A 57,083-nucleotide genomic window follows, 5' to 3' on the forward strand; every position below is an offset into this window, starting at 1 on the left:
GCGAGGTGCTCGCGGCAGCCAAAAAGCATGAAATACGAAGCAGATTTGATCAATTTTGAACGGCAGCCGTTTTTGAAAGCGCCGATGGCTCAATAGCCGAAAAATAGCGGTCTACTTCAGACCATCCTTAGTGTAAAATATTGTTCTCTCGTCCGCGATGTCAAATGGAAGTCTAGTACCTTGTTCAGCCAAGGTAATTACTGGCTTTCCTGTTGCGTGCCTAACAGCTAATTCGTACATCACATTGGGGTTCAGTTCAGATAAATTGCAAATCACCAGATCATCTTCGAGAACATGCTCAATAACTTGCTTAGTTATTGAACCCGTTAGCGAAATCTTGTGCGCGACGAAGACTTCGTACCCCATACCTTCCAAAAGCGGTTCTAAAACGCTAGCAATTAACCCGTCAGCGGCTCTGCGCGTTGTCGAATCAGTTCCACCAATCGGTGTAACTACAAACACTTTCTTTCGCGTCGAACTGCTGGCCCTTGGCCCTTCTTTGACGTCAGTTTTTTTAGCATCGACCATCACATCACCCTTTGCAACCAAGGCTAATAAGCCGGAGATCATAGTTCAAATTGCCATCATCTGAAAATTTTTACTTTGAGGGGAACTTTATGACCTACAAGCGGCACGATGAAAGCAAACTCGACCGCGTCATCCGCAAGATCAAGCGCTGTCTCGCTCTATCGAAAAGCTCGAATGGGAACGAAGCCGCCACGGCCCTGCGTCAAGCGCAGGCGCTGATGCGCGAGAACCGCCTCACCGAAATGGACGTGCACCTGAGTGATGTGGGCGAAGTCGAGTCGGAGAAAGCCAGGGCCAAGCGCAGGCCAACTAGGGACCTGCATCTGGGCTCGATTGTTGGAGAGGCATTCGGAGTTCGTTCGTTCTCCAGGCGCAGTTGGTGTAAATCGACAAGCCGCGTCATGGACCGCGAGTTGTTTGTGGGAGTGAGTCCGGCCCCGCAGATCGCTATGTACGCCTACGAAGCACTGCTGACCAAGCTAACCCAGGCGCGGCGTGAGTATGTGTCGCAAGTTCGAGCTGGCAAGCAACGCAGTTCCTATTCACCTGAAACTGCTGGAGATCATTTTGCACTGGCCTGGATGTCGGCAGTGCGCGACAAAATTCACGAACTGGTGCCCCGGGGTGAAGAAGATCTCGCCATTGGCCAGCACTCCAATGGCCGCGAGCTGGTGGCAGTCGAAGCGAAAGACAAAGCCCTGATCGAGCAGTACCTGTCAGGGAGAGAGGTTGGCAAGGCCAGGAAAACCCGCGAGATCGAGCTCGACCTTGATGCTCAGATTGCCGGGCTGCTCGCCGGTCAGCGGGTGGAGTTCAATCCGGGGCTGGCCACTGGCGGCCAGGAGGCCCTACAGATCGGCATCGCCTGACAAGGAGACCACCATGAGCACATTCGCAGTCTTCGGCATGACCGCCGACGTAGCGATGGCTGAGGCCAGGAAGACCGTCAAGACGACCAGGCCGAGCGGTAAAGCTGGCTGCCCCCCCTGGAGCTAACCCAGGCTGAATGGAATCTGGCCGTTGAGCACCAGGCGGCCAAGATCATGGCCGGCGAGAAAGTGAAGCAGCTGAGCCAGATGTTCGACGCACCGCAGTACGCCCAGCAGTTCATAGAGCTGGCCAGGAAGTCAGGCCAGTGCCGCGATCTGCGCATCAGGGCGAAATGCGAACTCACCGATTCCAGGCGGGGGGCCTGTAAGCAAGCACAAAACCCATAGCCTTCGCGTCCGGATGGAGCGCGTGTGTCGCTCGTTGCTGATCACGCACCACGTCGCTGTGGTGAACATCGACCCTAACAGCAAGCAGTGCCTGGTCAACTGGAAGAACTGCAAATCTATTGGGGTCGCGCCACGAGGCAATCACCTGACCATGCACCTCACCGACGTGGTCGAGGCGGTCTACAACGACCTTCGTGGCTCGGTCAACAAAAACGACTTGGTGGCATCCGGTTGGATCGTCATGCCCGCCGACACCACGCTGGACGAAACGCAGACCGCCACCACGGTCTTCGTTGCCGTTGGCGCATGGTATCAGCAGAAAGCAACATCAAACATAGCGGACCTGATTACTTATTGTTAAATTCAGTAGTCGCTTTACTTGGATTCGTGTTTCGATTTCGAGTAACCGGCTTACGTTGCGCAACTGATGGACCGGCCCCAGCAGAATTAGGCGACAAATTCTTCAAAATAGCCAGCTGCGTATCTTTGATTGCAGAGTTGAACCCATCCATAATTTCCGGATCCGGATCATCATTCTTCTTGTATTCAGCGTACTCAGTCGATAGATCCTTATGCTGAATTTTCAAAGAGCGATGCTGTATCTTGCGCCACCCCCAACCAAAAACGATTGAAAATACGTTGTTTGCAGCTAGGGCCACCACGGTCATGGAATACAGTAATATTTGTTTTGCGTCGCTTGTGTCAGGAAGTTTTTGAATGAAATACAGAAAAGCGGCCCCAACAAAACCAGCTGAAGCATCTGTCAAAGACAGCACTTTATCGCCCTGATCTTTAGACATAACTCACCTATACAAGATCGGGAAACTTGGCACTGACTGAGATGTAAGCATTATCCAAAATAGCCACGACAATATGCGCACACTTTTTGAAGTCTGCATCACCAACAAACATCAGATCACAAGAAAACTGAATGGTCTCATCACCATCATGACGTTTTTCAAAATTACACTTCACATACTTATAACCGGCATTAATGAACTGCAAAAGCTTATATCTCTCGGCGCTATCCGTATTTTTATCACCATCTATAGACGCCCCGAGGTTAAATGACAAATACTCTGGCGAGGCAGGATCGAAGCTTAGCGAATACCCATAACTTATTAACTTAAAAAAGATAGCATCATCAAAAACACCTACAACCTCAAAGCCAGCGTCTTTCAGAAGACGTTCGTACTTAGTGGATTTACGCTCATCAACTACTGCCACCTGCCCTGTATCCACTAACCACCTCTACGAAAACGAATAGCACTTATCGAAAATTATTCAATCACGAATTCAAGGGCATCTGTAACCCTTCATGATTTTCGACCCTTTTACCTCACAACCCCTCATTAATCCAGTCCCGGCGAGGACCGCCCATGTCTCCCTACCGCCTGCACGGCAAGACCGTCCTGAGTTTTTCAGGCGGCCGCACCAGCGCGTACATGCTGCGCCAGGTGCTCGACCACAACGAGGACTTGAGCGACCTGCTCGTGCTTTTCGCCAACACCGGCAAGGAGCATCCCGCCACCTTGGAATTCGTCCGCGAGTGCGCAGAGCGCTGGGCGGTGCCGATTACCTGGTTGGAGTATCGCGATGACGATCAGGGCTTTGCCGTGGTGGACTTCGACACCTGCAGCCGCGACGGCCAGCCGTTCGAGGCAGTCATTCGCAAGCGCAAGTATCTGCCCAATCCGGTGACCAGGTTCTGCACCATTGACCTGAAGATTCGGATCATCCACAAATACCTGCGCAGCCTGGGCCTGTCCACGGAGGATGAGCCGGTCGACATGATGACCGGCATCCGCGCCGACGAGCCGCGCAGGGTCGTGAAGATCCGGAACAGGGGCAGCACCAGCGAGAGCAAGCACGCCACGATGATCATGCCCCTGGCGGATGCCGGCGCCGGTGTGCAGGACGTGACGGACTTCTGGGCTACCCAGCCATTCGACTTGATGCTGTCCACCGTCAACGGCCGGACGCTGGAGGGGAACTGCGACCTGTGCTTCCTCAAGCCGCTGAACCAGGTCTACTCGATCATTGCCAGTGACCGCAGCCGCGGCGACTGGTGGGCGACGCAGGAGCGGGTGACGCGGTCTACAGGCCAGTTCGCCGGTGACGGGGCGCGCTTCCGCAAGGATCGGCCCAGCTACCAGCAAATGATGGATTACGCGGAGATCCAGTACGACCTGTTCGCCGAAGTCGATGAACCAATTGGGTGTTTTTGCGGCGACTGAGGTACTACAGCGCCTCCTGCATTATTTTCAGGTCCATCGCCTCTATGTGTTCTTTATGTAACTGCACACACATAAGCTTCACATACTCTTCAGCCTCATGAAGGCTACTCCACGTTCCATTACTCTCAATAATATAGGGTCCAAAATTTTCTCCAACTGGGTACTCACCGTTAACAATTGCGAAATCAGGAACACCCGAAAACTCGTGCGACCAAACATACCTTCTATATATTTGAGCTTCGCCTATCAAAAGTGGTTTATAAACTGGCCTTCTCATTTCGGCGCACCGCCCGGCCATCTCGGACTGCGGAAACTCATGAGACACAACCCCTGCTGGAACGGGGAGCCGCAATCGAATTTCACGAACCAAATCTCGTTTGTAGCGAAGTATGTTTACCACATGCAATTGCGATTGTTTTTTCTGCAAAAAATCCGGAATAAGTGAGGCTGCGTACCCGCCGAAATTTACGCTGTCTTTCAGATAACTCAAATCTTTTGCTATAGCAGGCGATAGCTCTGCAACTGGAATTTGCGCAAGCTGGTCAGAAACGGCATCCCAGGATCGCCCTTGGTGGCTATTGTGATAGCGAACCATCTTCACCAACTCTTGCTGAGGATCATGAAATACATCAGTAAGTGCCCACATCAAATCAAGGGCATCATCTGATATGACACGTAAAATTTGTGCTAAGTCATTTTGTCTATTTTTTGATGCGACTCTTGAATGCCATATGGGCAAGTATGCAGCGACGCCTACCGCAACTATCGTCCCGACCGCCTGTACCCAACTGGCCCACTCTGCCGCAGTGAGATTAATTAGCGCAAAAAAATACAGCAGTGATAGGGCCAAAAGCACACTTGGAACCGAGGGCCAAGCCTCCCTAGCATATCCAATCGCCTTTTTAACCGGGCAGTTTTTCTGCTTTTCCATTTAGGAACTGCCTTTATCAACGTAAAAGTATAAGCACATACGTAAAGGTATCCCCATGCCCACAGAAAACCGATCCAGCAACACCGAACAGATGGTCAGCGTGCCGATGAGTATGCTGGAGAAATGCCTTCATGATGCAAGGCTGGTGCGCTTCACATGCGACAAGCACGTGCTGCATTTGCAGGATCTTCTCGCCCATACAGCCCCCCAGCACCAGGGCGAGCCGGTGGTGCTTCCTGCCTGTAAAGCCAAGTTGAGCATGTCGCACGACTGGGATCAGGGATATTCCGAAGGTTGGAGCGCCTGCCTCGACGAAATCGCCAAGCTTGGGCCGCTCTATGCCCGCGCCGCCGTGGAGCGTCAGCCATAGCAGGAGAACATTTGTACTCTACCCGACGAAGCGCCATCGACTGCTGAGCGAAGCGGGAACAAAATACTGTTTATTTGAACAGCATCCCCTATGCACTTCCTCATCGTTCCAATGCGTGTGCGCGGCGTGCCGCGTAGCCAGAAAGAGATCCGGAAAACGAAGCCCATTCAGGGTGACGTGCACCTGCACCTGGATAATTTAGCCCCACTTGGCCGAGCTTCGAACTCGGCGTCGATCCTGAACGTGCACCCCGGAAAGCCTGCATTGCCGCCTCTCTATGAAGCCGTGATGACGGGCATGTCGACCATGGGCGCCACGTTCACCGGCATCGAGTTCATCGACGGCGTGGCCTACGCGCAGTCCTGGTGGGTTCGCGTTCCGTAGCAACACCTCTTCCCCTCTCCCCTCTATTCACTGCCGCGATATGGCGGCCAAGGCGAAGCTATGTCTCAAGCAAAGGAACGACCGATCTTGTTTAACGGGCCGATGGTCCGCGCCTTACTGGAAGGCCGGAAGACGGTCACCCGCCGGCCGGTGAAAGGCGGCCAGATCCCACGCCTGGAGTATCCAGACAGCGCGGAGTCTTGGGTTGCCGTAGGCCAGCATCACCCGCGTTACGGGTTCGTCGTGCATGGTAAAACCGAGGAAGAATGCGCCGCCAAAGTGGGTGAGTTGGGCGCTTGCCCATTCGGTCAACCAAGGGACCGCCTGTGGGTGCGGGAGACGTTCATGGATCTTCGCGGCACAGGGGTCGAGCACCGGCCAACGCCAGACAGCGCTACGCCTATGCCGCAGAATGCCCGCCAGGTTCGTTCTCTGATGAGACGCGCAAGGACTTCGGCTTGAAGTGGAAGCCCAGCATCCATATGCCTCGGGCGGCCTGCCGCATCCTGCTGGAAATCACCGACGTGCGTGTCGAGCGCCTGCAGGCCATCACAGCAGAACAGGCTGAAGCTGAAGGCGTCGATGCTGCCATGTGCCGCCAGTACCTGGAAACATCTCCTTCGCGCCATGAGTGCAAGGCTGCGGCAATTCACGGGTTCGCGGGTCTATGGCAGTCAACCGGGGGAGACTGGAACGCCAACCCATGGGTCTGGGTCGTCAAGTTCAAGCGGGTGCAGCCATGACCCGCCTCGCCCTCTGCCTCCTGCTGCTGGCCACCGGCGCCGGCGCCACCGAGAACGTCACCGACGTCGAGCACGACAGCCAGCGCGGCGTCACCTGCTACATCCTCAACGGCGTTGGGATCAGTTTCATCCCCGACAGCCAGCTGCAGGCCGGCAACGAGCGCCAGCTCTCCCCGCACGAAACCCAACCCGAACCCACACCCGCTCTGGCGCCTGGACGCTGGATTGATGAGAGGTATCAGCTGTGAGCAAGTACCGCAAAGGTCAGCTTTACACCCGTCGCATGCGCCCGTCCGACGACAGCGACAGTTGGCGCCTGGCAATGCGCCTGGCCTTCTACACAACGATGCTGCGCAGTGGCGATTACAAGAACGCATACGTGCTCTGCCGCCACGGCGTGAAAGGGATAATGGAAGTTGGTCGGAGCCGTAAGGACCTGACCTCCACCCTGTTCATGTCCGGTTGCCGGAACTTCAAGGATATCCAGTGCAAGAGCAAGTTCGGCAACATCGAGCGCGCCAAAGCGGCCAAGGCCAAGCAGGTGGTGCCATGACCGACCTGATCGAAGTGAAGACGGCCGACCTGGGCGGCGAGCAGCTGGCCTGGGCGGTCGCCAAGGCCGAGGGGCTGGATGTGCATGTGGCAAAGCCGCACTACGGCACGCCGGCCAGGGTGTTCGTCCAGTACCGCGGCGACGCAACCGAGCGATGCGAGCGGTACAACCCGCAAGAGAGCTGGATGCTTGGCGGGCAGTTGATTGAAAAGTACCGCGTCGGCTTTGGCCTCTACTCGGATTCGTTCTTTGCCGTCACCGGGCTGGATGACGCCTCAGGGGACGCGGACGGTTCGACCCACCTACTCGCTGCATGCCGCGCCATAACCGCCGCCAAGCTCGGCGATACGGTCCAGGTGCCCAAGGAGCTGATGCCATGATCATTTCCAATGCAGTGGTGCCGGACGCCGGCACGGGCATGCTCCCGCTGAGTGCTCAGAAATTTGGGCGCTGGGGAGAGACCCACCAATGCCACGCACACACCGGTAGCAACTGCAGTACCTGCGGCGGAACCGGCTACCGCTCTATCTGTAACCGCACCGACTGCCATGAGCACGGTTGCCAAGGCGGGGCCTGCTCCAGCACCAAAGAGCAGTTCGCGGCCCAACAAAGCAACAGCCTCAAGTAACCCACTCCCCTACAACTCAAGCCCGCCGACATGCGCGGGCATGGAGAGCTATTGCCGCCAATCTGCGGCTTGGAGCCTACCCATGGAAACCGAGATCCTTTCGGACGAAGAGCTGGCTGACCTGACTGGCTACAAGGCCAGGGGCTGGCAGCGTCGCTGGCTCACTGACCGCAACTGGCACTTCGTCGAGAGCCGCGGTGGGCGCCCCCTGGTGGGCCGCCAGTACGCGCGCATGAAGCTTGGCATCACGCTCGGCGTTCTGCCTGTTACACCCCCGCCCCTGCCGACCACGGCCTGGACACCTGACTTTTCCCGAGTGAAATGAAATGCGCCCCAGAAGTACCGAGAATCGCGACCTGCCGCCGGGTGTTTACCGGCGCAAGCGCACAAGGAAGAACGGCAAGGTATGGGTCGGGTACTACTACCGAGACCCGGTCGGCAAGGAGATTCCCCTCGGTACGGATCTGACCCAAGCCAAGCTCAAATGGGCCGAGCTGGAGGCGAAAACCATACCGGCCGAACTCACGACCATGAAAGGGATCTTCGATCAGTACGAACGACACATCTTGCCTAAGAAAGCGCCCCGCACCCAGAAGGACAACATCTACGAACTGAAGCAACTGAGGATGGTGTTCGATTCGGCGCCTATCGATGCCATCACACCAGCCATGATCGCGCAGTACAGGGATAGTCGATCCGCGAAGACCAGGGCCAATCGTGAGATCGCGCTTCTGTCGCACGTATTCAACACGGCTCGCGAGTGGGGGCTGACGACGCAGCAGAATCCATGCCTGGGGGTGAGAAAAAACAAGGAGAAGCCCCGCGACTACTACGCTAACGAGGCAGTATGGCGAGCGGTGTATGAAGAGGCCCCGGTGGAGCTGAAGGACGCGATGGACCTGGCATACCTGACCGGCCAGCGGCCAGCGGACGTGCTGTCCATGCGAAAGGACGACTTGGAAGGGGCCTACCTGCTGGTCAGCCAGGGCAAAACCGGTAAGCGACTGAGGATCATCTTGGAAGTTAATGGGGTGAACAACAGCCTGGGCACACTTCTGGATCGCATCAAGCTTAGGAATCGAGAGCATCTGTCGCCATTCTTCATCCTGAGCGCCAGCGGCAAACGGCTGTCTTGGGAGATGCTGCGCAACCGGTGGCAGGAGGCACGGGAGTCTGCCCGACTGAAAGCCATCAGCGAGAAGCAGCCTGAGCTCGCCAACCGAATCGCGCAATTTCAGTTCCGCGACATCCGCCCCAAGGCGGCTTCGGAGATCACAGATCTGGGCGATGCCAGCTTGCTGCTTGGCCACTCGAAAGAAGGCATTACCGAGCGCGTTTACCGCAGGATCGGCGCCATCGCGAAGCCTTCTAAATAGAAAAGTTTCGGAACTCCACGCTCAAAGTTTCGGAACTCAGGCCTTTTCTTTCGCCCAAAGAAAAACCCCGCAGACGTTGATCTGCGGGGCTTTCAATAATGGAGGCCGAGGTCGGAATCGAACCGGCGTAGACGGATTTGCAATCCGGAGCATAACCACTTTGCTACTCGGCCTCAAATGACTGAACCCTCTGAAGCAGCTCAATCACGTACAAACTGTAGAGATTTGCATCTCATTGAAAACGTTGAGATTTTTATTTCTCGTCGCTTTCGATGGACGCCATTATGTCCGCATTCGGGAGGGCTTGCAACCCCCTGATTTAAAAAAGATTTGGGGTGGGTTTTCGCCAACGGGGTCATGCGGCGGCAGGCTCTCCTGCCCCGCGGCTGACTTCGAACACGCCCACCAGCTTCTGCAGCTTGTTCGCATTCAAGCGCACGGTCTCGGCACTGGTGTGCAGCACTGTCACGGTCTGGCGCATTTCCAGTGACGCCTGATCTACCTCCTTGATGGTGCGCCCGTACTCGAGGCTGCGCTGGTTGAGCTGCTGGATGATGCCGAACATGTTCTCCACGGCCCGGTGCAATTGCACGTTCTCGGACGAGGCCTGCTCGGCCAGGCGCAGGCTGTCATCCACGTCCTGCACGCCGCTCTGCATGAAGCCCACGGCCTGCTGCGTCTCGCTGTGCAAACCGTCGACCATCGTACGGATATCGTCGGCCGCCCGTGCCGTGCGCGCCGCCAGGCTGCGCACCTCGTCGGCCACCACCGCAAAGCCGCGACCATGCTCGCCGGCACGCGCCGCCTCGATGGCGGCATTGAGCGCCAGCAGGTTGGTCTGGCTGGTGATGTCGCTGATCAGCCCGGTGATGTTGCCGATCTCGGCCATGCGGCTGTCCAGCAACCTGACACTGGACGATGAACGCTGCACCACATCGCGTATCGACTGGGTGCCCGCCTGCACGGTCAGGAACTGCTCCCGCGCCCGGCTGACCACCTCGTCCATGGCCTGCTTCATCTGCTCGGCGCCGGCCGAGGCCTGCTGAATCTCGCCCAGTTGCTCCTCCACGATCACCATCATGCGGTGCACGGCATCGGCCACCTCCTCGGAGGTGAGGCTGGCGGCCTGGCTGCGCCCCAGCATCATCTGGTTGGTGGTGCCCACGCTGTGGCTGGCCTTGATCACCTGCCCCACCACCGCGTCCAGATGGTCGATGAAGCTGTTGATCCAGCGCCCCATGTCGCCGGTCTCGTCATTGGCCATGCGCGTGGTGTCCAGGCGCTGGCGCAGGTTGCCCTCGCCTTCGGCGATGGCCCTGATCACGCCGGTCATCTCGCTCAGGCGCGCGGCGAGGCGCCGCGGCCCCAGCACGCTGAACACCAGCGCGGCCAGCAGCAGGCTCACGCCCTCGCACGCATCGATCAGGCCCTGGTCGAGGCCGCTGTAGTGCTGCACCAGGTAGTTGCTGACGAACAGGCCGAGCATCGTCGCCAGGTACGGCTTCATCAGGCCGTAGCTCAGCGAGCGCCGCCGGTACACCTCCTCCAGGTCGGCTTCGCACATCATGCCCCAGCGGTCCGGCGAACCGGGCAACTGAAAGGTCACACCCTTGCCCACCACGGGAATGTGGCGGTAGTCCGAGTAGCCGGGGTAGCTCACGAACAGGTTGGCGCCGGTGCGGATGGTTTCGCGCACGCCAGGGTGCAATTGCCCGGTGGCCGGGTCGGTGAAGCGCAGCTCAAGCTCGGTGTGGCGCTGCACCTGCACGGTCTTCCACGGGGTGTGCACGCCGCTCTTGAGGTTCTCGCCGTGGCTGAAGGTGCCGTCCTCGAAGCGCGAGCGCGACAAGGCCACCCCCGGCTGCAGGCCGGGGTCGAAACGCGACTGCACCATGAACAGGTAGTTGTCCCCGGACTCGGCAAAGATATGCCCGGCCTCGCGCTGGATCAGGTCGCCCAGTACGTCGTTGGGCACCCGTGCGCACAGGCAGCCCACCACCTGGCGGTCGACCTTGATCGGCTGGTAGAACATCAGCGTCACTTCATCATGAAAGCTGGAGGTCGACGGGCCGATCGCCAGGGTCAGCGGGTCGCTGTAGGGCCCATGCAGAAACGGCGCCTTCAGCCCCTCGGCCAGCGGCCGTGGGTCGATGCGCGGGCGCGTGCCCTGGCCGCGCCAGGTCGAGGCAAGCACCTCGCCCGCCGCATCCACCACGAACAACTCGGAAAAGTCTTCGGCCTGGGCCAGCTTCTGCTGCAATACCTGCCCATCGAGGCTGCGGATGTCGCTGCCGGCACTGGCGGCCAGCTCCGCCAGGTGCTCCCACTGCTCCTGGGCCCAGCCCTGCAGCAACTTGACGCGGGTTTGCGCAATGGCTTCGAAGGTCTGCCCGATCACCGGGTACGCCGATCGGTTGAGGCGGCAGGCCCAGCCCATGGCCAGTTTGCCGGTCCTGCCAAACCATGGCAGCCAGCGCTTTTCTGCGGCGGACAGTTGCATGCAATTGTTCGATAGCGACATTTACATCTCCCGATACGACATTCCTTTGTCCATTCGGCAGGCAACTACCAGGCCAACGCAAAAAACCACCTTGAAAACCGACGCGCAAGCCAGCCAGATAGCACTCTGCCAGCCCCTTCCATGCCCCCTGCGAACCCACCTTTTCTGCGCCCCGAAACGGCGCATGAACGCGCTTGTGTGCACCGCAGGAGTGCGCAGATGAAATGTCCTACAATCCTTGCCTTTGCTGCTCAAGCGGCCGCTCGCCACGCCGATAACCCGACCAGACGAAACAACAATTAAACGGCGTCAGCGGAGCGGATATGAACATCAAACAGAAACTCACGTGGGGCTTCGCGACCATCGCCTGCGTACCGATACTGGTCGTCGCTACGCTGGTGATACTCAACATCCGCCTGGAAGCGCGGGACAACTTCGTCGACGGCAGCGACCGCGAGATTCGACAGGTGGCCAATGCCATGCAGTTGTTCTTCGACGGCATCAGCCAGAACATCGAATTTCTCAGCAAGCTGCCCATGCTGCAGAACACCGACGCCAGCCTGAAGAAGTACATTTCGCCCGACGCCCCCACGCTGCCGATGGGGCCGCAGGACAAACCGGTGTTCGACTACTTTGCCCGCCTCGGCGCCAGCCACCCGGCCTATGGCTACATCTCCATCGGCACCACCGAGGGCGGCTACATCTCATGGCCCGAAGACCCCAGCCTGGCCAACTACGATCCGCGCCAGCGCCCCTGGTTCAAGATGGCCCAGGCCAACCCGGGCAAGACCCTGCGTACCGCCGCCTACTACTGGGCCAACGACGACGCGGTACTGGTCAGCACCGTGCGCAGCCTGCCCAACGCGCTGGGCGCCAACGGCGGCGTGGTGAGCGTGGATGTGTCGCTCAAGCAACTGACCGAGATCATCAAGCAGCTCAAGCTGGGTGAAACCGGCTACGTGATGCTGCTGGAGCAGAGCGGCAACATCCTGGTCGACCCCAAGCAGCCGGCGCACAACTTCAAACAGCTCGACAGCCTCGGCCAGGGCTATGCGCAACTGGCCAAGACTACCCAGGGGCTGGTGGAGATCGAGCTTGACGGTGAGCGCTACATGGCCAACGTGTGGCCTTCCGAGCAACTGGGCTGGCGCTTCATCGGCCTGGTCAAGCAGAGTGAAGTGATGGCCTCGGCCACCCGCCTCACCTGGCTGATCGTCGGCATTGCCGCCGCGCTTGGGCTGCTGTTCGCCTTCGTCGGTGCCAGCTTTGCCAAGGTCATCGTGCGCCCGATCAACGACGTGTCCCACGGCCTGGAAGGCATCGCCCAGGGCGAAGGCGACCTGACCCGCAACCTGCATGTGCGCGGCAACGACGAAACGGCCCAGCTCTCGGGCTGGTTCAACCAGTTCCTGGGCGCGATCCGCAGCCTGATCCAGCACATCATGCACGCCGCCGATGGCATCCTGACCAACTCCCACAGCGCCACCAGCGTGTCCAACGAAATGGCCGACGCCGCCAGTCGCCAGCGCGAGGCCGTGGACATGGTGTCGACCGCCTTCCATGAAATGGTCGCCACCGCCAACGAGGTCGCGCGTTCGTGCAGCCAGGCCGCCGAGTCGGCCGACAACGGCCAGCGCCAGGCTTCCGAGGGCCAGCAGCAGATCGACGCCGCCGTGGGCAGCGTCGACCAGCTCAGCCAGGAAATCGCCCAGTCGGCGCAATCCATGCAGCAGCTGGAGCGCGACAGCAACGCCATCCAGTCGATCCTCAGCACCATCCGCTCGATTGCCGAACAGACCAACCTGCTGGCCCTGAACGCGGCCATCGAGGCGGCGCGGGCCGGCGAGCAGGGTCGCGGCTTTGCCGTGGTGGCCGACGAAGTGCGTGCGCTGGCCAAGCGCACGGCCGACTCCACCGCCGAGATCGACGGCATCCTCGCCAACCTGGCCCGCGGCACCAGCCAGGTCGCAGCACAGATGAACACCAGCCTGAGCCTGTCGCAGGACTCGGTCAGCCGCATCGGCGAGGCACGCACCCGCTTTGGCCAGATCCGCGAGTCGGTGGACATGATCCGCGACATGAACACCCAGATCGCCACCGCCGCCGAAGAGCAGCACCAGGTGGCCGAAAGCATCAACCAACACATCAGCCAGATCCACGGCGATGCGCAGCGGGTGGCGCAACTGGCCAGTGAAGCCAAGAGCGATGCGTTCAACCTGACCCAGCTGTCCAACGAAATGAACACGCTGGTACGGCGCTTCAAAACCTGAAAAAAAGGCGCTGCACGATTTATTTTGCAGCGCCTCTGTCACTTTTTGTTTCTCGTGCGGCAACAGGGTTACTGAGAACCATTCACATCAGGAACCTGACCCCATGTCCGTTGCCGCCCCTACGCCCCGCCCTCACCTGCTGGCGCTTGCGATTGCCTGCGCCGGTATCGCCACGCCGCTGCTGGCCGCCGATGAACAGGCTGTGCCCCAAGCCCGGCTGAACCTGCCGCAAACCGACGTCAACGCCACCCGCATCGCCGACGGCAGCGCCGAAGCCGGCTACCTCACCGACTCGCTGAAGAACGTCGGCGCCCTGGGCGGCATGGCCCTCAAGGACACGCCCTATTCGATCAGCGTGGTGTCCAGCGAGCTGATCCGCAACACCCAGGCCACCTCCACCGACGACATCTTCAAGCTCAGCCCCTTCACCCAGTTCACCTCGCCCTCGGGCGCCGGCTATGCCAGTTCGGTGGCGATCCGCGGTTTCAACGACCTGGGCAATCTCAACATCGCCAACGACGGCCTGCGTTTCAGCAATGGCTCCGACAGCGGCAACTTCGTCGAGGAGATGGAGCGCCTGGAGATCGTCACCGGCCTCAGCGGCTTCCTGTATGGCCCCGGCAGCCCGGGCGGGCTGGTCAACTACGTGCTCAAGCGCCCCACCTACGAGCGCTACAACAGCGTGACCCTGGGCAACGCCGGCGGCGAGAACGCCTATGTGCACGGCGACTTCGGCGGCCCGATCGACGATCAGGGCGTGCTGGCCTACCGCGTCAACGTGCTGGCCCAGGACGGCGAGACCGCCATCGACCTGCAGAACCGCCGTCGCAAGATGGTCAGCCTGGCGCTGGACTGGAACGTCAGCGACGACCTGCTGGTGCAGTTCGACGCCTCGTACAAGAAAAACCAGACCCACGGCCTGACCAGCTACTGGTACTTCGCCGACCAGCGCCTGCGCCCCGACGCCGATCAGTTGGACAACGACAAGCTCTACAGCCAGCGCTGGGCGTTCTCCGACAGCGAGCACGAGCGCGTCGGCAGCCGCTTCAACTGGCGCCTGAACGAGGTGTTCAGCCTGCGCGGCGCGGTGGCCCACGACCGCAACCGCACCCAGTACGCCTACACCGGCCCCACCGTGACCTCGCCCGGGGTCTACAGCCAACCGCTGTACGCCTTCGCCCCGGTCGAGCGCGAGGAAACCTCGGCCTACCTGTTCGCCGACGCGGCCTTCGACACCGCCAGCATCGGCCACAAGGTCACCTTCGGCTATCAGGGCAACGTGGCGCGGGTACGCGACTACACCGACTACATTCCCTTCCCGGGCCCGCAGTACCAGCCGGTGGGCGGCAACGGCTCGATCCCGCTGGATGAAACCCCGCAGTACGCCAAGCCCGACTACTCCATCGGCCACGGCGACCAGCGCCTGTCCTCGCGCACCCAGGCCGACAACCTGCTGCTGGGCGATGTGATCACCTTCAACGGACAATGGTCGACCATCCTCGGGGTCACCCGCACCCGCATCAAGACCTTCAGCGACAACTTCGTGTGGGCCGAATCGCTCGGCACCCCGAGCCAGATCGACAACTACAACCAGAGCAAGACCTCGCCCAACGTCTCGCTGATCTACAAGCCGCTGCCCTGGCTGACCACCTACGCCACCTACATCGAAGGCCTGCAGGCCGGCGGCATCGCGCCCAACACCGCACTCAACGCCGGCCAGGCCATGGCCCCGGCCATCAGCGAGCAGTACGAGGTGGGGGTCAAGGCCGAAGTGGGCGAAGCCCTGCTGACCCTGGCACTGTTCAACATCGACAAGCCCAATGGCTACACCAACCAGCAGCAGATCTACGTGCAGGACGGACGCCAGGAGAACAACGGCCTGGAGTTCGGCATCACCGGCAAGGTCACCCCGCAGCTGACCCTGGTCAGCGGCCTGACCCTGCTCGACCCCCAGGTGAAGAAGGCGGCCAACGCCAGCATCGAGGGCAACAAGCCGGTGGGCGTGGCCAGCCAGCTGGCCAAGGTGTACGCCGAATACGACCTGAACGGCGTGCCCGGATTCGCCGTGACCGGCGGCGCCTATTACACCGGCAAGCAGTACGTGGATGAGGCCAACCACTACAGCCTGCCGTCGTTCACCACCTTCGATGCCGGTGCGCGTTATCGCCTGCCGCTGGCGGACAACGCCCTGACCCTGCGCGCCAACGTCAGCAACCTGACCAACAAGGCGTACTGGCTGAGCGACCACTTCCTGGGCGCGCCGCGTACCCTGACGTTCTCGGCACAGCTGGAGTTCTGAGCCCCTTCGCCGGCATTGCCGGCTCCTGCACGGGCGCACGCAGCCTGCAGGAGCCGGCGTTGCTGGCCAAATGCCCACCTCGCGCCGCGCAAATCCCTGAGCGCCGCCAAAATCAGTACCAAAGAACCATTGCCGTTCGCATCCGGCCCTGATATTGAGTGTGCCGCTTTGCGCACCCGCGCCTTTCGTTTCCTCTTGCCCACCCCGCTGGCTTCATCCCCACGCGATCCGAGATGCCGACATGATTGAAAACTCCGATGTAATGTATCGCCTGCTGGTACAGAGCGTGATCGATTACGCGATCTACATGCTGACCCCGGAGGGTGTGGTCAGCAACTGGAACGCCGGGGCGCAGCGGGCCAAGGGGTATACCGGCGAAGAGATCATCGGCGAGCATTTCTCGGTGTTCTACAGCGCCGAGGAGCGCGCCACGCAGTTGCCGCAGAAAAACCTGCAGACCGCCCGCGACCAGGGCCGCTTCGAGGCCGAGGGCTGGCGCCTGCGCAAGGACGGCAGTGCGTTCTGGGCGCACGTGGTGATCGACGCGGTGCATGACGACGACGGCCACCTGGTCGGCTTTGCCAAGGTTACCCGCGACTGCACCGAACAGCGCCGCGCCCTGCTCGAACAACGTGAACAGGAGCGTCACTTCCGCCTGCTGGTACAAGGCGTGAACGACTACGCCATCTACATGCTCGACCCGCTGGGCCATGTGATCAACTGGAACGCCGGCGCCGAGCGGGCCAAGGGCTACACCCACGACGAGATCGTCGGCCAGCATTTCTCGGTGTTCTACACCCCGGCGGACCGCGCCGCCGGCCTGCCCGCCCAGTGCCTGGACGCCGCACGCCAGACCGGCCGCTTCGAGGCCCAGGGCCTGCGCCAGCGCAAGGACGGCTCGCACTTCTGGACCAACGGGGTGATCGAAGCCATCCACGACGACGATGGCCAGCTGCTGGGGTTCGCCAAGATCACCCGCGACATCACCGAGCGCCGCCAGTACGAACTCGACCTGCTGGCAGCCAAGGAGCTGGCCGAAGCGCAGAGCGAGAAAATGGCCGCGCTGTCGCAGTTTCTCGACTCGGTGATCAGCAACATCCCGTCCAGCGTGATGGTGCTGGACGTGGCGTCACGCCAGATCCTGCTGGCCAACCCGCAGGCCGAGAAGCTGTTCTCCAGCCAGCAGTGCGCCCTGGTCGGCAGTACCCCGCAGCAGAGCCTGGTGCCGGTGATGGCCGGCTACCTCGAACACCTCACCGAGCATTGCCTGAACCACAACGGCCTGCACCTGACCGAAGACCACCTCGACACCCCGCTGGGCCGACGCACCCTGCGCTCACGCACCCTGCTCAGCCGCAACCCGCAGGTGGGTGCGGGCCACTATGTGCTGCAGATCGCCGACGACGTCACCGACGAGATCGCCGCGCACGCGCAGATTCACCACATGGCGCACCACGACGAACTCACCGGCCTGCCCAACCGCACGCTGTTCCACAACTGCCTGGAAGAGGCGCTGGCCGACGGGCAGGCGCGCCAGCACATGACTGCGGCGCTGTGTCTGGACCTGGACAATTTCAAGAACATCAACGATGCCTTGGGGCATGCCTTCGGCGACCGCCTGCTGCGCGCCCTGGGCCAGCGCCTGCGCAGCGTGCTGCGCGACCAGGACACCCTGGCGCGCCTGGGCGGTGACGAGTTCGCCGTGGTGCTGCCACACCTGGCGCGCCTCGAGGATGCCCAGCGCACCGCCACGCGCCTGATCGAGGCAGTGGCGCCGGCGTTCCTGATCGACGGCCACAGTTTCTCGGTGGGCCTGAGCGTGGGTATCGCCATCGCGCCGGTCGACCACCACAAGGCCGACCAGTTGCTGCGCTACGCCGACATGGCGCTGTACGAGGCCAAGCGCAACGGGCGCAACCGCTACGAGCTGTTCCACCCCGAGCTCGACGAAGCCGCGCGGCGCCGCCGCATCATGGAAACCGACCTGCGCACCGCGCTGCACCTGGGCCAGATGCACATGCACTACCAGCCGATCATCGGCAACGACGGGCAGATCACCGGCTACGAGGCGCTGATGCGCTGGCAGCACCCGGTCAAGGGGCAGGTCATGCCGATGGACTTCATCCCGATTGCCGAAGAGACCGGGCTGATCCACGAGGTGGGTACGCGGGCGCTGAACCTGGCCTGCCAGGAGGCCGCCAGCTGGGCCACCGAGCAATCGGTGGCGGTCAACCTGTCGCCGGTGCAGTTCAAGAACAGCGACCTGGTGGAAGTGGTGCAGCTTGCGCTGACCGACGCCAGGCTCGACCCGTCGCGCCTGGAACTGGAGATCACCGAATCGGTGCTGCTGGAGAACAGCGACGGCAACCTGCGTACCCTGCAGGCGCTCAAGGACATGGGCGTGCGTATTGCCCTGGACGACTTCGGTACCGGCTACTCCTCGCTGGGCTACCTGCGCTCGTTCCCGTTCGACCGGATCAAGATCGACAAGTCGTTCGTGCACGACATGGGCGAAAGCCGCGAGGCGATGTCGATCATCCGCGCCATTACCGGCATGAGCAGCAGCCTGCTGATCAACACCACCGCCGAGGGGGTGGAGACCGAGGCGCAGTTCAAGCAATTGCAGGCCGAAGGCTGCTCGCATTTTCAGGGGTATCTGTTCGGGCATCCGCAGCCGGCTGACAAGCGCCAGAAGGGAGGCCGGTAGAGCAGCGAGCGCGCAGGCCGTTTCGCCGGCAAGGCCGGCTCCTACACGACAGGTGCGGGAGCCGGCCCTGCCGCCACCTGATCGTACAGCCGCCGCAGCCGCTGCACTGCCGCCTCGATCTCGCCCACCTTGACCCCGCCGTACCCCAGCACCAGCAGGTTGTCGTCATCGGCGTCGGGCTCCACGCTGTAGCCGCCGCGCAGCACCAGCCCATGTGCCGGGGCCTGCGCCAGCATCTTGCGCGCCGTGCCCGGGGCACCGATGCGTACCGCCAGGTGCACCCCCGCCTGCCCCGCCGAGTACCCGATCAGCGCCCCGAACGCCTCGTCCAGGCACTGCTGCAGGCAACTGCGGCGCTGGGCGTACTCGGCGCGCATCTTGCGGATGTGCCGGGCGAAATGCCCTTCCTGGATGAAGTCGGCCATCGCCGCCTGAATCGACAGGTACCCTGGCCGGTACAGCTGGATCAGGCCCTTGCCGAAGGCTTCGGCCAGCCCCTCGGGCACCACAAGGTAACTCAGGCGCAGCCCCGGGAACATCACCTTGCTGAAGGTGCCCAGGTAGATCACCCGGTCTTCGCCACCGAGCCCCTGCAGCGACGGCATCGGCTCGATGTCGTACCGGAACTCGCTGTCGTAGTCATCCTCCACCACCCACAGGTTGTTGGCCTGGGCATACGCCAGCCAGTCACGCCGGCGCTGCAGCGACATGATGTTGCCGGTGGGGTACTGGTGCGACGGCGTGACGAACGCCAGCCGCGGCGCAGCAGCCGGCACTGCAGAAGGCAGGCAGGCGCCCTGCGCATCGATCGCCAGCGGCGCGCAGTGCAGCCCCGCCGCCGAAAACACCACCGGCGCCCCCCAATGGCAGGGGCTCTCGACCCACACGGTGTCCCCCGGGTCGCCCAGCAGCTTGGCCACCAGGTCCAGCGACTGGTGGGTGCCCTGGGTCACGATCACCTGCGCCGGGCTGCAACGGACCGCGCGGGCCGCATACAGGTAGGCACTGAGCGCCTCGCACAGCGGGCGGTAGCCGCCCTGATCCACGTAGCCGGCCAGGTGCGCCTGGCGCTTGCTCAGGTAGCGGTTGTGCAGGCGCTTCCAGATATGAAACGGAAACAGGTCGGCGTCCGATACGCCGCCCACGAAGGCGCCCTCCGCCCGCGCCACCGCGCCGAAGCGCGCGTTGATCGCCTTGCCCCGGGCCGACAGCGGCGCCTGATCGGGCGTATCGGGGGCCGGCACGCCGGTTTTCACCTGGGGCAAGGTGTCGGCCACGAAGGTGCCGCTGCCGGGCCGGGCGTACAGGTAGCCCTCATCGAGCAGACGGTCGTAGGCCAGCGACACGGTCAGGCGCGAGACCAGCAACTGCTCGGCCAGCGCCCGGGTGGAGGGCAACTTGTGGTTGACCGGCAGGCGCCGCTGCAGGATCGCCGCCTGGATCGCCTGGTACAACTGGCGCTGCAGGGTCACGCCGCCGTCGCGGTCCAGCGTGCCGACCAGCAGGTCGTGGAGAAGCGATGCCATCGGGTGCCTCACTGCAGGGGCGGAATCGGAACCGCGAGCATACAAGTGGCCTTAACAACTGATCAACTCTGGATATAACCGATATAGCCAAACAGGCCTATGTTCGAACCAGTGCTGGCCTGACACCCCAGCTTTCCCGGCAATCGACAGAGTGATGTTCAGTGACCCTTCACACACCCCCTGCCTTCGACGCATTGCTGGTCGCAGCTCCGCCCAAGGTTTCGGCCGAACAGGCGCAGGCCGTGGCAGCGCAGTACTTCGGCCTGCACGGCGCATGCCGCCTGCTCACCGGCGAGCGTGACCTCAACTTCCAGATCACCTGCGCCGACGGCGCCCAGTACCTGCTCAAGGTCTCCAACGCGGCCGAAGACCCGCAGGTGGCCGACTCAAGAACCAGGCGCTGCTGCACATCCAGCACTGCGACCCGACCCTGGCGGTGCAGCGCATCTACCCCAACACCAGCGGCAGCTACCAGATCCCGCTGATGTTCGATGGCCAGCCGCTGCTGGTGCGGCTGTTCTCGTTCGTCGACGGGATCTGCCTGCACCGCGTCGAACACCCCGACGTGGCGCTGCGCAGCAGCCTGGGCGAGCACCTGGCCCGCCTGGGGCTGGCCCTGCGCGGCTTCTTCCACCCCGGCGCCGGGCACGAGCTGCTGTGGGACCTCAAGCACGCCTCGCGGCTGAGCGACAAGATCGGCCTGATCCAGGACCGTGAAGAGCGCCAGCTGGCCCAGCACTTTCTGGACAACTTCGAGCGCCACGCACAACCGCACCTCAAGGGCCTGCGCGCCCAGGTGATCCACAACGACCTGAACCCGCACAACGTGATCGTCGATGCCAGCCAGCCGCACCCGGTGCGCAACATCCTCGATTTCGGCGACATGGTGCATGCCCCGCTGGTCAACGACCTGGCCGTGGGCGCCGCCTATCAACTGGGCAGCCAGGGCGACCCGCTGGAACACGCTGCACCGTTCATCCGCGCCTACCACCGCATCGCGCCGCTGGAGCCGCTGGAACAGGAACTGCTGGTGGACCTGATCGCCACCCGCCTGGTGCTGACCGTGACCATCACCAACTGGCGCGCTGCGCTGTACCCGGAAAACCGCACCTACATCCTGCGCAACGCGCCGTCTGCCTGGCGTGGCCTGAAGGCCCTGGCTGACGTGCCGCGCGAGGTCGCGCAGCAACAGATTCGTCGTATCTGCTCCGAGGAGACGCTGTAAATGACCATGATCAATGGCTTCACCGCCGAAGATGCCGCACGCCTTAGCGAAACCGAACGTGCCCTGATCGAGCGCCGTGCGCGCGTGCTGGGCCCGGCCTACCGCCTGTTCTACGAACACCCGCTGCACCTGGTCAAGGGTGAAGGCGTGTGGCTGTACGACGCCGACGGCAAGCGTTACCTGGATGCCTACAACAACGTGGCCTCCATCGGCCACTGCCACCCCAAGGTGGTCGAGGCGCTGTACGAGCAGGCCAAGGTGCTCAACACCCACACCCGCTACCTGCATGAAGGCATCCTCGACTATGCCGAGAAACTGCTGGCCACCTTCCCGCCCGAGCTGGACCAGGTGATGTTCACCTGCACCGGCAGCGAGGCCAACGACCTGGCCCTGCGCATCGCCCGTCAGTACACCGGCGGTACCGGCCTGATCGTGACCCAGCTGGCCTACCACGGCGTGACCGACCAGATCGCCGCCGCCTCGCCTTCGCTGGGTGCGGGCGTGCCGGTGGGTGACTTCGTGCGTACCGTGCGGGCTCCCGACGCCTACCGCCTGAGCGCCGAGAACGTGGCACAGATCTTCGCCGACGACGTGCGCGCCGCCATCGCCGACCTGCGCCGCTGCGGGATCAAGCCGGCAGCACTGCTGCTCGACGGCATCTTCGCCAGCGATGGCGTGCTGTCCGACCCGGCCGGCTTCCTGCAACAGGCGGTGGCCGTGGCCCGCGAAGAGGGCCTGCTGTACATCGCCGACGAGGTGCAATCGGGCTTTGGCCGTACCGGCTCGCACATGTGGGGCTACCAGCGCCATGGCGTGCAGCCCGACATCGTCACCATGGGCAAACCCATGGGCAACGGCCAGCCGATTGCCGGTGCGGTGTTCCGCGGCGAGGTGCTCGATGCGTTCGGTCGCACCGCCCGCTACTTCAACACCTTCGGCGGCAACCCGGTGTCATGTGCAGCAGCCAACGCGGTGCTCGACGTGATCCAGGGCGAAGGCCTGATGGCCAACTGCGCGGCGGTGGGCGAATACTTCAAGGCGGGTCTGCAAGGGCTTGCCGAGCGCTACCCGCTGATTGGCGACGTGCGCGGGGCCGGGCTGTTCGTGGGGGTCGAGTTGGTGACCGATCGTGCCAGCAAGGCGCCGGCCACCGAGGCAACGGCACGGGTGGTGAACGGCATGCGTGAACGTGGCGTGCTGATCAGTTCGGCGGGGCCGGCGGCCAACATCCTCAAGATCAGGCCGCAGTTGATCTTCCAGCGCGAGCATGCCGATCTGTTCGTGCAGACGCTGGAGGCGGTGCTGAAGTCGCTGAACTGACAGCGAGAGGCATTGACGGTTGTGGCCCTTTCGCCAGCAAGGCTGGCTCCTACAACGATTGGTGCAGGAGCCAGCCTTGCTGGCGAAGGGGTTCACTCACTTGGTCTTGGCAACCCAGGCATTGAAGCGCTGCTCGAGGTCTTCGCCGTTGTTGACCCAGAACTCGCTGTCCATCGGGATGGCCTGTGCCAGGTTGTCCGGCGCGGTGTTCAACTGCGCCGCCAGTGCAGGGTCAAGCAGCCCGGCGGTATGCAGGTTGGTCGACCCATAGCCCAGCTTGGTGGTGTGGATCTTCTGGTTTTCCGGGCGCAGCGAAAACGCGATGAAGTCCTCGGCCAGGGCCTTGTTCTTGCTGCCCTTGGGGATCGCCCACGAGTCGATCGCGTAGATGCTGCCATTCCATACCGTGTGCACATTGGCGCCGGCCGCCTGTGCGGCGAACACCCGGCCGTTGAACGCGGTGCTCATCACCACATCGCCGCTGGCCAGGAACTGCATCGGCTGCGCACCGGCCTCCCACCACTGGATGTCGGGCTTGATCTGGTCCAGCTTGCGGAATGCACGCTCCACCCCTTCCGGCGTCGACAACACCTTGTACACGTCGGCATACGGCACGCCATCGGCCATCAGTGCCGCTTCCAGGGTGTACTTGGCGCCCTTGCGCAGGCTGCGCTTGCCCGGAAACTTCTTGGTGTCCCAGAAATCGCTCCAGCCGGTAGGCGCCTGCTTGAGCTTGTCGCCGTTGTAGGCCAGTGCCATCGACCATACCAGCAGGCCGCCGCCGCAGTCCGACAGGGTGCCGGGCACGAAATCCGATTCCTTGCCGATACGGTTGAGGTCCAGGTGTTCGAACAGGCCCTCCTCGCAGCCACGGATCAGTTCGGCGCTCTCGACCTGCACCACGTCCCAGTTGACGCTGTTGGTGTCGACCATGACCTTGATCCGGCCCATTTCGCCGTTGTATTCACCCGCTACCACCTTGCTGTGGCTGGCGGCGGCAAAGGGGGCGTAGAAGGCCTCGGTCTGTACATCCTTGCTGGCACCGCCAAACGAAATCACGGTGATTTCGGCAGCAAGGGCGTTGGCGGCAAAAGCACTGAGCAACACGGCGGCAATGGTGGTTCTTTTCATGTCTACCTCTGTAATTTATTGGTTTTGGCAGAGTTGATACACGCTGGGCGTCCTTTCGGGTGGTCGCACTTCAGCTTCGGTAATCCACCTGATCACCACTGATCAGGCGCAAGGCGGCGGTCCAGGCCAACAGGTGAAGTTGCTGATCGAATTCGGCGTCGGACTGCTGCGCGGTCAGTTCGCAGACCGCTTCGTCCGGCAGGCGCAGCGGCGAGTTGCCCGCCAGTGCCTGTACCTGCGCCTGGCAGGCGCGCTCCAGGAAGTAGATCTGGTTGAAGGCTTCGGCAATGCAGCGCCCGGCGGCCAGCAGGCCATGGTTGCGCAGGATCATCGCCATGTGCGGGCCCAGGTCCCTGACCAGGCGCTCGCCTTCGGCCGGGTTCAGCGCAATGCCCTCGTAGTCGTGGTAACCCAGGCGGCGATAGAACTTCAGCGCATGCTGGGTGATCGGCAACAGCCCCTGCTCCTGGGCCGACACGGCCATGCCGGCAGCGGTATGGGTGTGCACCACACAGGCCAGGTCCGGACGTGCGGCGTGGATCGCCGAATGGATGTTGAAGCCGGCACGGTTGACGCTGCCGGCGTCATAGCCAGGGTCGATGGTGTTGCCGTGGTGGTCGATCTTGATCAGGTCCGAGGCGCGCATTTCGTGAAACAGCACGCCGTAGCGGTTGATCAGGAAATGCCCCGGCTCGCCGGGGACACGGGCCGAGATGTGCGTGTCGATCAGATCGGTCATGCGAAAGTGGGCCAGCAGCCGGTACAGCGCTGCCAGGTCGCAACGGGTCTGCCACTCTTCGGGCGAAACCTGCTGCGCGTCGATCCGCGGGGTGTTGGGGTGCATCGCGCCTCCTTGTTCATGGTATGTTTCGGGCACTTGGCCCGCCGGCATGCAGGGATGTTGCAGCAGCCCCCGGCGGCCCACCATGCACAGAACGCGCTGGTTGTGCCGGCCCTGTTATGGTGTTTTCACCAGTACACCCACCGCCACACCCTCGCCTGACGGATGTTTTCTATGATGTTGTTGGATGCCAGCTCGTCGCAGTCGCTGGTCAACCAGATCGTTGCGGGCATCACCCTCGCGATCAACGAACAGCGCTTGCGCCCGGGCACCAAGCTGCCCTCCATCCGCAAGTTCGCGCAAACCCACAAGGTCAGCCATTTCACCGCCGTCGAGGCTTATGACCGGCTGGTGGCCCTGGGTTACCTGACGGCGGTGCGCAATGCCGGCTTCTATGTACGCAGCGCCCCCGACACCCCCGCCCCGCCGCCGATGCCCAGTGCCAGCGACGATGCCTTCGACTTCGACGCCTACCTGCTGCTGCAGAAGGTGTTCCAGCCGCTGGGCATGGACCTGCGCCCGGGCATCGGCCTGCTGCCCGAGCCCTGGAGCGACGATGACGGGGTGCAGCGCAGCCTGCGCGCCCTGAGCCGCCGCGACCCGAGCGAGTTCACCGGCTACGGCCATGCCAAGGGGTGCGCCAACCTGCGCGCCCGGCTGGTGGAGAAACTGCTCGATACCCGAGTCAACGCCCACCCCGAGCAGATTCTGCTGACCAGCGGCGCCAGCCATGCGCTGGACCTGCTGGTGCGCTACCTGGTGCACCGCGGCGACAGCGTGCTGGTGGACGAACCGGGCTACCACAACCTGTTCCTCAACCTGCGCCTGCAGGGGGCCCGTCTGCTGGGGGTGCCACGCACCCGCGACGGCATCGACCTGGACGTGCTCGAGGCGCAGATCCGCGAACACCGGCCCAAGGTGTTCTTCACCAACACGCGCCTGCAATGCCCCACCGGCACCAGCCTGACACTGGCGGTGGCCCACCGTCTGCTGCAACTGGCGGAAAAGTACGACTTCCTGATCGTGGAAAACGACATCTACGCCGACCTCGACCCGTCCGACCAGCAGGCGCTGGCAGGCATGGACCAGCTGGCGCGGGTGATCTACGTGGCCAGCTTCTCCAAGAGCATCGCGCCGTCGCTGCGGGTGGGGTTCGTTGCCGCGCACCGCGACCTGATCGACGAACTGGTGCCACTGAAGATGGCCAGCGGCCTGACCACCTCGGCAATTGCCGAGGAACTGGCACTGGAGGTGCTGCTGCAGGGGCGCCACCGCAAGCACGTCAAGCAGTTGCAGGCCAACCTGGCCCTGGCCCATGAACAGGTGGCGCGCAAGCTCGAGGCGGTGGGCATGGAGATCTTCGTCAAGCCCCATGCGGGGTTGTTCCTGTGGGCCCGTCACCCCCAGGTCGAAGACGCCACGGCACTGGCCATGGACGCACGCGAACACAAGATTCTGCTCGCGCCCGGGCAACTGTTCATGCCCGATGCGCGGGTGGTGCCGTGGCTGCGTTTCAATGTGGCGCACGCGCAGGATGAGCGGATCTACCGGCTGTTGGAGCAGGCCGCGCACTGACCGGATTCGACTCGCCTCTTCGTCAGTAGGCGCCGGCCTTGCCGGCGAAGAGGCCCGCCCGGGCGACACCCCCGCAGGTCCGGAGAATCAGGCATGACACGCAGAGGAATGCCGGTGGGCACGCCCGTTGCCCGCGCGGACAATGCGCCGCCTCTACCGTCATTGCTTTTGCGAGGTTCCCCCATGTACACCGCCATCGGCTACGCCGCCCAGTCGGCCACCACACCCCTCGCCCCCATGACCTTCCAGCGCCGCAGCCCACGCCCCGACGACGTGGCCATCGAGATTCTCTACTGCGGCGTGTGCCACTCCGATATCCACCAGGCCCGCAACGAATGGGGCATCGCCGTGTACCCGCTGATGCCCGGCCACGAAATCGTGGGCAAGGTCACTGCCGTGGGCGCCAGCGTCAGCCGCTATCAGGTGGGTGACCTGGTGGGTGTGGGCTGCATGGTCGACTCCTGCCGCCACTGCCAGGCCTGCGCCGCCAACCTGGAACAGTACTGCCTCGAAGGCCCGACCATGACCTACGCCACCCCCGACCGGGTCGACGGCAGCAACACCATGGGCGGCTATTCCAGCAGTATCGTGGTCGACCAGCATTTCGTGGTGCGCATCCCGGCCGGCATGGACCTGGCCAGCGCCGCGCCGATCCTCTGCGCCGGCATCACCACCTATTCGCCGCTCAAGCACCACGGGGTCAAGGCCGGGCACAAGGTCGGCATCCTCGGCATGGGCGGCCTGGGTCACATGGGCATCAAGCTGGCCAAGGCCATGGGCGCCGAAGTCACCCTGTTCACCCGTTCGGCCAGCAAGGCCGAGGAAGCCCGCCGCCAGGGCGCCGACCATGTGGTGGTGTCCACCGATGCCGCGCAGATGGCCGCCGTGGCCGGGCACTTCGACTTTCTGCTCGACACCATCCCGGTGCAGCACGATCTCAACCCCTACCTGGAAACCCTGAAGTTCGACGGCGTGCACATCCTGGTGGGCCTGATCGAACCGGTGGAGCCGCCCCTGCACGCCGCCAACCTGGTGCTCAAGCGCCGCGTACTGGCCGGCTCGCTGATCGGCGGCATCGCCGAAACCCAGGAGGTGCTGGACTTCTGCGCCGAGCACGGCATTTGCTGCGACATCGAGATGCTCGACATCCAGCACATCAACGAGGCCTACAGCCGCATGATCGCCGGCGACGTGAAGTACCGCTTCGTGATCGACATGGCCTCGCTCAAGGCCTGAGCCCCCGCCTCACAGGTTGAAGCGCCCCAGCAGGTGGTGCTGTTGCCCCACCTGCTCCACCATCACCGCACACTGGCGCACCTGCACCTGGGTGCCTGCGGCCACTTCATGACTGATGTCGCGAATGGTCGTGGTGTTGCGGTTGATCTCTTCGCTGGTGGCGCTCTGCTGCTCGGCCGCGGTGGCGATCTGGGTGTTCATGTCGTTGATGCGGGTGATCGCCTGGCGAATGCGCACGAGCCTGTCGTTGGCCGCGCCCGCCTCCTCGGCGGTCTTGCCGGCGCTGTCGCGGTTGTGCTGCATGCGCGACTCGGCGTGGCGCACCCCGGCCTGCAGCTGGTCGATCATCTGGCGGATCTCCTGGGTCGACTGCTGGGTGCGCGAGGCCAGCGTGCGCACCTCGTCGGCCACCACCGCGAAACCTCGCCCCGTCTCGCCGGCACGTGCAGCCTCGATGGCAGCATTGAGCGCCAGCAGGTTGGTCTGCTCGGCAATGCTGGTAATCACCGCCAGGATCGACTCGATGTTGTCGCTGAGGCGCGACAGGTCATTGATTGCATGGCCAGTGTCGTCCATTTCGCTGGCCAGTTGCCGGATCGCCGCGGTCGAGCGTCGCACCACGTCCTCGCCGCCGTGTGCTTCCTCGTCGGCAATCACTGCGGCCTGCGCCGCTGCCTGGGCGTTGCGCGCGACGTCTTCGGCGGTGGAGGCCATCTCCTGCATGGCCGTGGCCAGTTGGTCCAGCTCCTGCAACTGGCGCTGCAGGCGCTCATCGGTCCGGGTGGCTTCGGCCGACGTCAGGTGGGTGCTCTCACGCACCTGGTTGGAGGTGCTCATCACCTGATGGATCAGGTTCTGCAGGTTGCCCAGAAAGCCGTTGAACTCGCGCGACACCAACGACACCTCGTCATTGCCGCCGTCGGGCAGGCGCCGCGTCAAGTCGCCGTCGCCCTGGTTGACCTCATGGAACGAGCGGTGCAGCAGCTCCAGCGGCTTGAGCAGGCGCCCGAGCAGCAGGCCCAGCACCACGAGGCTCACCAGCACGCCGAGCAGCGTGGCCAGCACTGCACGCCAGGTCAGGCTGTCGGCCTCGGCCATCACGATGCGCTGGTCGAGCACCACGCCGATCAGCCAGTCCATGCCCTCCAGGTAGGTCAGCGGGGTGAAGGACACCAGTGAATCGTGATCGCCGGTTCTAACCGTCTGCAGCTGGCTGTCCAGCGCCGGGTGCTGGCCATCGAACAGGCTGCTGTAGGGCTTGCCGTTGTACTGGCTGTCGGGGTGGGAAATGATCGTGCCGTTGCGGCTGAGCAGAAAGGCATGGCCGGCGCCGTTGAAGTCCAGGGTATTGATGGCATCGGCCACGCTCTTGAGGCGGATATCGCCGCCCAGCACGCCGGCGAAGGTAGCGCCATCGTGGAGGCGCGTGACCGCCGAAATCAGCGTTTCGCCAGTGGCCGAGTCGATGTAGGGTTCGGTGAGCACCGCCTTGTCGGCGCCCTTGGCGACGGCATACCAGGGCCGTGTGCGCCCGTCCCAGCTCGCATCGGGGCGCCAGCTGGGCGTGTTGGTGAGGGGTTTGCCGTCGCGTTGCAAGGCGCCGAATATCAGGATGAACTCGTCCTTGAGCATCGGGCTGTCGATGATGCGCTGGGTGTTTTCAGGGCTGTAGCGGCTGTCGATGGCCTGCGCCACCAGGCCCATGAGCTTGAGCTTGGCGTTCAGCCAGTTCTCTATCTGCCGGGCCAGGGCACCGCTGGACTCGGCGATGCCGGCAGACACTTGCTTGTGCAGGGCGTCGCGCACCTGGCTGACCTGCGTGACCGACAGCAATCCGGTGGTAATGAACAGCAATGTGGCGGCCGCCAGGCCAGCCTTGTGAACGATCTTCATGCCTGCACTCCGTGCCGAATCGAGCAAACGGGCATGCTAGGCAGGCGTACTGGCACACTGCAATCAACGTTGCGATGATTGCCCGGTGCCGTAATGGGGATTGTTTACCGGCATCACGGCCACTGCTTGTAGGACGAACCCGGCGGGCGGCATCCGCGCCGCGGGCAGGCAAAAAAAAACCAGGGCCGTTTGCGGCCCTGGTCTTTTTCGTCATGGTGCCTGTCAGCCCTTGAGCTGCCTGGCCGCACGCACGTGCATGAACACGCCCATCAGTGCCACGATGGCCGCCGCCGCACCGGTGGAGAACACCAGTACCTGGTAGTCCGGCACAAAGGCCATGGTCACCAGGCACCCGATGATGAACACGATCACCAGGTAGGTCAGCCACGGGAACAGCCACATCTTCAGGCGGATTTCCTTGCCCTCGGCTTCCAGCTTGCGGCGCATCTTCAGTTGCGAGAACGCGATCACCAGGTACACCAGCAAGGCGATCATGCCGGTGGTGTTCATCAGCACGTCCAGCACGTCTTTCGGGCGCAGGGTGTCGCTGAAGTTGATCAGGGCGACGAACACCGCCACCGAGCACGAACCGATGATGGCGAACACCGGCACACCGGTACCGGCGCGGGTGATCTTGAAGAACGACGGTGCATCACCGCGGGTCGACAGCGAGAACAGCATGCGCGAGGCGGTGTAGTGCGCCGAGATCAGGCAGCTGCTCACCGAGGTCAGCACCACGAAGTTCATCACGAACTCAGCGCCCGGAATGCCCAGCAGTTCCAGGGTACGACGGTACGAACCGTAGCCCGACTGGCCCATCAGCGGGTCGTTCCACGGCACCAGGGCCACGATCAGGAAGATCGAACCCACATAGAACAGGCACACACGCCACACCACCGAGTTGGTGGCCTTGACGATCTGCTCGGACGGGTTCTTCGACTCGGCGGCCGCGATGGTCACGATTTCGGCGCCCAGGAAGGCGAACATCACCCCCAGCATGGCCACCACCACTGCCTCCACCCCATTGGGCATGAAGCCCTGGGCCGTGAGGTTGCTGATGCCGTGGACCTCACCGGTGGGCCACAGGTTGGCCACGGCCAGCCCGCACACCACAAGGAAGCATATGATCGCCACCACCTTTATCAGCGCGAACCAGAATTCGAACTCCCCGTAGTGCTTGACGTTGAAGAAGTTGACGCTGATCAGCACCAGGGTAGTGGCCAGCACGAACACGTTGACGCTGATGGAGGGGAACCAGCCGTGCAGGATCTTGCCCGCCACGTAGGCTTCCCAGGCCATCAGGATGACCCAGAACCACCAGTACAACCAGCCGATGGTGAAGCCTGCCCAGCGCCCGATGGCGCGCTCGGCGTAGGTGGAGAACGAGCCGGTGTCTGGCGAGGAGGTGGCCATTTCACCCAGCATGCGCATGATCAGCACCACCAGGATGCCGCCGGCCAGGTACGCCAGGATGGCGGCCGGCCCGGCGCTGTGGATCACACTCCCCGAGCCCACGAACAGCGCACCGCCGATCACCCCGGCGATGGACATCATGGTCAGGTGGCGCGATTTGAGCGAAGCGCTAAGCTTGCTCTCGGGCTCCACCTTGGAGGATGTGGAAGTCGATGTAGCGTCCATCAGTTGTCTACCCCTTGTTTTTCTTTTTCCAGCGAACACGCAAGACCGGCGAATGCCGGGCTTCATTGCTCGTCAGTGTCTGATTGTGTACGGGATGGATCGCAAACCCGGCGGGCATCCATGGCCTTGAAGGTCGGCAATCGTGCTGTGCACGCCCGGGGGCTTGCCCCTGGCGGTAGTGATCGGGCCTCTCAACATGCTTTAGCTGGCGAATACAGACCCCTAATGTAAAAATGTACGACACAGAGAGCCATGCACAGCGCCGTGAAATATGCACTGCACTGTACAGGCCGCCAATGCAGTACACCCCCGTTCCCTGCAGGCGCCAGGCGTTACGCACCCTGAAGGCACAGCCCCAACATGCTTGAATTACGACCCGACTCCGCCCCCCCGCTCGTCAACCAGATCATCAACGGGTTGCGTGAGTTGATCGAGAACCAGACCCTCAAACCCGGTGCCAAGGTACCGTCCATCCGCGCCTTCGCCGCCACCTACTCGGTCAGCACCTTCACCGTGGTCGAAGCCTACGATCGGCTGGTGGCCCAGGGCCTGCTGGTCAGCCGCGGCAATGCCGGCTTCTTCGTCAACCGCTCGGTCAACGAGCGCATCGAAAGCCAGGCCAGCGACGCCGAGCCGGGCAAGCCGGAGTTCAACTCCGAGTGGTACCTGCAGAACATCTTCGAAAGCCGCCAACTGGCCTTCAAGCCCGGCTGTGGCTGGCTGCCCAACGAGTGGATGTTCGAGGACGGCCTGCGCCGCGGCCTGCGCCAGGTGGCCGGCAGCGTGATGGAACTGAGCGGTTACGGCGACCCCATGGGCCTGCTCGAGCTGCGCACCCTCACCGCGCAGAACCTGGAACAGGACCAGCGCATCGTGGCCAACCCCAACCAGCTGATGCTCACCCACGGCGCCAGCCAGGCGCTGGACCTGGCGGTGCGCACCCTGGTGCGCCCAGGCGATGTGGTGCTGGTGGACGACCCGGGCTACCCCAACCTGATGAGCATCCTGCGCTTTCAGGGCGCCACCCTGATCGGCGTGCCGCGCACCCCGGCCGGGTATGACCTGGAGCATCTCGAGCGGCTGCTGGCCCACCACCGGCCCACGGTGTTCTTCACCCAGCCGCACCTGCACAGCCCCACCTGCTCGCGCACCCCGCTGGCGCAACTGCACCGCCTGCTGCAACTGTCGGCGCAACACGGCTTTCGCCTGGTGGAGAACAACCTGTACGCCGACATGGTGGCCGAACCGCAACCGTGCCTGAGCAGCCTGGACCACCTGCAGCAGGTGGTGTACGTGGGCAGCTATTCCAAGAGCATCTCGCCGAACGTGCGGGTGGGCTACATGCTGGCCAACCCCGAACTGATCCAGAAGCTGCTGCAACTGAAGATGCGCTCGGGCCTGACCACCTCACAGGTGATGGAGCGCGTGGTGTATGCGGCCATCACCGATGGGCGCTGGCGCAAGCACCTCAAGCGCCTGCGCCAGCGCCTGGCCGAGGCGCAGCAGGAGGTCAGCCGGCGCCTGAACCGCCTGGGCTTCGAGATTTTCGTCGAGTCCGACGAGGGCATGTACCTGTGGACCCGCCACCCGCAGATCGCCAACAGCGCAGCGCTGGTGGACGACGCCCTGGAGCGCGGCATCATGATCGGCCCCGGCCAGTTGTTCATGGTCGACGCCCAGGCCACCGGCTGGATGCGCTTCAACGTGGCGTTCAGCACCGACCCGGCCTTGTGGCAGCAACTGGAAAAGCTGTTCGCCCGTCACGCCGCCTGAACCTGAGCAATTTTGTTCAATACGCCGCCCCCGGCCCCGCCACACACTTCCTGGACCCACATCCATAGAAGTGAAGGTTACATGGAGCAGTTCCTGATCATTGCAGCAGCGCACTTTCTGGCGCTGCTGTCACCCGGGCCGGATTTCTTCCTGGTGGCACGCACCTCCCTGGCCACCAACTGGCGCGTGGCCAGCGGAGCCTGCCTGGGCATCGCACTGGCCAACGGGGTGTTCATCGTCGCCGCCTTTACCGGCGTGTCGGTGCTGCAGCCGCACAGCACGCTGTTCATCGTGCTGCAACTGGCCGGTTGCGCCTACCTGCTGTACCTGGGCTGGCTGTTCATCCGCCATGCCGGTGCCAGCACGCTGGAGGTTGCCCCGCAGGGGTCGCCGGCACCGTCGCCCGCGGCCACCACCTGGCTGGGCGCCGCCGGCATGGGGGTGGTGTCCGGCATCCTCAACCCCAAGAACGCGCTGTTCTACGCCAGCCTGGCGGCCATGCTGAGCGGGCCGCAGGCAAGCCCTGGCTGGAAGCTGGCCTACGGCCTGTGGATGTTCGGCGTGGTGCTGGCGTGGGACCTGCTGGTGGCGGTGGTGATCGGCAACCGCCACGTGCGCCGCCGCTTCGCCCGTGCCCTGCCGTGGCTAGAGCGGGCCACGGGGGCGATGCTGGTGCTGCTGGCGCTGGGCGTGATCGCGGTAATGGCGCTGGGCTAGCACCGGGGCGTGGGGTAGGCTATGAGGCTTCTTTTACCTGTTTTCAGGGATACCTATTGGCCGCTGCATGGGGCACAGTCGCCCCCACCGCGCGCCCGAGACTGCCCATGCCTATCCAGACGACTGTTCCCGAACCCACGCTGCTCGCGCCGGTACTGCTGGTGGAGGACGAGCCGCTGATCCACCGCCGCCTGGAAGCCCTGCTGCTGCAACTGGGCTACCGGCCCGAGGCCCTGCTGTTCGCCAGCTCGCTGGCCGAGGCCCGCGCCTGCCTGGCAGTGCAGCCGGTGGCGCTGGCGCTGGTAGACCTGGGCCTGCCCGACGGCAACGGCATCGAGCTGATCGAAGAGATGCACGCCACCGACCCCGGCCAGGCGATCCTGGTGATCTCGGCATGGAGCACCGAAGACACCCTGCTCGCGGCGCTGCGGGCAGGCGCCACCGGCTATGTGCTCAAGGAACGCGACGACCTGGAGATCCTGTTGTCGCTGCGCAGCGTGCTGCGCGGCGGCGCCCCCATCGACCCGTTCGTGGCCCGGCGCATCATCGAGGAACTGCGCCCGGGGGCCGCCCAGCCGGTCGACACCGCCGATGGCGAACGCCTGACCCCGCGTGAAGACCAGATCCTGCGCCTGGTGGCCGAGGGCCTGGGCAACCGCGAAATCGCCGAACAGCTGAACCTGTCGCGCTACACCGTCGAATGCCACGTCAAACGCATCTATCGCAAGCTGGCGGTGTCTTCGCGCACCCGCGCCATCCATGCGGCACGCACGCGTGGTCTGCTCGATTGAGAGGCCTGATGGCGTGCTGGCTGCTCGTCCTGTGCCTGTCGGGTGCAGCGCAGGCTGCAACGCCGGGCGGTGCAAGCTGCACCGTGCAGGTGCTGTCGGTAGCCGCCGCCCAGGGTGATGACCAGGGCAACCGCCCCGAGGCCGGCCCCTGGCAGGCCGTGACCCTGCCCGACGACTGGAGCCGACGCTGGCCGCAGCACGACGGCACGGTGTGGTACCGCCTCCAGTGGCAGCGCGACTGCGCGGCCGGTCAACGCAGGCCGGTGGCACTGACGCTGCGCTCGGTGATCATGGCCGGCGAAGTGTTCGTCAACGACCAGCGCCTGTGGCGTGACAGCCAGCTGAGCGAGCCGCTGTCACGCAGCTGGAACATGCCCCGCTACTGGCACCTGCCCGAAGGCCTGCTGCACGAAGGCGTCAACACGCTGTGGGTACGTGTGGTGGGCCTGGCGGTACAGTCACCCGGGCTGGGGCCGGTGTACCTGGGGGATGAGGCCTCGGCACGCCAGCTGTATGAAGAGTTGCTGTGGACCAACCGCTCGTTGTTCGTGCTCAACCTGACCGTCTCGGCGGTGCTGGGCGGGCTGTTCTTCTGTATCTGGGTGATCCGCCGCGAGCAACGGATCTTTGGCTGGTATGCGGCCATGGCCCTGTGCTGGGTGCTGTTCATCGCCAATATACTGATGACCAGCCCCTGGCCCTTCTCCACCACCCTGATGGCTGCGCGCTTCAACGGCATCGCACTGGTGATGTACGTCACCTGTTTCTGCGTGTTTGTCTGGCGCTTTGGCGGGCAATCGCTGCCGCGCCTGGAGAAGGCACTCTGGCTGCTGACTGCCGCACTGGTGGCCTTGATGGCACTGGCCCCGGATGCCCGCGTCGGCAACGCGCAACTGGTGGCGGTGCTGAGCACGGCGACGGTGTTTTTCCTCAACTGCCTGCAGTTTCAGCTGCATGCCTTGCGCACCCGGCGGCCCGAGCATGTGTGGCTGGCCGCCAGCCTGCTGATATTCATGCTGGCCGGGGCCCATGACCTGCTGATAATGCTGAAGCTGATCGGCGAAACGCCCGCGTGGACACCGCTCACCAGTGTGGTGACGACCCTGTGCATGTCGGTGGTGCTGGGCTTGCGCCATGCGCGCAGCGTGCGCCGTATCGAGCGCTTCAACCTGGAGCTGGCCGAAGGCATCGAGCGCGCTCGCGGGGAACTGGCCACCACCCTCGAACGCGAACACGCCCTGGCGCTGACCAACTCCCGCCTGCAGGACCGCCTGCAGATCGCCCACGACCTGCATGATGGGCTGGGCGGCTCGCTGGTGCGCATGATGGCCATGGTCGAGCAGGCCAGCACGCCGCTGCAGGGCCCGCAGTTTCTGTCGATGCTCAAATTGCTGCGTGATGACCTGCGCCAGACCATCGACAATGGCTCTAGCGCCGGCATCAAGGTGCCGGCCACGCCGCAGGAATGGATCGCCCCGCTGCGCCATCGCTTCACCCAGCTGTTCGACGAACTGGATGTGACCTGCACCTGGCACTTTGCCGCGCAGTGGCGCACACCGCCCAGCGCCTTGCAGTGCATGGCATTGACACGCCTGGTGGAAGAGTCGCTGACCAATGTGGTCAAGCACAGCCGTGCCCGGCATGTGCAGGTTGAGCTGCAGCAGCCGCAGCCCGACAGCCTGGAGCTGAACATCGAGGATGACGGTATCGGCTTCGACGTGCTGGCGGTACAGCGCGCCGGGGTGAGCGTGGGCATGCGCAGCATGCATGCGCGCATCGCCCGGGTGGGCGGTCAGTTGGAGGTGGTTTCGCTGCCGGGTTGTACGCGGCTTGTTGCACGCCTTGCGCTGCAACGGGAGGTGCCGGCCAGCGTGTGAGCCGGTACTGCAGGCATTCGCTTGGCCGGCAAGGCCGGCCCCTGCAGGGGTTGTGCTGCTCTGCAGAGGCCGGCCTTGCCGACGAACGCGCTACTTCACATCGAAACGGTCCAGGTTCATCACTTTGGCCCAGGCCGCCACGAAGTCGCTGACGAACTGCTGCTGCGCATCCGCACTGGCATACACCTCGGCCACGGCCCGCAATTGCGCGTTCGAGCCGAACACCAGGTCGACCCGGGTCGCGGTCCACTTCACCTGCCCGCTTTTGCGATCACGCCCTTCGAACGCCTGAGCGGCCTCGGACACCGGCTTCCACTCCACGCCCATGTCCAGCAGGTGGGTGAAGAAGTCATTGGTCAGCGCCTGCGGCCGCTGGGTGAACACGCCATGGCTGCTCTGGCCCACATTGGCCCCCAGCACCCGCAGGCCGCCCACCAGCACCGTCATCTCCGGTGCACTGAGCGTCAGCAGTTGCGCCTTGTCGATCAGCAGCGCTTCGGCCGGCACGCGGTAGTGCCCCTTGAGGTAGTTGCGAAAACCATCGGCAATGGGTTCGAGAAAGCCGAACGACTCCACGTCCGTCTGCTCCTGGCTGGCATCGGTGCGCCCCGGCGTGAACGGCACCGTGACCGTATGCCCGGCGTTTTTCGCAGCCTGCTCGACGCCGGCGTTGCCCGCCAGCACGATCAGATCGGCCAGGGAGATCTTCTTGCCACCGGCCTGCGCCCCATTGAATTCGTTCTGGATGCCTTCCAGGGTCGCGAGCACGGTGGCCAGCTGTTCGGGCTGGTTGGCCTGCCAGAACTTCTGCGGGGCCAGGCGCAGCCGCCCGCCATTGGCACCGCCGCGCTTGTCCGAGCCCCTGAAGGTGGAAGCCGCCGCCCATGCGGTGGACACCAGCTGCGCCACCGACAGGCCCGAGGCCAGTACCTTGGCCTTGAGCGCAGCGATGTCGCCATCATCGACCAGCGGGTGGTCGACCTTGGGAATCGGGTCTTGCCACAGCAACTCCTCAGCGGGCAGTTCCGGGCCCAGGTAGCGCGACAGCGGGCCCATGTCACGGTGGATCAGCTTGTACCAGGCGCGGGCAAAGGCATCGCTCAGCTGGTCGGGGTTTTCCAGGTAGCGGCGCGAGATCTTCTCGTAGATCGGGTCGAAGCGCAGCGACAGGTCGGTGGTCAGCATGGTGGGGTTGCGCCGCTTGGACGGGTCGTGGGCGTCGGGGATGATGCCGGCCCCGGCGCCGCCCTTGGGCGTCCACTGGTGGGCCCCGGCCGGGCTCTTGGTCAGCTCCCACTCGAAGCCGAACAGGTTCTCCAGGAAGTTGTTGCTCCAGCGGGTCGGGGTGGTGGTCCAGGTCACTTCCAGGCCGCTGGTGATGGTGTCCGGGCCCTTGCCGGTGCCGAAGCTGTTCTTCCAGCCCAGGCCCTGTTCCTCCAGGCCTGCCGCTTCAGGCTCGGGGCCCACGTTGTCGGCCGGGCCGGCGCCGTGGGTCTTGCCGAAGGCGTGGCCGCCGGCGATCAGGGCCACGGTTTCCTCGTCGTTCATGGCCATGCGCCCGAAGGTCTCGCGAATGTCCTTGGCGGCGGCGACCGGGTCGGGGTTGCCTTCCGGGCCTTCCGGGTTCACGTAGATCAGCCCCATCTGCACTGCGGCCAGGGGGTTCTCCAGGTTGCGGCCCTGCTCGGTACGGCTTTCTTCGTTGCCGTGCTGCTCGGGTTCGGCCACCAGGGTGCCCTCGCCCGGCGGCTGCATGGCTTCAGGGTCTTTGCCGTAGCGCGTGTCGCCGCCCAGCCACTTGTTCTCCGAGCCCCAGTACACGTCCTCGTCCGGCGCCCACACGTCCGGGCGACCGCCGGAAAAGCCGAAGGTCTTGAAGCCCATCGACTCCAGCGCCACGTTGCCGGTGAGCACGATCAGGTCGGCCCAGGAAATCGCCCGCCCGTACTTCTGCTTGATCGGCCACAGCAGCCGCCGCGCCTTGTCGAGGCTGACGTTGTCGGGCCAGCTGTTGAGCGGCGCGAAGCGCTGCTGGCCGGAGCCGGCACCGCCGCGCCCGTCGCCGGTACGGTAGGTGCCCGCACTGTGCCAGGCCATGCGCACGAACAGTGGCCCGTAATGGCCGAAGTCGGCCGGCCACCAGTCCTGCGAGTCGGTCATCAGCGCGGTGAGGTCCTGCTTGAGGGCCTGGAAGTCCAGGCTCTTGAACGCCTGGGCATAGTCGAAGCCCTCGCCCAGCGGGTCGGCCTGGGGCACGTGCTGATGCAGGATCTTCAGGTTGAGCTGGTTGGGCCACCAGTCACGGTTGGTGGTGCCACCGCCGGCGGCATGATTGAACGGGCATTTCGATTCAGTTGCCATGTGAGAGCTACCCTTGGTCGAGTTCATGTCGCCAGGCAGCCCTGCCAGGGCGCCGTGGCAACGTGCGAAATCAGTTACACAGGTTGCATCGTCAACGACTCGAACGGCTGAGCGCCGCGATCTTGTCTCTTCATCAGGATGGGTCGGCCAGCTGGCACCGGCACCGAACTAAGGCTAGTTCGCCGCCCCCGAGTCGGCAAATAGCCGCAGTATTGGTGGGTGATAGCCATAATCTCTTATACGGAACCCGCCAGGGAGCAGAAGGTAGGACAAACGCTCGCTGAGCCGTGCACCGATAACGCAGGCGTAGTCAGGGCGAGCGACCACCCCACGGGAGGCTCGCCCCATGGACATGCGCCCGCGTTCAACCGCCATCCACGAGGCCGGTCACGCCCTGGCCGTGTGGTGGAACGGCCAGCCCATTGCACGGGTGACCGTGCTGACCCACGCCCAGGCCGCCAGCGGCCCGCTGATCGACCTGAACGGGCGTGCGCACTTTGCCGAGGGGCTGGTGGAGGCGGACTACCTGATCGTGCACCCGGCCTTCGCCGCCCGTGGCATTGCCGAATACCTGCCCTCCCTCGTCGAACCCATCGAGCGCGACCTGCTGCACTGCTTTGCCGGGCCCGTGGCCGAAGCCATCCACCGGCACGCACGCTATGACCGGGTCTTGCGCGGCAGCGGCCGTGGCGACCGCTGCCGCGGGCATGAACTGATCAGCCTGTTGCCCGCGCACAAGCTGCTCGATGCCGAGGCCCTGGCCATCGCCCGGTCCGGCTGCCTGGTACGCCGGTACTGGGCGGGGCTGGTAGCAGTGGCCGACCTCTTGCAGGCACGGGGTGTGGTGGACGGCGAGCGAGTCAGCGCGTTGCTGTGCCGGGTGACTGGTGAATCACCGGCACAAGGGCCCGCAAGCTTGCGCGAGCTTGACCCTGAGGGCGGGTACGACCAGAGGCAGGCCACCCGGCAAAAGCGTTAGCGCTTTTTGCAATAGCGCAAAAAAGCTGAGCTACAGTCGTAAAAGGCGCATCTGATACGTATTTATCAGGAGAAACTGATCTGTATCCACGGATGTTCACATCATGCAGGGATGAGCAACGATGGATCACTGGACAACGGAGCAACTGCGTCAGCTGGTGTGCTCGAAGGACCTGGACAACCAGTTGGCGCAATTGGAAAAGCTGCTTCGGTGCCTGGGTTTCGACTGCTACGCCTTCAGTTTCACCACCCCGACGTTTTCGATCACACAAAGCAACTGCCCCAACCCATGGGGCGAGCGCTACCGTCGCCATGAGCCTGCGGTCGTTGATCCCCTGCTTGCGCACAGCCGGCACTCATCCTTCCCGTTGCTGTGGACACCAGAGGCTTTCACCAACCCCCCCGAGTTGTGGGCAGGCGCGCAGGATCACGGCGTTTGCCTCGGTTGGACCCAACCCTTTCACGATGAGCACGGCAGGTTCAGCAGCTTGAGCGTGGTACGCCAACACCCGCCCGTGACCGTCAATGAGCTTTACCGCAAGGGGGCCGCGGTGCTGTGGCTGGTGCAGGTGCTGCATGCGACGGCGGCCGCTCTGGTGAATGACCCGCAGGGGCCGTCATCATCCGAGTGACCCGCAACGGGGTTCGCCAGCGCCACATGGGATATCCTCGCTACCTGGCCCGTTCAAAGATCGAGTGGAAGACCCATTGAAACTGCTCAAGGAAAACAGAGAAATCCTCCTGTCTGGAGAAGAAGCCATCCACCTTGTCGCCGATATCGAATACATGCTCATTTCCCTGAGAGACATTGCCCGCCATTACTACAGGGATGTTGATGGCGACATCAGCCCAGGCGACAGAGCGCTGTATTGCGAAGAGACGACACGGTTCATCGATGAAAACCAGATCACCCGTCGACTGGCCGCCATGCGAAGAACAATCACTGAAAAGTTCGACCTCGCGCTGGGCTGCGACGACATGGATGACATTGAAAGAGCGGTGGCCGAGATGGACTACTGGAAGCCCAAACAGGCAACGTAGCCAGCTACGTTGCTTGCACAAAGGCAGGCATGAACCCTACTCGACCATCAACCCTCGACGCACCCGCCCCGCCCTTTTGTAGGCCCTGACCACCGTGTTGGTCTCACACGAGATGATCCCCTCCAGGGATCCCATGCGGGCGGTCGAGACGGTCCATAGATCATGGATATCACGGCACAGCACATGCCAGAACAGCTGCGAGCCGCCACTGGTGCCAAACAGGCAACGCGTGTGTTCATCCTTCGCCAGTTCCTGGGCAATGCCCTCCGCCGCACCCGGTCGAGTCTGCAACGACACAATCGCCTCTACCCCGTAGCCCACCAGCAACGGCTCGAGCTCCACACGAAATGTCAGGGCATTGCTGTCGACGAGCCCACTCAGCATCCGCTGAACCTTCGGCTCACTGACTCCACATGTCTCGGCAAGCACGCCCAGGCTGGCCCTTCCATCCAGGGTCAGGGCGCCGAGTAACCGCATTTCGTCAGCACTCAGGCTCACAGGCCCGGCCAGCACCGGCTCGCTAGGCACCGAACCATCAATGCGCCAGCGGCTGGCTCGTCGGAACGACCTGAGCACCACCTGCGTCTGAACCTGCCTAACCCCCGGCACCAGCGGCAACTCCCGCACCACCATGTCAGAAAGCGCTTCCACGCTGGGCAGGTTGATCTCGGTGAAGATGTCGAACTCGCCCGTTGTCGCCATCACAACCTGCGTCTGTACCCACTGCGCCAGGTGCTGCGCCACTTCGCTCTGACGACCGTCTGCTACCCGAATCCAGGCATGCAGCACCGGGCCACTCCCCACCACAACCGGGTCGAGCTCGCCGATCACCCGGATATACCCGTTGTCCATCAAGCGTTGCAGGCGACGCGAAAGCGTACGCTCCGCCACATCGCAGCCGGCGCTCAGATCCCGCCAGGTGCCGCGAGGGTTCGCCTGCAGTGCAATCAGGCAGGCCAGATCCGCGTCATCCAACGCAAAATGTCTTTTTTCATCCGAATCAACGGTTGACGAGACCATATCCTTACAATACCTTCGCTCAAGTGGCCAAATTAATACAAAAAAACGCCGCATATGTCTAAAAACAATTACAACTCAAACCCAAAGGCACAAGCCAATGAATTATGCGACTCAAACGTCCGAAGCGGCAAAGCCGCAGGTATCAACCGCGCGCAAAATTGCTGCTGGCAGCATTGGCAATGCGGTGGAGTGGTTCGATTGGACGATCTATGCGTCGTTCGCGGTGTTCTTTTCCACACAATTCTTTCCAAAAAATGACGAAACGGCGTCCCTGCTGGCGACCTTCGCGATTTTCGCCGTGGGGTTCTTCATGCGCCCGATCGGTGGCTGGGCCCTGGGGATCTACTCTGATCGCTATGGCCGCAAATCGGCACTGGGGGTCACCATCCTGCTGATGGCAGGCGGGTCCCTGATGATCGGCATCACCCCCACCTACGAGAAGATCGGCCTGCTCGCGCCGGTCTTGCTGGTGATAGCGCGCCTGATGCAAGGCCTGTCGCTGGGCGGTGAATACGCTTCAGCCTCTACCTACCTTGCCGAGTTGGCGCCGGACCACCGTCGCGGGTTCTTTTCGAGCTTTGTGTTCTTCAGCTCCGCCGCGGGCATTCTGACCGCCTCGGCGATCGGCTGGGCGCTGACCACCCTCCTCACCGAGGAACAGATGAGAGAGTTCGGCTGGCGCATTCCGTTCCTGCTCGGCGCCCTGGGCGGTATCGCAGGCATCTGGCTGCGTATGTCGGTACCTGAAGCAGAAGCCTCCACGCCGCCAACCGCAGACAAGGTAGAGAAGCAACCGCTGCGCACCCTGCTGCGCGATTATCCGCGCGAGACCCTGCGGATCGTGGGCTTTTCGATCCTGAGCACCTTTGCCTTCTACCTGTTCGTCATCTACATCCCGACCTATGCCATCCGTGCGCTGCACGTGGAGTCCTCGACAGCGTTCGCTGCAAACACGGTTGCAATGGTCGCGTTCATGCTCGTGCACCCACTCTTCGGCATGCTCTCTGACAAGTTCGGGCGCAAGCCGCAACTGATCGTGTTCGCCCTGGGCTACCTGGTGTTCTTCTACCCGATCATCACCAGCATGCAGCCGACGTTCTCGTCGATCCTGATGGTGGAGCTGTTCGGCCTTATGCTGTACGCGCTCTATACCTCCATCGCCCCGGCAATCATGTCCGAACAGTTCCCCAGCCGCGTTCGCGCCGTCGGCATTGGTGCTCCCTACAACCTGATGGTGGCGCTGCTGGGCGGTACCACGCCGTATCTGCTGACCTGGCTGCAGAGCAACGGTCAGGAGAGCTGGTTCTTCTACTACGTGCTCGCAGGCGCCGCGCTCACGCTTGTGACCTTCATCAAAATGCCGGAAACAGCCGGAAAGCCACTGAAATAGTCACTGGCTCGAACAACGCCATGCAATCCCCGTCAACGAGTATCGGATACGGGGATTACCGACCCACACCGCTTAGAACCTAGAACCCATGCTCGAACGATCCGAAGCCCTATGTTTCCAGTCTGCCCTGCAGATTGCCCATCTGATCGCTACCCGGCAGATCACCTCGCGTGCCGTCACGCACTACTTTCTGGACCGCATTGCTCGCGGCAGCGAGCTCAATGCCTTTACCGCAGTGTTCGCAGAGCAAGCCCTGGCGGCAGCCGATGCCGCCGACAGTGCGCTCGAGGCAGGCCACCCTTTGAGTGCTTTGCATGGCGTACCGGTCGCCATCAAGGACAACATCGAAATCGCCCATACCCCGGCATCGGCAGGCTCGTTGAGCCGCCTGAGCACTGTCAGTGCCGTGACCAGCACCGTCGCGCAACGATTGCAGGCGGCCGGAATGGTTATCCTGGGCAAGACCCAGATGACCGAATTTGCGTTCGGCCTGTCCGGTCAGAACCCGACCCGAGGCACGCCCTGGAACCCGTGGGACACAACGCTGCATCGCGCCCCGGGCGGTTCCTCTTCAGGTGCGGCGGTTGCTGTTGCCGCAGGGCTTGTACCTGTTGCAGTGGGGGGCGATACCGGCGGATCGATCCGAGCCCCCGCATCGCTCAATCATCTGGTCGGCTTCAAGCCGTCCAGCGGGGTCATCAGCGTGCACGGTGTGGTTCCGCTTGCGCCCAGCCTCGACGTGCTGGGCCCGATCGCCCGTGATGTCGGCGACGCCCATGCACTCACGGCCATCCTTGCCAGCCCGTCTACCGGCAGTGGGTCGAGCGTTCAGGCCGACCTTGCAGGTGAGCTGGTACCAGCCAAGCCGAGCACGGTGTTCGTACTGGACCAGAGCGCGTTCCCAAGTGCGCTGTCCGTGGGCGCTCGCCGGGTTTGGGATCAGGCCCTGGTCACCCTGGAAAAGGCCGGCTGGACGCTCCAGAGCTGGGTTCCAGAGGATGAGTTGAACATCGGCCGGCTGTCCGAGTGCAACTCGATGATCATTGCCTATGAGGGGTATCGCGAGTTCGGCCACCTTGCACATGACCCTGCGCAGCCGCTCTGGGAGGTGGTGCGCAATCGCATCCTGGCCGGCGCGGCCATCAGCCGTGACGACTACGAACACGCCGTTGCACAGCGTGCCCACGCCGCCGAGGCCTTCAGACAAGCGATCGGCTCATCCGGTGTTCTGCTGATGCCGGTCAGCAGTCACGGGGCCCTGCCTCTTGATGACCAGGACGCTGCTCACGTGAGCATCGGCACGTTCAGCCGCGCCAGTAACTACCTCGGCACCCCGGCAATCGCCCTACCCGCCGGATTCGATGAAGCACAGATGCCGATTGGCGTGCAGCTGCTGTCACCGGTATCTACCGACATGCACTTGCTGAACATGGCGAGCGCCATGGCGCCTGCACTGCTGCTTGACGAGCGCAAGCCCGAGCTGGGGCGGTGGGGGCTTTAAGCCCGGAACAACACTCGCGTAGCACCTGGCGCAACGTCTTCAGTGATGTTGCGCAGGTGTCATCCAGGCAGACCATCGCCGTGCGCTGCGATCGTCAGGCCGTTGCAATGCGAAGACTTTTCTACCCATCTCCGGTACCGGCGAGTGCGAAACGCCATGGCGGCCTGTTGCAGGATCAGCGCGAACAACGGTGAAACACTCGGGTCGGGATTTTTATTGCGACTGAGTTTACGCAGTTGAAACTTCACTACAGCCATGTTCGCCAAGGCCGCCATCGCTTTGTTTTTCCAGGTGATCGGCGGCAATTGCGGGGCATTGTCGTTGCCCGCCAGCCACTGGCGAGGCAGGTGCGGGTCGATAGCAAGGGCGGTTCCGATGCCCACCATGTCCACACCGCTCTGCACGACGCTTTCGGCCACCGGGCGGCGGCGTATACCGCCAGTGACCATCACCGGCATGTTGGCGACGGTTTGGATATCACGGGCGAACTCGACGAAATAGGCTTCGCGAGCCAGGGTGCGACCATCGCGCGCGTCACCCTGCATGGCGGGTACCTCGTAGCTGCCCCCCGATAACTCCACCATGTCCACGCCCAGGTCGTTGAGCAACTCAACCACCTTTTTCGCGTCATCGGCGGTGAATCCTCCGCGCTGGAAATCGGCGGAGTTCAGCTTGACCGCCACTGCGAAATCCGCAGAAACCACAGCCCTGACCGCCTTGACGATTTCGAGCAACAGGCGCGCCCGGTTTTCCAGAGGGCCACCCCACTCGTCCGTGCGCTGGTTGGTCAACGGCGAAAGGAACTGGCTCAACAAATAGCCATGGGCAGCATGAATTTCCACACCAGTGAATCCGGCCTGCTCGCCGAGGCGTGCGGTATTCGCGAAGCGCTGAACAACCTCTTCGATCACGCCTGGGGTCATCGCATGAGGTGTGGCAAATCGCCTGGACATTTTGCCGAGGTCCAGCGGCACGGCTGACGGGGCCCAGGTCTTTTGCCCAAGGTTGGACTGCATCTGGCGACCGGGATGATTGATCTGCAACCAGAACTGCGCACCGCCAGACCGACCTGTACGCGCCCAGTGCTTGAACTTGTGCAATTGCTGATCGTCTTGCAACACCACGCCACCCGGTCCGGTCATGGCGCGGCCGTCGACCATAACGTTGCCGGTAATGATCAGGCCGGCACCACCGTCGGCCCATGCTTGATAGAGACGCAGCAGGTCCTTGGAAGGCGCCTGATCGGCGTCCGCCATGTTCTCCTCCATGGCAGCTTTGGCGATTCGGTTCTTGATGGTTGAACCGTTGGGAAGCATCAGGGTGTCGAACACATTCATGGAGCAGCCCTCAACTGAAGAGGAGGCCACCTTAAGATTAAAGTCAACTTTAAGGTCAATACCCTTTTGCGCAGTGCAGCAATGGAGTTTGACCTTAACGCACCGCACGCTTGCCCGGCGCTTTGCCAATGCCTTCTTCACGCAGGCGATTTATCAGCATTTGCGCATTTTCCGCGCACGCCATGCTTTCGGGCTTACCCTCGATGCCCTTGATGACGAGCAGAAGCTGCGCTTTGTTGTGGGCTAGCCGTTGCTGTAGAACAGCGATTTCCTCAACCTTTTGCTTAAGCCCGCTGAGCAATTCATCGTGCTGCCAACCGCTGGCATTCATCGGCATCAACTGCCGAATTTCTTCCAATGAAAAACCCGCCGCCTGCGCTGCGGTGATGACCTCCAACACCCCCTTGGTATCAGGCGCGTAGTCCCTGTAACCATTTGCTTTGCGCTCGACAGATTTGATCAAGCCGCTCGACTCGTAGAACCGGATGCGTGAGGGCGCCAAACCACTGATTTTCGCCAGTTCGCCTATTCGCATAACCCACCCTGAACACTCTGTTGACCTTGAAGTTGACTTTAAACCTAAAGCCATCGGGGCGGCCAACCATCACGCATTGAATTCAGGCTCGACCACTGTCGCTACGCCACTGGCATCACTGCCTTGTCACACCACTGTTGATGCAACAGTTCTGGAACGCCAGCCATACGCCAACACCATCAGCAGCCCCAGAGCACCCATCGACGCTCCGGCCAGGGAAATGGCCGGATAACCCAACCCGGCGTTGATCACCGCTCCGCCCAGCGCTGCGCCAATCGCGTTGCCAAAATTGAAGGCGCCAATGTTTACCGCAGAGGCAAGATTGGGCGCGTCCTTCGCTGCTTCCATCACCCGCATCTGTAGTGGCGGCACCAGGGCGAAACTGGCGATACCCCATATCAGGATGGCCAGAGCGGCCGGCACCGCCCAACGCATCAGCAGAGTGAACGCCAGCAAGACGAGAATCAGAACGCTTAGCGAGACGATCAAGGTGCGATCTATCGAGCGGTCGGCGGCCTTGCCGCCCCACAGGTTGCCCAGCGTCAACCCCACCCCGAAAAGAACCAGCATGCCAGTGATATAGGCGGTGGAACCATTGGTCTCGCTGCTGAGGATCGGCGCGATGTAAGTGAAGACAGTAAACATCGCGCTCGACCCGACTACGGTCAGGGCCAACGCGCCCAGCACCGGACCGCGCCCCAGTACTCGAATTTCGGCCATTACACCGACGCTTTGCGACGTCTTCAGGTTAGGCAGGGCGAACCATAATGCGGCCATGGTCGCCACACCGAGGCCGGTAATTCCCCAGAAAGCGGTGCGCCAACCGAACAGTTCACCAAACCAGGTGGCCAGCGGCACACCGCCGATGGTCGCCAAGGTCAGGCCCATGAACATCGCCGCCACCGCCCCGGCACGTTTTTCCGGGGCGACCACGCTGGCGGCGACGATGGAGCCAACGCCAAAAAATGCACCATGGTTCAGTGAGGTCACCACCCTGGCGACCATGAGGCTGTAGTAATCGGTGGCCAGGGCTGACATCAGATTACCCAAGGTGAAAATTCCCATGAGCCCGATCAGCAGATAGCGTCGGGGAATTCTGCCGGTGGTCAGTGTCATCAGCGGTGCACCGAGCAATACGCCCAGCGCATAGGCACTGACCAGCAAACCGGCAGCGGGAATCGAAACGCCCAGATCCTGAGCTATACCCGGCAACATGCCCATGGGGGCGAATTCTGTTACGCCGATGCCAAAGGCACCGATGGCAAGTGCGACAAGTGGTGGATTGATACGCATGGAAGGCTCCTTATCTATGCCGCCAATGCTACGATGCAGTTTTTTAACGCGGTAGATAGCATTTTTGGCAATCACCTTTGCGCAGGAGGCACAAGTGGACTTCAACGGCAGGTCAGGTGAAATGAGCGTGTTCACCACCGTGGCGCACGAAGGCAGCCTGTCGGCCGCGGCGCGTGCACTGGGCGTGACACCATCGGCAGTCAGTCGGGTCATCGCGCGTACCGAGCAACGCCTTGGCACCCGCCTGCTGTTGCGCACCACCCGAGCGCTCGCCTTCACTGCCGAGGGCGAAGCGTTCCTGCGCGGCGCCCGGCGTATCCTGGCCGATATGGACGAGGTCGAAGCAGCGATCGCTGACCAGGGCGTGCCCAGGGGGCGATTGCGGGTCAGTGCCGCCCTTGGCCACGGGCGGCTGGCCATCGTCCCGCTGGTGGCAGCATTCAGCGCCCGTTACCCGAACATCGTCGTCGACCTTACCCTCGGCGACGAAGTGGTCGACATTCTCGGCGGGCAGGCCGATGTCGCGATCCGCTTCGGCCATCTGCCCGACAGCCCACTGACCGCGCGCAGGATCGGCGACACCGGCCAGGTAGTGGTGGCATCGCCCGATTATCTGCAGCGCGAGGGCATCCCCAAGGAGCCGGAAGACTTGTTTCAGCACAATTGCCTGCGCTTCAACTTCCGGCGTGCCGAACCCAACTGGCCGTTCATCCGCGATGGAAAAGAGTTTTCCCTGAAGGTCAGTGGCAACATCGAATGCAGCAGTGGTGAAGCGCTGGCACAACTTGCGCGAGTAGGCGCCGGCATTGCACGTATCGGTGAGTTCAGCGTGCGCGAGGATCTGCAGCGCGGCACCCTGATTCCGCTGCTGGAAGCCTGGAACCCAGGGGACCAGGAACCGATCCATGCTGTGTTCGTCGGCGGGGCGGCAATGCCGGCGCGGGTGCGATTGTTCGTGGACTTCTTGCTGGAACATCACCGGATGTAAGCGCTTGATCTGAAATTCCGGGTACTTGTGGTGTTGAAGTCTCGAAAATGTCGTTACCTCACCAGCATCAATGCTGAAACGGTAACCCCTCCAGCTTCCCCACAAGCCAGAACCTTGAATACCCACCCCCACCCCGTTAACCTTCGCCCATCGCTTTTTGTGTCTGCTGTTTCGTGTCATGGCAGCTGTGCGTGGGGCGCATTCGTGCGCGCCGGGTTCCTTGATTCCCGGTCTACCAACCTGCGTACAGCGCCACCCTTCGTCTGGTAGCGATAGGTGTCGGCTCCACCAATCAAGGGAGCTGCACAATCACAAGAATCGTCCCCGCTCCCCCGCTTGTTAATTCCCGCAAAACCACCTACACCGCCTTCGGCTGTAGCAACGGAAACCACCCTCCCCTGTTTTCCGTCTGCGAAGGCATCGAGCTCGAAGATGCGTTGGTCCATCTGTCGCTACAGATCCAATGCGCCAAGGACACCACCGCACAAGCTTGCGAACGCGCCGACGCGCAGTTCAAGCACCTGCTGGTGGCAGCGCAGCAGTCGCTGGAGATGAGCACCGTGTTGATCGAAACGGTGCTGGACGGCATGGAGGCGCAAGCGGTAGACGCGTAACGACGTGACACCCGGGCCGCAGACGCGGCCCACTGATAGGGGTGCCTATACGCCAAGTAGGAGCCGGCTTTGCCGGCGAAGCGACGCGCGGGCAGCGCGCGGCCTAGAGAGCGCCATCAGATTCAAGGCATGCCCCCCAAACCCAGATGCAATTTCAAGACAGGTGACTGGGGATGTCTTCAGAAAGGCCACCAAAGGATCGCGGTGAGGTTATCAGGTGCCAGTCAATGCTGTTGTGCCGGTCACAAGATCGAGCGCCGCGAGCGCGGCGCTTCGCCGGCAAAGCCGGTTCCTACATGGGCTGCCACGTGCCAACGCCTGTGAGATTCGAGTTGCCAGCCACCACAACTACACCACCAGAATCGCCTCATGCACATCAATTGTCGGAATCGGCACCACACAACGGCGCGTGTCGAGCCACTGGCGCATCTTGCAGGCGTCGAAAATCTGGCCCTCGTCCATCATCGTCAGGATGAGCTTTTGAGACATGTGGTAACACCCACATTTCAGGCAACGCCGCCCTTCCCACCCGGCTGGGCAGTCGATGGCCTCGGCGTGGCCGGCGCAGATCAGACAGCTCATGCAACCCCCTGATTGTTTTTCTGGGCGGGAAGGAACGTGCTGGTTACACCACAAAAAACAGCGTTCGAAAAAGGCATGAAAATTCCGTGCCAAGGCACGTATCTCGACAGATGGCAGCTGTTTCGGGCACCCGCCTCACTGGCCCCTGCGAAGGTCGTCGATCAGGGTCTTGTACCCGGCCACCTGCTGCTTGACGTAGGTGCGCAATTGATCACCGGTCAGGGCGAACGGCAGCAGCCTGAAGCCGCTGCGAAGCTGGGCGAACTGTTCCGAGGCCAGTAGCTGGTCGAAGGTGTGCTTCCACCAGGCATAGTCCTCGTCGCTGACCCCGGGCCCCAGATAGAAGCCCCTGACCACCGGGCAGACGATGTCGTAGCCCTGTTCCCTGGCGGTGGGTACGTCCTTGAGCTCACCGCCCAGGCGTTCTTCCGAGAGTACGGCCAGCAGGCGCATCTCGCCGCGCTGCAGGTGGGTGATGACCTCGAACGCATCGGTACTGCTGACTTCGATGTAACCGCCCAGCAACGCCGTGGCGCTTTCGCCGCCGCTTTCCAGGGCGATGTAGCGCAATTCGCCAATATCGATACCCGCGGCCTTGGCGAGCAACGCGGCCTGCACCCAGTCCTGCCCGCCGGCAGTGCCGCCGGAGCCGAACAGCACCTTGCGCGGCTGCTGCTTCAGCGCCTTGACCAGGTCGTCGAGGTTCTTGTACGGGGAGTCGCTTCTTACCGCGATGGCGCCATAGCTTTTGCCCAGGGCGGCGACCCAGCGTACCGCGCCCTCGTCGAAGCGCCCGAACTTGCCCTGAGCAAGGTTGAGCAGCGACCCGCTGGACCACGCGATCAGGGTGCCCGGCTCTGCCGGCCGTTGCGCGATGATGGTGTTGTAGGTCACCGCCCCGACCCCACCGGGCATGTAGGTGATCTGCATGGGCTGGTCGAACACCTTGTTCTGGGCCAGGGCTGTCTTTATCAACTGGCACATCAGGTCCCCACCGCCACCCGATGAACCGGGCACGATGCACTCGGGCGAAGACGGCGGCGCCGCCAGCAACGAAGTGGCGAACAGGGAGCAAGCAATCGAGCAGATACTGCGCAGGAAAAACGTCATGGCGGTCGCCTGTTATTGTTTTTGGTATGACTTGGCAGTTGCGCACCGGGCGGGTTGTCGCCAGTGCACAACTGCACGTACCAAATCTTAGGCTGTGTAGCTTTCTCCAACCTTGCAGCAAGGCAGCGTACGCTGCCCGCGCCATGACTGCAAAGCCGGCACCACGGCAGTTACGCAGCGCCCGCCTGGCGGCCGACGCTCAGTTGCAACTGGGCAACGCGCCCGATCTGCTCCCAGTCGATCTGCAGGCCCAGGCCCGGTTGCTGCGACACCGTCACCTGCCCTTGCGCGTTGGTGCGGATCGGGTTGGCGGTGGCGAACTCGAACAGCTCGACCTCGCACGCCTGTTCGAAGTAGCTGCACACCGGCTGCCCCAGCATCAGGTGCAGGTTGGCCGCCTGCGCCAGCGAATGCCCCCAGCTCTGCAATTCGACCTTGAGCCCGCTGGCCGCAGCGTGGTGGATGATCTTCAGCGCGGGGGTGATGCCGCCGCAGGTCATCACATCCACCCGCACACGGCTCCAGCACTGCTGGCTGGCGGCAAACGCCACCAGTTGGCTGTCGGTGATGGCGTTGCCGGCGGCCAGCACCGGCACCTGCAGCCGCGTGCTCAAGTGTCGGTACCCGGCCAGGTCGTAGTCGTCCAGCGGCGCCTCGAACCAGGCGTAGCCCAGCTCGCCCAGCACCCGCCCGACCTTGAGCGCGGCGTCCAGGTCGTAGCGCTGCTCCACGTCCAGCATCAGCGCCAGGCCCTTGTCGCCGTGGGCCCGCTGAACCTGCTCGAGCAGTTGCAGGTCGCGCGCCGGGTCGCACCAGCAATGGAACTTGATGGCCGCAAAGCCCGCCTCGACCAGTTGCTGCACGGCGTCCACATAGGCCTGCGGCGTGGCCAGCACCGGCGTGCTGGCGTAGGCGTCGATGCGCTCGCGGTAGCCGCCCAGCAGCCTGAACAGGGGCAGGCCCGCCGCCTGCGCCGCGATGTCCCACAGCGCCACGTCGATCAGCGCCTGGGCCTGGGCCGAGCGCGCATAGGCCCTGGGCTTGAAGTGCATCCACAGCCCTTCGCGCTGCAGTGCCGAGCGCCCGGGCAGGTCGGGGATCATGTCGCGCAGCGTCTCGGCCAGTACCGCGTCGGGGTGGTGCGTGGTGTACGAATCGGTAGCCGCCACGCCGACGATGCCGTCGCAGGTGCTGATGCGGATGAAGGTGTGCGTGGTGCACGGCGCCGGTTGCTCCGGGGTCCAGGTGGAGCCGCGCAGCGGCGGCGCGCACACGAACACCTCGACCCGGTCGATGATCTGGTTGTGCATGGGGGCCTCCCGCCTCTAGGTGCGAACGCGATAACGCTCGATCATCGCCTCGTCCAGTATCACGCCAAGGCCTGGGCTGTCGGGCACGCGCACATGGCCGTCCTCCAGCGCCAGCAGGTTGCTCACCAGGCCACGGAACAACGGGCTGTCGCTTTGCGAGTATTCGATCAACTCGCCAAACTCGCTGGCCGCCAGAAAGTGCACGGTGGCTGCCAGCAGGATGCCGGTGCTGAAGCCGTGGGGTACCAGTTGCGCGCCGTGCAGTTGCGCCAGTTCATAGATGTGGCGCATCTCGCTGATGCCGCCGCAGCGGGTGATGTCGGGCTGGATGATCGCCGGGCGCGAAGCCTCCAGAAAGTGACGGAACTCGTGCCGCGTGGCCAGCCCCTCGCCGCCGGATACGCGCAGCCCAGAGCGCTCGGCCAGGTACGCCAGGCCGCGGGTGTCGTCCGAAGGCAAGGGTTCCTCGATCCAGTTGAGGTTGAACTGGCGCAGTGCATCGCATTGCACCAGCGCGTGGGAGTAGTTGCGCCAGCGCCCCACCAGGTCGATCTGCAGTTGCACGTCGTCGCCGATCTCCTCGCGCACCAGTTGCAGCAATGCCTTGTCCCTGGGCAGGTCTTCGCCAAAACCTGCGCCGCCGAGCTTGATGCTGCGCAGGCCCTGGGCCAGCAGGCCGCGTACCCGCTCGCGGTTGCCGGCCTCGTCGGGCCGCGGGATGAAGGTGCCGTAGGCGGCGATGCGCTCACGGTACTTGCCGCCGAGCAGGGTGTGCACCGGCACGCCGTAGTGCTGCCCGGCGATGTCCCACAGGGCGATGTCGAGCGCGCTGATGGCATGGATGGCCACGCCGCGCCGGCCCATGTATTCGCAGTGACGGTACATCTTCTTCCACAGCCGGTCGATTTCCAGCGGGTTCTCGCCGACCAGGATGTCGCGCAGCCCCTGGCAGGTTTCATGGGATGCCGGGGTTTCGATCAGGGCCTTGACCACGGCCGGCGAGCTGTCGGTTTCACCGATGCCCAGCAGGCCGCTGTCGGTGTAGATGCGCACGATCAACGCATCCTCACCCCACTCGCAGGGCTGGTCGAGCGCAGGCACGCGCAACCAGATCGCTTCTACATCGACTATTTTCATTGCAGGTTTTCCAGAGTTTTCGGGGCGCCCTGGCGAGCTTGGCGAGGGGCCTGTTCGGCGTCGCATGCAGTGCTCTGGGCCAGGCGGGCGGACTGCGCTTCGATCAGGTGTGCGGGCATTGCCGCGTAGTCTTCGCGCAGCCACTTCAGCAGCCCCCAGATCTTCACCATGAGGATGAAGATGAACGGGATGGCGGTGAGGATCACGGCAGTCTTGAGGGTGTTGAGCGAGGCATTGATGTACAGCATCGCCAGCGGCAGCACGGCCAGCATCAGGCACCAGAACAGGCGCAGGCTCGGCGACGGGTCCTGGCCTTCACGCAGGTTGCGGGTGCTGGTGGCGGCCACGGTGTAGGCCACGGCGTCCAGGTGCGAGGCCAGGAACACCAGCATGAGCAGGAAGTACACCACCGACAGCAGTTTGCCGAACGGCAGGCTGGCGAGCAGCATCGACACCGCCGCTTCGCCGCCGGCACCGCTGAGCATGGCCGGGGCATTGACCACATCGGTGACGAACTGGTGAATGGCAAAGCTCTGCAGGCTGCCGAAGAAGAACCAGCAACCGCCGCAGCCGCCCAGGATCATCGCCAGTACCACCTCGCGAATCGTGCGGCCCTTGGAGACGCGGGTGACGAAAATTGCCACGCCCGGCGTGTAGGTGATCCAGTACAGCCAGTAGAACACGGTCCAGTCACGGGAGAAGCCGCCGTCCCCGGTAGGGTCGGTGAACAGGCTCATGTGGATGAAGTTCTGCAGGGTCAGGCCGATGGCGTTGGCGATGTTGCTGACGCTGAACTGGGTGGGCCCCAGCAGCAGCACGACCAGGGCGAACAGCATGGTCATGCCGCAGGCCAGTTTTGCCAGGCGCTGCATGCCGGAGCTGATGCCGATGTAGGAGCTGAGCGAGAACACCAGTGTCACCAGGATCACCAGCGACGCCTTGAGCATGAAGCCGTCGGCAAGCCCGGTGAGGTCCGACAGCCCCTTGGCCACGGTGGAGGTGGTCAGGGTGGTGGTCAGCACCAGCCCGCCGAAGGTGGCGAACAGGAAGATCAGGTCGATGACCCGCCCGACCGGGCCGTGGGCCTTGTAGCCGGTGATCGACTCGATGATGCCCGCCAGGCTCAAGCCTTTGTTCTTGCGCACATGGAAGTGATACGCCATCGCCAGCGAGGCGATGCCGTAGATGGCCCACGGGGTCACGCCCCAGTGGAAGAACGAGTAGGCGATGCTCATCTCCAGCGCCTGCTTGCTGGCGGCGGTGATGTTCAGGCCCGGGGTGAGGTAGTAGTAGGCCCATTCCATGAACGCCCAGTACATGGTCGCCGAGCCGAGGCCGGCGCAGATGAACATGAAGATCCAGCTCGTGTTCCTGTACTCGGGCTTGCCCTCGCCCAGGCGGATGTTGCCGTACTTGCTCATGCCCAGGCCGATCACCAGCACCACGCAGGCAAAGCCCAGTACCTGGACCAGCACGCCGAAGGTGGTGGTGGCACGGGTGAAGAGCTGATCGGCCAGTACCTTGGCCTGATCGGGGAACATCATCAAACCGATGACCGTCAGCGATATCACCACGATGCTGGTGAAAATCAGCGTCAGGTCTTTCTGGGTGTTCTGCTGCATAGTGAGTCCCAACTGTTGTAATTATTGGACAGACCCCCGTATTGGCGGGCTCGGCGGCTAATGTAAGCTGGTGCCCAGCGCCGAGAGAATCGCGATTTGGTAATGGACTAATAACGAAGTCTTATGAATAAATTCGCCCTGACCCGCCTGCCGCACATGACCCTGCTGCTGGCCTTCAAGACCGTTGCCGAGCACGGCAGCTTCACCCGTGCCGCCACCGCGCTGCACCTGTCGCAGTCGGCCATCAGCCAGCAGGTGGTCAAGCTGGAGGAGGCATTGGGGGTGACGCTGTTCGTGCGTTCGACCCGTACCGTGGCCCTGACCAGGGCCGGCGCCGCGCTGCTGGACGATATTCGCGCCCCCTTCGACCAGCTGGTGGCCGCCTTCGAGAAATGCGCGCGCAAGGCCGCACCGTCGGTGCTGCACATCGAGGCCGAGCCGGTGATGAGCGCGTTCTGGCTGACCCCGCGCCTGAAGCATTTCACCCAGCGCTTCCCCGCGCTGCGCATCCAGCAACTGCTGAGCACCCAGCGCGTCGAGTTTCCCGACGAGGTGGAGCTGGCGATCAAGTGGGGCACGGCCGACTGGCCGGGTTTCGAGACGCAGTTTCTGATGGGCCTGAACTACGTGCCGATCTGCTCGCCCGCATTGCTCGAAGGGCCCGACGCGCTGCGGGTGCCGGCCGACCTGGCGCGTCACCCGCTGCTGCATGACCGGCATCATCACGACTGGGAAGCCTGGCAGGCGCTGTACCCCACGCCAGGGCTGGAGGTGCGCAGCGGGCACGTGGTCACCGACTCCAATGTGCTTGCGCAGCTGGCGATCGAGGGGCATGGTGTCGCCCTGTGTGCGATCGAGCTGACCGAACGGGCGGTGCGCAGCGGCGAACTGGTGATGCCCTTCCCCGAGCTGGTGATGCCGCATCAGCTGGCGTATTACCTGCTGACCAAGCCGCACAAGCAGATCAGCGACATGGCCCGGCAGTTCATTGCGTGGCTGAAGGAAGAGGCAGGCAACGGGGCGTAGTGCGTGACTGGGTGCCCGATCAGCCCATCAGCTCGACATCCGGAATCGCCGCCACCGTGGTTTCGCGCAGCAGCGCCAGGAACTCGACGACATAGGGTTTCTGGCTGTCTGCCGGCAAGGTGGCAGCCCAGATATCCGAGATAAGCCCCTCGCGGGTGATGGGCCTGGCCGTCACGTACTGACGCTGGAGGTAGGTCTGCACGGCCCAGCGTGGCAGCACCGCAATGCCGCGCCGCGCTGCCACCAGCATCAGGATCGCGACAGTCAGCTCGGCGGTGCGGCGCACAGGCTTGATCCCCGCGGGCCGCAACAATGAGCGGACAATGTCCAGCGCGTCTTCCTCGATCGGATAGGTCACCAGGGTTTCGTCGATAAAGTCCTCGGCCGTCAAGAACTCGCGCAGGGCCAAGGGGTGGTCGTTGGCAACCAGTGCCACCAGCGGATAGCGAAACAGCCCGTGAAAATCGACCCCTTCCTCGTCCCTTTCGGAGCAGGACACCAGTGCAAGATCGGCGGTGCGCTGATGCAGCAGGCCAACGGGATCGTCGTGATAACCCGATACCAAGTCCACTTCCACCTCAGGCCAGCGTGCTCTAAAGGCATCGACTGCGGGCATGAGCCAGTCAAAACAGGTGTGGCATTCGACGGCGATACGCAAGGTACCGCCGGTGCCTTCGGCCATCTGCAGCAGGTCACGCGTGGTCTGATTAAGAATGGGCACCACTTTGTCGGCGGCTTCCAGCAGCCGCTTGCCAGCCGGCGTAAAGACCACCGGGGAAGACTTGCGAACGAACAATGGGGTGCCGAAAAACTCCTCCAGCGCCTTGATGTGATGGGACAAGGCGCCTTGGGTCAGTCGCATCCAGGACGCGGCGCGGGAGACGCTGCCACTGTCGCGCAGGGCCACCAGCGTTTGCAGGTGGCGAACATCGATCGGGATTCTGTCCATTAA

Annotated in this window: 50 protein-coding genes, 1 tRNA gene and 5 pseudogenes; 33 read left to right on the plus strand and 23 right to left on the minus strand. The window is 63.1% G+C overall.

Going from position 1 to position 57,083, the window contains the following annotated elements; all coding sequences use genetic code 11:
* Positions 1-111: 111 nt before the first annotated feature.
* Positions 112-570, minus strand: a complete 459-nt coding sequence (locus MF6396_RS16830) for a hypothetical protein (protein WP_238596451.1) — start codon at positions 568-570, stop codon at positions 112-114.
* Positions 571-617: 47 nt separating this feature from the next.
* On the opposite strand from MF6396_RS16830, the gene MF6396_RS16835 reads away from it, so the two are divergent.
* Positions 618-1,397, plus strand: coding sequence for a DUF2786 domain-containing protein (locus tag MF6396_RS16835; protein ID WP_078481009.1), 780 nt, complete (start codon positions 618-620; stop codon positions 1,395-1,397).
* Between the two features lie 409 nt (positions 1,398-1,806).
* Entirely contained in the window at positions 1,807-2,106 is a 300-nt protein-coding gene (locus MF6396_RS16845; protein ID WP_443217210.1) for a hypothetical protein, read from the plus strand.
* Here the strand turns inward: MF6396_RS16845 and MF6396_RS28470 are convergent.
* Both MF6396_RS28470 and MF6396_RS28475 read right to left on the minus strand, forming a co-directional pair.
* Positions 2,093-2,545 carry a hypothetical protein gene (locus MF6396_RS28470; RefSeq protein ID WP_153046097.1) on the minus strand — a complete coding sequence of 151 codons (453 nt, stop codon included), beginning with the start codon at positions 2,543-2,545 and terminating at the stop codon, positions 2,093-2,095. The genes MF6396_RS16845 and MF6396_RS28470 overlap by 14 nt on opposite strands.
* 7 nt (positions 2,546-2,552) lie before the next feature.
* Positions 2,553-2,972, minus strand: a complete 420-nt coding sequence (locus tag MF6396_RS28475) for a hypothetical protein (RefSeq protein ID WP_153046098.1) — start codon at positions 2,970-2,972, stop codon at positions 2,553-2,555.
* A 152-nt stretch (positions 2,973-3,124) separates the two neighbouring features.
* Between MF6396_RS28475 and MF6396_RS16855 the strand changes: the two genes are divergently transcribed.
* Positions 3,125-3,982: a phosphoadenosine phosphosulfate reductase domain-containing protein gene (locus MF6396_RS16855; protein ID WP_078481013.1), complete on the plus strand. Its 858-nt coding sequence runs from the start codon at positions 3,125-3,127 to the stop codon at positions 3,980-3,982.
* Positions 3,983-3,986: 4 nt separating this feature from the next.
* Here MF6396_RS16855 and MF6396_RS28480 read toward each other — a convergent pair whose 3' ends face one another.
* Complete coding sequence (locus tag MF6396_RS28480) at positions 3,987-4,913, minus strand: hypothetical protein (protein ID WP_153046099.1); 927 nt, start codon at positions 4,911-4,913, stop codon at positions 3,987-3,989.
* Between the two features lie 55 nt (positions 4,914-4,968).
* Between MF6396_RS28480 and MF6396_RS16860 the strand changes: the two genes are divergently transcribed.
* The 9 genes and pseudogenes from MF6396_RS16860 to MF6396_RS16900 all read left to right on the plus strand — a co-directional run bounded on the left by MF6396_RS16860 (position 4,969) and on the right by MF6396_RS16900 (position 8,967).
* Positions 4,969-5,283, plus strand: a complete 315-nt coding sequence (locus tag MF6396_RS16860) for a hypothetical protein (RefSeq protein ID WP_078481015.1) — start codon at positions 4,969-4,971, stop codon at positions 5,281-5,283.
* 90 nt (positions 5,284-5,373) lie between these two features.
* Positions 5,374-5,667 carry a hypothetical protein gene (locus tag MF6396_RS16865; RefSeq protein ID WP_078481016.1) on the plus strand — a complete coding sequence of 98 codons (294 nt, stop codon included), beginning with the start codon at positions 5,374-5,376 and terminating at the stop codon, positions 5,665-5,667.
* Positions 5,668-5,727: 60 nt separating this feature from the next.
* Positions 5,728-6,410: pseudogene (locus tag MF6396_RS29505) on the plus strand (hypothetical protein).
* Positions 6,407-6,658 carry a hypothetical protein gene (locus MF6396_RS16875; protein WP_078481018.1) on the plus strand — a complete coding sequence of 84 codons (252 nt, stop codon included), beginning with the start codon at positions 6,407-6,409 and terminating at the stop codon, positions 6,656-6,658. Before MF6396_RS29505 ends, MF6396_RS16875 begins: the two are co-directional and overlap by 4 nt.
* Positions 6,655-6,963 carry a hypothetical protein gene (locus tag MF6396_RS16880; protein WP_078481019.1) on the plus strand — a complete coding sequence of 103 codons (309 nt, stop codon included), beginning with the start codon at positions 6,655-6,657 and terminating at the stop codon, positions 6,961-6,963. Before MF6396_RS16875 ends, MF6396_RS16880 begins: the two co-directional genes overlap by 4 nt.
* Complete coding sequence (locus tag MF6396_RS16885; RefSeq protein ID WP_078481021.1) at positions 6,960-7,343, plus strand: phage protein NinX family protein; 384 nt, start codon at positions 6,960-6,962, stop codon at positions 7,341-7,343. Before MF6396_RS16880 ends, MF6396_RS16885 begins: the two co-directional genes overlap by 4 nt.
* Positions 7,340-7,591 carry a hypothetical protein gene (locus MF6396_RS16890; protein ID WP_078481022.1) on the plus strand — a complete coding sequence of 84 codons (252 nt, stop codon included), beginning with the start codon at positions 7,340-7,342 and terminating at the stop codon, positions 7,589-7,591. Before MF6396_RS16885 ends, MF6396_RS16890 begins: the two co-directional genes overlap by 4 nt.
* A gap of 82 nt (positions 7,592-7,673) precedes the next feature.
* Positions 7,674-7,916: a DUF4224 domain-containing protein gene (locus MF6396_RS16895; protein WP_078481024.1), complete on the plus strand. Its 243-nt coding sequence runs from the start codon at positions 7,674-7,676 to the stop codon at positions 7,914-7,916.
* A 1-nt stretch (position 7,917) separates the two neighbouring features.
* A complete protein-coding gene (locus tag MF6396_RS16900; protein ID WP_078481025.1) occupies positions 7,918-8,967 on the plus strand; it encodes a tyrosine-type recombinase/integrase in 1,050 nt (349 codons plus the stop codon).
* Positions 8,968-9,066: 99 nt separating this feature from the next.
* Here MF6396_RS16900 and MF6396_RS16905 read toward each other — a convergent pair.
* Together MF6396_RS16905 and MF6396_RS16910 are read right to left on the minus strand one after the other, a co-directional pair.
* A tRNA-Cys gene (locus MF6396_RS16905) sits at positions 9,067-9,140 on the minus strand.
* A 182-nt stretch (positions 9,141-9,322) separates the two neighbouring features.
* Complete coding sequence (locus tag MF6396_RS16910) at positions 9,323-11,488, minus strand: methyl-accepting chemotaxis protein (RefSeq protein WP_058540377.1); 2,166 nt, start codon at positions 11,486-11,488, stop codon at positions 9,323-9,325.
* Positions 11,489-11,946: 458 nt separating this feature from the next.
* Here MF6396_RS16910 and MF6396_RS29510 point away from each other — a divergent pair.
* From MF6396_RS29510 to MF6396_RS16925, 4 genes and pseudogenes are all read left to right on the plus strand, one after another.
* A pseudogene (locus MF6396_RS29510) lies at positions 11,947-12,879 on the plus strand (cache domain-containing sensor histidine kinase); the annotation flags it as partial.
* Positions 12,880-13,140: 261 nt separating this feature from the next.
* Positions 13,141-13,737: pseudogene (locus MF6396_RS29515) on the plus strand (methyl-accepting chemotaxis protein); the annotation flags it as partial.
* Positions 13,738-13,945: 208 nt separating this feature from the next.
* Positions 13,946-16,036, plus strand: a pseudogene (locus MF6396_RS16920) (TonB-dependent receptor); the annotation flags it as partial.
* Between the two features lie 241 nt (positions 16,037-16,277).
* The gene (locus tag MF6396_RS16925; RefSeq protein WP_078481031.1) at positions 16,278-18,743 is read left to right on the plus strand and encodes a sensor domain-containing protein; all 2,466 of its coding nucleotides are present in this window, start codon (positions 16,278-16,280) and stop codon (positions 18,741-18,743) included.
* 41 nt (positions 18,744-18,784) lie between these two features.
* Here the strand turns inward: MF6396_RS16925 and pdxR are convergent, their stop codons facing one another.
* The gene (gene pdxR / locus MF6396_RS16930) at positions 18,785-20,269 is read right to left on the minus strand and encodes a MocR-like pyridoxine biosynthesis transcription factor PdxR (protein WP_078481033.1); all 1,485 of its coding nucleotides are present in this window, start codon (positions 20,267-20,269) and stop codon (positions 18,785-18,787) included.
* A 161-nt stretch (positions 20,270-20,430) separates the two neighbouring features.
* Here pdxR and MF6396_RS29050 point away from each other — a divergent pair, with 161 nt between their 5' ends.
* From MF6396_RS29050 to MF6396_RS16940, 3 genes are read left to right on the plus strand one after another with little or no spacing between them, the layout of a single operon-like run.
* Positions 20,431-20,754, plus strand: coding sequence for a hypothetical protein (locus MF6396_RS29050; protein ID WP_238596452.1), 324 nt, complete (start codon positions 20,431-20,433; stop codon positions 20,752-20,754).
* Positions 20,706-21,494, plus strand: a complete 789-nt coding sequence (locus MF6396_RS16935; protein ID WP_238596453.1) for a phosphotransferase — start codon at positions 20,706-20,708, stop codon at positions 21,492-21,494. Before MF6396_RS29050 ends, MF6396_RS16935 begins: the two co-directional genes overlap by 49 nt.
* Positions 21,495-22,814 carry an aspartate aminotransferase family protein gene (locus MF6396_RS16940; protein ID WP_078481034.1) on the plus strand — a complete coding sequence of 440 codons (1,320 nt, stop codon included), beginning with the start codon at positions 21,495-21,497 and terminating at the stop codon, positions 22,812-22,814.
* Positions 22,815-22,910: 96 nt separating this feature from the next.
* On the opposite strand, the gene MF6396_RS16945 is transcribed toward MF6396_RS16940, so the two are convergent.
* Positions 22,911-23,945, minus strand: a complete 1,035-nt coding sequence (locus tag MF6396_RS16945; protein ID WP_078481036.1) for an ABC transporter substrate-binding protein — start codon at positions 23,943-23,945, stop codon at positions 22,911-22,913.
* 70 nt (positions 23,946-24,015) lie between these two features.
* Entirely contained in the window at positions 24,016-24,789 is a 774-nt protein-coding gene (locus MF6396_RS16950) for a class II aldolase/adducin family protein (protein ID WP_078481037.1), read from the minus strand.
* Positions 24,790-24,960: 171 nt separating this feature from the next.
* Here MF6396_RS16950 and MF6396_RS16955 point away from each other — a divergent pair, with 171 nt between their 5' ends.
* Both MF6396_RS16955 and MF6396_RS16960 read left to right on the plus strand, forming a co-directional pair.
* On the plus strand, positions 24,961-26,361 hold the full coding sequence (locus MF6396_RS16955) for an aminotransferase-like domain-containing protein (RefSeq protein WP_043861693.1): 1,401 nt from the start codon (positions 24,961-24,963) through the stop codon (positions 26,359-26,361).
* 183 nt (positions 26,362-26,544) lie between these two features.
* Complete coding sequence (locus MF6396_RS16960; protein ID WP_043861692.1) at positions 26,545-27,597, plus strand: NAD(P)-dependent alcohol dehydrogenase; 1,053 nt, start codon at positions 26,545-26,547, stop codon at positions 27,595-27,597.
* A 9-nt stretch (positions 27,598-27,606) separates the two neighbouring features.
* Here MF6396_RS16960 and MF6396_RS29520 read toward each other — a convergent pair whose 3' ends face one another.
* From MF6396_RS29520 to MF6396_RS16970, 3 genes and pseudogenes are all read right to left on the minus strand, one after another.
* Positions 27,607-28,434, minus strand: coding sequence for a methyl-accepting chemotaxis protein (locus MF6396_RS29520; protein WP_370409199.1), 828 nt, complete (start codon positions 28,432-28,434; stop codon positions 27,607-27,609).
* Between the two features lie 30 nt (positions 28,435-28,464).
* Positions 28,465-29,490, minus strand: a pseudogene (locus MF6396_RS29525) (HAMP domain-containing protein); the annotation flags it as partial.
* Positions 29,491-29,712: 222 nt separating this feature from the next.
* On the minus strand, positions 29,713-31,128 hold the full coding sequence (locus MF6396_RS16970) for an amino acid permease (RefSeq protein WP_043861690.1): 1,416 nt from the start codon (positions 31,126-31,128) through the stop codon (positions 29,713-29,715).
* Between the two features lie 360 nt (positions 31,129-31,488).
* On the opposite strand from MF6396_RS16970, the gene MF6396_RS16975 reads away from it, so the two are divergent.
* From MF6396_RS16975 to MF6396_RS16990, 4 genes are all read left to right on the plus strand, one after another.
* Complete coding sequence (locus MF6396_RS16975) at positions 31,489-32,901, plus strand: aminotransferase-like domain-containing protein (RefSeq protein ID WP_043861689.1); 1,413 nt, start codon at positions 31,489-31,491, stop codon at positions 32,899-32,901.
* An 81-nt stretch (positions 32,902-32,982) separates the two neighbouring features.
* Positions 32,983-33,618, plus strand: a complete 636-nt coding sequence (locus MF6396_RS16980; protein WP_058540384.1) for a LysE family translocator — start codon at positions 32,983-32,985, stop codon at positions 33,616-33,618.
* A 107-nt stretch (positions 33,619-33,725) separates the two neighbouring features.
* On the plus strand, positions 33,726-34,409 hold the full coding sequence (locus MF6396_RS16985; RefSeq protein ID WP_058540385.1) for a LuxR C-terminal-related transcriptional regulator: 684 nt from the start codon (positions 33,726-33,728) through the stop codon (positions 34,407-34,409).
* Between the two features lie 8 nt (positions 34,410-34,417).
* The gene (locus MF6396_RS16990; protein ID WP_202971266.1) at positions 34,418-36,286 is read left to right on the plus strand and encodes a sensor histidine kinase; all 1,869 of its coding nucleotides are present in this window, start codon (positions 34,418-34,420) and stop codon (positions 36,284-36,286) included.
* Positions 36,287-36,376: 90 nt separating this feature from the next.
* Here the strand turns inward: MF6396_RS16990 and katG are convergent, their stop codons facing one another.
* The gene (gene katG, locus MF6396_RS16995) at positions 36,377-38,647 is read right to left on the minus strand and encodes a catalase/peroxidase HPI (RefSeq protein WP_043861685.1); all 2,271 of its coding nucleotides are present in this window, start codon (positions 38,645-38,647) and stop codon (positions 36,377-36,379) included.
* 346 nt (positions 38,648-38,993) lie between these two features.
* Here katG and MF6396_RS17000 point away from each other — a divergent pair, with 346 nt between their 5' ends.
* The 3 genes from MF6396_RS17000 to MF6396_RS17010 all read left to right on the plus strand — a co-directional run bounded on the left by MF6396_RS17000 (position 38,994) and on the right by MF6396_RS17010 (position 40,666).
* Entirely contained in the window at positions 38,994-39,626 is a 633-nt protein-coding gene (locus MF6396_RS17000) for a hypothetical protein (protein WP_063611981.1), read from the plus strand.
* 121 nt (positions 39,627-39,747) lie between these two features.
* A complete protein-coding gene (locus MF6396_RS17005; RefSeq protein ID WP_058540388.1) occupies positions 39,748-40,257 on the plus strand; it encodes an autoinducer binding domain-containing protein in 510 nt (169 codons plus the stop codon).
* Positions 40,258-40,333: 76 nt separating this feature from the next.
* Positions 40,334-40,666 (plus strand): hypothetical protein, encoded by a 333-nt coding sequence (locus tag MF6396_RS17010; RefSeq protein WP_058540389.1) that lies wholly within the window; start codon positions 40,334-40,336, stop codon positions 40,664-40,666.
* A gap of 36 nt (positions 40,667-40,702) precedes the next feature.
* Here the strand turns inward: MF6396_RS17010 and MF6396_RS17015 are convergent, their stop codons facing one another.
* On the minus strand, positions 40,703-41,686 hold the full coding sequence (locus MF6396_RS17015) for an Lrp/AsnC family transcriptional regulator (protein WP_078481041.1): 984 nt from the start codon (positions 41,684-41,686) through the stop codon (positions 40,703-40,705).
* Between the two features lie 97 nt (positions 41,687-41,783).
* Here MF6396_RS17015 and MF6396_RS17020 point away from each other — a divergent pair, with 97 nt between their 5' ends.
* Positions 41,784-43,076, plus strand: a complete 1,293-nt coding sequence (locus MF6396_RS17020; protein WP_043861683.1) for an MFS transporter — start codon at positions 41,784-41,786, stop codon at positions 43,074-43,076.
* A gap of 88 nt (positions 43,077-43,164) precedes the next feature.
* Positions 43,165-44,577 carry an amidase gene (locus MF6396_RS17025; protein WP_078481043.1) on the plus strand — a complete coding sequence of 471 codons (1,413 nt, stop codon included), beginning with the start codon at positions 43,165-43,167 and terminating at the stop codon, positions 44,575-44,577.
* A 59-nt stretch (positions 44,578-44,636) separates the two neighbouring features.
* On the opposite strand, the gene MF6396_RS17030 is transcribed toward MF6396_RS17025, so the two are convergent.
* The 3 genes from MF6396_RS17030 to MF6396_RS17040 form a co-directional block, all read right to left on the minus strand.
* Positions 44,637-45,914, minus strand: a complete 1,278-nt coding sequence (locus MF6396_RS17030) for an NADH:flavin oxidoreductase/NADH oxidase family protein (protein ID WP_078481044.1) — start codon at positions 45,912-45,914, stop codon at positions 44,637-44,639.
* Between the two features lie 94 nt (positions 45,915-46,008).
* Positions 46,009-46,449 carry a MerR family transcriptional regulator gene (locus MF6396_RS17035; protein WP_078481046.1) on the minus strand — a complete coding sequence of 147 codons (441 nt, stop codon included), beginning with the start codon at positions 46,447-46,449 and terminating at the stop codon, positions 46,009-46,011.
* A gap of 126 nt (positions 46,450-46,575) precedes the next feature.
* A complete protein-coding gene (locus MF6396_RS17040) occupies positions 46,576-47,742 on the minus strand; it encodes an MFS transporter (protein WP_078481047.1) in 1,167 nt (388 codons plus the stop codon).
* A gap of 94 nt (positions 47,743-47,836) precedes the next feature.
* Here MF6396_RS17040 and MF6396_RS17045 point away from each other — a divergent pair, with 94 nt between their 5' ends.
* Together MF6396_RS17045 and MF6396_RS29055 are read left to right on the plus strand one after the other, a co-directional pair.
* Entirely contained in the window at positions 47,837-48,730 is an 894-nt protein-coding gene (locus MF6396_RS17045) for a LysR family transcriptional regulator (protein WP_078481049.1), read from the plus strand.
* A gap of 317 nt (positions 48,731-49,047) precedes the next feature.
* Entirely contained in the window at positions 49,048-49,344 is a 297-nt protein-coding gene (locus MF6396_RS29055; protein WP_274521387.1) for a DUF6124 family protein, read from the plus strand.
* 348 nt (positions 49,345-49,692) lie between these two features.
* Here MF6396_RS29055 and MF6396_RS28820 read toward each other — a convergent pair whose 3' ends face one another.
* From MF6396_RS28820 to MF6396_RS17070, 5 genes are all read right to left on the minus strand, one after another.
* Positions 49,693-49,833 (minus strand): hypothetical protein, encoded by a 141-nt coding sequence (locus tag MF6396_RS28820; RefSeq protein WP_167400183.1) that lies wholly within the window; start codon positions 49,831-49,833, stop codon positions 49,693-49,695.
* A gap of 228 nt (positions 49,834-50,061) precedes the next feature.
* Positions 50,062-51,036, minus strand: coding sequence for a Bug family tripartite tricarboxylate transporter substrate binding protein (locus MF6396_RS17055; RefSeq protein WP_078481051.1), 975 nt, complete (start codon positions 51,034-51,036; stop codon positions 50,062-50,064).
* 170 nt (positions 51,037-51,206) lie between these two features.
* Positions 51,207-52,346 (minus strand): mandelate racemase/muconate lactonizing enzyme family protein, encoded by a 1,140-nt coding sequence (locus MF6396_RS17060; protein ID WP_078481053.1) that lies wholly within the window; start codon positions 52,344-52,346, stop codon positions 51,207-51,209.
* A 15-nt stretch (positions 52,347-52,361) separates the two neighbouring features.
* Positions 52,362-53,483 carry a mandelate racemase/muconate lactonizing enzyme family protein gene (locus tag MF6396_RS17065; protein WP_043860271.1) on the minus strand — a complete coding sequence of 374 codons (1,122 nt, stop codon included), beginning with the start codon at positions 53,481-53,483 and terminating at the stop codon, positions 52,362-52,364.
* Entirely contained in the window at positions 53,480-55,105 is a 1,626-nt protein-coding gene (locus MF6396_RS17070; RefSeq protein ID WP_058540399.1) for a BCCT family transporter, read from the minus strand. Before MF6396_RS17070 ends, MF6396_RS17065 begins: the two co-directional genes overlap by 4 nt.
* A gap of 123 nt (positions 55,106-55,228) precedes the next feature.
* Here MF6396_RS17070 and MF6396_RS17075 point away from each other — a divergent pair, with 123 nt between their 5' ends.
* Positions 55,229-56,131, plus strand: a complete 903-nt coding sequence (locus tag MF6396_RS17075) for a LysR substrate-binding domain-containing protein (protein ID WP_078481055.1) — start codon at positions 55,229-55,231, stop codon at positions 56,129-56,131.
* A 19-nt stretch (positions 56,132-56,150) separates the two neighbouring features.
* Here the strand turns inward: MF6396_RS17075 and MF6396_RS17080 are convergent, their stop codons facing one another.
* On the minus strand, positions 56,151-57,080 hold the full coding sequence (locus tag MF6396_RS17080) for a LysR family transcriptional regulator (RefSeq protein WP_054916486.1): 930 nt from the start codon (positions 57,078-57,080) through the stop codon (positions 56,151-56,153).
* Between the last annotated feature and the right edge of the window lie 3 nt (positions 57,081-57,083).

The sequence above is a fragment of the Pseudomonas sp. MF6396 genome (genome assembly GCF_002018915.1).
Taxonomy (GTDB): Bacteria; Pseudomonadota; Gammaproteobacteria; order Pseudomonadales; family Pseudomonadaceae; genus Aquipseudomonas; species Aquipseudomonas palmensis.

Coding starts and splice junctions, on each gene's coding strand:
- MF6396_RS16985 (WP_058540385.1), top strand. CDS start 33,726: ATGCCTATCCAGACGACTGTTCCCGAACCCACGCTGCTCGCGCCGGTA.
- MF6396_RS17020 (WP_043861683.1), top strand. CDS start 41,784: ATGAATTATGCGACTCAAACGTCCGAAGCGGCAAAGCCGCAGGTATCA.
- MF6396_RS16970 (WP_043861690.1), bottom strand. CDS start 31,128: ATGGACGCTACATCGACTTCCACATCCTCCAAGGTGGAGCCCGAGAGC.
- MF6396_RS17005 (WP_058540388.1), top strand. CDS start 39,748: ATGGATCACTGGACAACGGAGCAACTGCGTCAGCTGGTGTGCTCGAAG.
- MF6396_RS16940 (WP_078481034.1), top strand. CDS start 21,495: ATGACCATGATCAATGGCTTCACCGCCGAAGATGCCGCACGCCTTAGC.
- MF6396_RS16835 (WP_078481009.1), top strand. CDS start 618: ATGACCTACAAGCGGCACGATGAAAGCAAACTCGACCGCGTCATCCGC.
- MF6396_RS16865 (WP_078481016.1), top strand. CDS start 5,374: ATGCACTTCCTCATCGTTCCAATGCGTGTGCGCGGCGTGCCGCGTAGC.
- MF6396_RS17055 (WP_078481051.1), bottom strand. CDS start 51,036: ATGACGTTTTTCCTGCGCAGTATCTGCTCGATTGCTTGCTCCCTGTTC.
- MF6396_RS16855 (WP_078481013.1), top strand. CDS start 3,125: ATGTCTCCCTACCGCCTGCACGGCAAGACCGTCCTGAGTTTTTCAGGC.
- MF6396_RS17070 (WP_058540399.1), bottom strand. CDS start 55,105: ATGCAGCAGAACACCCAGAAAGACCTGACGCTGATTTTCACCAGCATC.
- MF6396_RS16990 (WP_202971266.1), top strand. CDS start 34,418: ATGGCGTGCTGGCTGCTCGTCCTGTGCCTGTCGGGTGCAGCGCAGGCT.
- MF6396_RS16900 (WP_078481025.1), top strand. CDS start 7,918: ATGCGCCCCAGAAGTACCGAGAATCGCGACCTGCCGCCGGGTGTTTAC.
- MF6396_RS16885 (WP_078481021.1), top strand. CDS start 6,960: ATGACCGACCTGATCGAAGTGAAGACGGCCGACCTGGGCGGCGAGCAG.
- MF6396_RS29520 (WP_370409199.1), bottom strand. CDS start 28,434: ATGAGCACCTCCAACCAGGTGCGTGAGAGCACCCACCTGACGTCGGCC.
- MF6396_RS16980 (WP_058540384.1), top strand. CDS start 32,983: ATGGAGCAGTTCCTGATCATTGCAGCAGCGCACTTTCTGGCGCTGCTG.
- MF6396_RS16875 (WP_078481018.1), top strand. CDS start 6,407: ATGACCCGCCTCGCCCTCTGCCTCCTGCTGCTGGCCACCGGCGCCGGC.
- MF6396_RS28470 (WP_153046097.1), bottom strand. CDS start 2,545: ATGTCTAAAGATCAGGGCGATAAAGTGCTGTCTTTGACAGATGCTTCA.
- MF6396_RS28480 (WP_153046099.1), bottom strand. CDS start 4,913: ATGGAAAAGCAGAAAAACTGCCCGGTTAAAAAGGCGATTGGATATGCT.
- MF6396_RS17000 (WP_063611981.1), top strand. CDS start 38,994: ATGGACATGCGCCCGCGTTCAACCGCCATCCACGAGGCCGGTCACGCC.
- MF6396_RS16960 (WP_043861692.1), top strand. CDS start 26,545: ATGTACACCGCCATCGGCTACGCCGCCCAGTCGGCCACCACACCCCTC.
- MF6396_RS16975 (WP_043861689.1), top strand. CDS start 31,489: ATGCTTGAATTACGACCCGACTCCGCCCCCCCGCTCGTCAACCAGATC.
- MF6396_RS16925 (WP_078481031.1), top strand. CDS start 16,278: ATGATTGAAAACTCCGATGTAATGTATCGCCTGCTGGTACAGAGCGTG.
- MF6396_RS17080 (WP_054916486.1), bottom strand. CDS start 57,080: ATGGACAGAATCCCGATCGATGTTCGCCACCTGCAAACGCTGGTGGCC.
- MF6396_RS17035 (WP_078481046.1), bottom strand. CDS start 46,449: ATGCGAATAGGCGAACTGGCGAAAATCAGTGGTTTGGCGCCCTCACGC.
- MF6396_RS17075 (WP_078481055.1), top strand. CDS start 55,229: ATGAATAAATTCGCCCTGACCCGCCTGCCGCACATGACCCTGCTGCTG.
- katG (WP_043861685.1), bottom strand. CDS start 38,647: ATGGCAACTGAATCGAAATGCCCGTTCAATCATGCCGCCGGCGGTGGC.
- MF6396_RS17060 (WP_078481053.1), bottom strand. CDS start 52,346: ATGCACAACCAGATCATCGACCGGGTCGAGGTGTTCGTGTGCGCGCCG.
- MF6396_RS17030 (WP_078481044.1), bottom strand. CDS start 45,914: ATGAATGTGTTCGACACCCTGATGCTTCCCAACGGTTCAACCATCAAG.
- MF6396_RS16895 (WP_078481024.1), top strand. CDS start 7,674: ATGGAAACCGAGATCCTTTCGGACGAAGAGCTGGCTGACCTGACTGGC.
- MF6396_RS16860 (WP_078481015.1), top strand. CDS start 4,969: ATGCCCACAGAAAACCGATCCAGCAACACCGAACAGATGGTCAGCGTG.
- MF6396_RS17040 (WP_078481047.1), bottom strand. CDS start 47,742: ATGCGTATCAATCCACCACTTGTCGCACTTGCCATCGGTGCCTTTGGC.
- MF6396_RS16890 (WP_078481022.1), top strand. CDS start 7,340: ATGATCATTTCCAATGCAGTGGTGCCGGACGCCGGCACGGGCATGCTC.
- MF6396_RS16830 (WP_238596451.1), bottom strand. CDS start 570: ATGATCTCCGGCTTATTAGCCTTGGTTGCAAAGGGTGATGTGATGGTC.
- MF6396_RS17065 (WP_043860271.1), bottom strand. CDS start 53,483: ATGAAAATAGTCGATGTAGAAGCGATCTGGTTGCGCGTGCCTGCGCTC.
- MF6396_RS16955 (WP_043861693.1), top strand. CDS start 24,961: ATGATGTTGTTGGATGCCAGCTCGTCGCAGTCGCTGGTCAACCAGATC.
- MF6396_RS28820 (WP_167400183.1), bottom strand. CDS start 49,833: ATGTCTCAAAAGCTCATCCTGACGATGATGGACGAGGGCCAGATTTTC.
- MF6396_RS16910 (WP_058540377.1), bottom strand. CDS start 11,488: ATGTCGCTATCGAACAATTGCATGCAACTGTCCGCCGCAGAAAAGCGC.
- pdxR (WP_078481033.1), bottom strand. CDS start 20,269: ATGGCATCGCTTCTCCACGACCTGCTGGTCGGCACGCTGGACCGCGAC.
- MF6396_RS16945 (WP_078481036.1), bottom strand. CDS start 23,945: ATGAAAAGAACCACCATTGCCGCCGTGTTGCTCAGTGCTTTTGCCGCC.
- MF6396_RS16950 (WP_078481037.1), bottom strand. CDS start 24,789: ATGCACCCCAACACCCCGCGGATCGACGCGCAGCAGGTTTCGCCCGAA.
- MF6396_RS17025 (WP_078481043.1), top strand. CDS start 43,165: ATGCTCGAACGATCCGAAGCCCTATGTTTCCAGTCTGCCCTGCAGATT.
- MF6396_RS17015 (WP_078481041.1), bottom strand. CDS start 41,686: ATGGTCTCGTCAACCGTTGATTCGGATGAAAAAAGACATTTTGCGTTG.